Source organism: Prevotella sp. 20925_1_30 (genome assembly GCF_041433025.1).
In the GTDB taxonomy this organism is placed as follows: Bacteria; Bacteroidota; Bacteroidia; order Bacteroidales; family Bacteroidaceae; genus Prevotella; species Prevotella vespertina.
Genome location: NZ_JAPWAR010000020.1, coordinates 1 through 49,548, shown reverse-complemented (window position 1 = coordinate 49,548; position 49,548 = coordinate 1). Strand labels below are relative to the sequence as shown.

Sequence of the window (49,548 nt, the reverse complement as noted above, 5' to 3'; positions counted from 1 at the left end):
GGAGCTAGGAACATAAGAATACGGCATTACCAAACGATTGTTTGATAATGCCGTGAGAGAGACATTTATAAATATTGGTTTTAATCGCTCTGAATAGAGCTTATGCTTTTAACCAAGGAAGTGGATTTCGCCGATGAAATAGAGTAGGATGTAACCTAAGATGAGGGAAACGAGTCCGCAGGTGAGACCTGCCTTTAGCATATCCTTCTGCTCTACTAAGCCCGTTGAGTAAGCAATGGCGTTTGGAGGTGTTGATATTGGTAAACACATTGCTGTTGATGCTGCAATGGCAATACCAATGAGGACGGTGCTTGTTCCACCAATACCACCAAGCTTATCGCCCATACCACGGCAGACAACAGCAAGGATGGGAACTAACAAGGCTGCAGTTGCTGTGTTTGAAATGAAGTTAGAGAGGAAGTAACAAATCAAACCAGAGACGGCAAGGATGACGATAGGACTCCAATTGCCGAACGGAATACTCTCAATAGCGGCATCAGCCAAGCCCGATCCGTTCATACCCAATCCAATAGCAAAACCTCCAGCAACCATCCAGATGACACTCCAATTTATATCTTGCATATCCTTTGCAGTGATTACACCCGTGATAGCGAAGACTGCCATCGGAATCATTGAGACAGTGTTAGTGTCAATACCAGTGACCTTCTTTGGAATAACCCATAGAAGGATTGTGACTATGAAGGTAATGATAACTACCCACATTCGCCATCCACGATGCACCTCACCATCAATTTTCAGGTGGATAGTCTTCTGTGTGAATGGGAAGAAGTGGAGGATAATTCTCCATGAGAGAAGGAGTAAGACGATTACAAGTGGAGCCATGAATGCCATCCAGTGCATGAAGTCGATATTCATGTTAAGACCTGCTGGGTCATTGAGATATTTAAGTGCGATGAGGTTGGGGGGAGTTCCAATCGGTGTTCCCATACCGCCGAGGTTGGCAGCAATAGGGATAGACATTGTCAAGGCAATGCGTCCCTTACCATTAGCAGGCAGGGCTGCAAAGACAGGGGTAAGGAAGGTAAGCATTAAGGCAGCTGTAGCAGTGTTTGAGATGAACATTGAGAAAAGTCCTGTGATAAGTAGGAAGCCCAAAAGAACATTCTCACTCTTGTTTCCGAAAGGCTTGATAAGGTTGCGTGCCAATAGCGTGTCAAGTCCCGACTTAGAAGCGGCAATCGCTAGGATGAAGCCTGCAAGGAAGAGCATAATAATTGGATCAGCAAAGGATGCCATAATCTCCTCCGAGTCGAGTAATTCTCCAACTCCATCACCTTTGAATATCCCGAAAGAATTCTTCGAAACGGTGACACACATGATAGACATGATACTTAGCGAGGTTGCCCACGCCGGGATACACTCCGTCAGCCACGATAGGGTAGCAAACACGAAGATTGCAATGATGCGTTGTTGTACGATGGTTAACCCATCAATACCGAAAGCACTTGTTGGAAGGTTCCAAACGATAGTTGTTACAATGATAATAGCCAGTAGCTGCCAAACATGTTTTGTTTCGACGTGGCTACTAAGTGCATTAGACTTTTCTTCAGCCATGGTGCGAGTTGTTTAGATTAATGTTTTAGGTTGTTTAGTAATACGCGGACGAAAATATAAAAAATATCCTTAATGGGCAAGAGAATACTTGATTTTTTGTATTTTTGCATATCAATTTTCTAAGTTATGCGCCAATTATCAGTACTTGTCCTTTGTTTCTCATTGTTGGTTTCTTGTAGTCTTCGACAGCAAAAAGCAAACGAAGATATAGGGGAGACAGGGGTTAAATATGCTCGGAATATCACAATGGAGCATAAGAATGGTTATGTTGTTGTAAAGTTGCTGAACCCTTGGAAGAAAGGAACAGTCCTACAAACATATTATCTCATGCCACGTAATGTTGAGTCGGAGAATATCTCGGATGGAGTACGTGTGGATGTTCCGATCCAGCGAAGCGTTGTGTTTACGACGGCTCATGCGAATCTTCTAGAAATGTTGCATGCCCAGAAGGCTATTGTGGGTGTTGCTGATTTGAAGTATATGCTTATCCCCGATGTTCAACAGCGAGCACGGAAGGGTGAGATTGCTAATTGTGGTGAATCGATGAAGCCCGATGTAGAACATATTATAGACTTAAAGCCCGATGCTATTCTGCTTTCTCCTTTTGAGAATAGTGGTGGTTATGGACGATTGGAAGAGATTGGCGTACCCATTATTGAGTGTGCCGATTATATGGAACGTTCAGCTTTAGGGCGTGCCGAATGGATGAAGTTCTATGGAATGTTATATGGTCGTGAGCATGAAGCAGACTCCTTGTTTGCGGTTGTAGAGCAGAACTATAAGGCTTTGAGTGCAAAGGCGAAGAAGAGCAAGGTGAAGCGAAGTGTCTTGCCAGATAGGAAAGTTGGTGCCGTTTGGTATTTACCTGGTGGAGAGAGTAGTGTGGGCTTGTTGTATAAGGATGCCAATGGTTCTTATGCTTATGCGCAGGACAAACATAGCGGTAGTCTTTCAATGCCCTTTGAGACGATATTAGATAAGTTTGGAGACAGTGACTTCTGGATTCTCAGTTATAATGGGAACTTCAGTTTGAATACCTTATTGGCGGAGTATCCAGGCTATGGAGCATTGAAGCCTTATAAAACAGGAGAGGTTTATGGCTGTAAGGTGGATAGTACACCCTACTTTGAGGAGGTCAGTTGGCGACCAGATTGGCTACTTTCTGACTTGATTCAACTCTTCCATCCCGACTTGCATTTAGGTGCAATGCGTTATTACAAGAAACTTAAATGATGAAGAGGAACTTCAGTATCATCCTGTTGTTAGTGGCTAGCATAATCATGCTGTTTGCCATGAATCTTATAGTGGGTTCGGTGAGAATCCCATTAGCCGATGTCTGCGATATACTCTTTGATAAGTTTGATGGTAAGGAGAGTTGGAAGTATATCGTAATGGAGAATCGACTCCCTCAAGCCTTAACAGCAATGCTATGTGGTGCGTCGCTGGCAGTCTGTGGTCTAATGCTTCAAACGGCATTCCGTAATTCTTTGGCTGGCCCAGATGTCTTCGGAATCAGCTCGGGAGCAGGGTTAGGCGTGGCAATCGTGATGTTATTCTTAGGCGGAAGTGTGTCAACAACCCTGTTTACCGTATCAGGTTTCCTTGCTATTCTTACGTCTGCATTCATCGGGGCAATAGTCGTTACGATGATTATTCTGTTTCTTTCGACTATGGTAAGGAACAGTGTACTATTGCTTATCGTTGGTCTGATGGTGGGCTATGTCTCCTCGTCAGCTGTGGCGTTATTGAATTTCTTTGCTTCAGAAGAAGGGGTAAAGAGTTATATGGTATGGGGGATGGGCAACTTTGGAGGTGTATCAATGGATCACATGTTGCTCTTCGCTTTGCTCTGTTTGGTTGGTATCATAGCCTCCATATTCTTAATAAAGCCCCTCAACATTATGCTCTTAGGCACTCAATACGCAGAAAGTCTCGGTATTAATATCCGCCAGATACGTAACCTATTACTCGTGACAGTTGGTTTATTGACAGCCGTAACAACAGCCTTCTGTGGACCTATCTCGTTTATTGGTTTAGCTATACCACATATCTCTCGACTCTTATTCCGCACAGACAACCATCAAATCCTCCTTCCTGGAACAGTGCTAACAGGTGCGGTAATTGCTTTGTTCTGTAACCTCGTTTGTTATCTCCCTGGAGAATTAGGTATAATTCCCCTTAATGCTGTTACGCCACTCATCGGTGCACCTGTTATCATTTATGTGATCATTAAGCGTCGATAAGTTCCCAATAATGATGTATATAAGTAGGAAGTAATAAACACCATAACATCTTATTATTCTGTTATAGTGTTTGTTACTTTCGTTTTTTTTCTTAACTTTGCACCGGAATTAACCCAAGAACTGAAACTACGATGGTATTTTATGTGAAATGCTCGTAGATGTAAAGAGTAATATAGTAATCCATTTTAATTGATGAAGAAGAAAGAACTTACAAGGCGTAATGTATATGTTAAGCCAGAATGTAATTTGCTAAATACAAATATAGAATCAATTTTGCAAAGCGCCAGTGGTAATGCAGGTCGTATTAACTATGGTCAAGGTGCTGGTGACGCAAAGAAAACCTTCTTGTGGGACGATGATGATGCGTCGAATATAAATCATAATTGGAGCGAATAGACTCCATATATATAAGGTAAAACACACTTAACGAACAAGAAATATATGTTTATAAAGACTTTACGATTACTATCGTCATGGATAGGCTGTGCTTTGATAGGTGCAGCAGTAACGACGAGTTGTTCAAATGATGACCTTCTGCAGAACGCTAAGGAGAGCCATCGTGTTGTGGAGGACTCCATGACCTTCAGTGGTGTCTCTCAAGAAGAAGTACCGACACGCACGATTATCTACGATCATACCAAGGGTAGCGGAGCCTCTGTTATATGGAGAAATACTGACAAGATATTGGTGAAAGACAATGCTGGTCAGTGGCGACAGAGTGCAACAGCCACCTTCCCTATTGCCTCAAAGAAGTCGAACGCCGTGTTTACCGTTGCTGGTAGCTACACCAGTCCGACACATGCTGTTGTCTATACTAATAAAGGTCTCACAGGCTCACAACCACAAGTAGAGATAAAGAATGCACAGACTCAGACTGCGCCTAACAACTTCGACCATGCAGGTGAGTCGGGTGACTGCGGTGTAGCTACTGCCCAAAAGGTAGGGAGTGACTATAAGTTTACCCTCGAGCACAAGGCTTCTTTCATCTGTCTCATCCCTCGTTCAAGTAATACATACGTACAGCATAGTAAGATTATCAAGATTGAGATTTCATCAGAAGACGATATAGCAGGTGTTTACAACATTGCTTCTGATGGCACGCTCACCCTTGCTTCGGGTGGTTCGAAGACTATCACACTCACAACAGGGAGTGGGTTTGCTATTGACAATACGACCGCTGATATGAGTAAGAATGCTTCCTACGCAGTGATAGCACCAGGTAGGCATAGTCTTCGCATCCGTTACTGGCTTCGCAATACGGCTGATAATCCGAAGGGATCTATTGATGGCACTGTAACTAAGTATGTTACCCTCACCTTTGTTCCAGGCTCTATTCATGACGTGACCGCCAACCTCTCTATCAATGACTACGGTGGTACCAACTATTATATGTGGGATGCAAAGGCGAACTATTGGAGTGGGCACGAATGGAACAGTGCTGACCCATGGCAGCCAACAAAGTTCTTAACAACCAGTAGTACGAACTATCCAAAGCCAGGAAGTGATAGTTACACTCCTAATCGTACAGCTGCTGGACCGCTTGAAGCCTCAACCTCTCACTTTGCTGCCCTCCCTAACGCTAACGAGATGGCATGGTATGTGATGAAGGGCGACCCACGCTATGATGCTGATGAGCTTTGGTCAACTATGGGCTACCTCTATCAAGGGGGTGCATGGTTTAAGAAGAGAGCTTATATCACGGGTTTCTCTGATAGTCATCAGCCTGATAACACTTCAACTGACCTACGCAACACTTATATAAGACTATCAAAAGCAGTTTTGAAAACGCTCCCTGCTACCACAGAGATGGACCAGTATTTCTATCTTCCACTCTTAGGTTATTATAGTACAAGCTTGAACAACTATAAATTCAATACTGCTGGTGTGACAGGTTATTACTGGTCTTCAAGCGCAGTACCGACTAATCAAACGGGTCGTTATGCTCTTATAATTAACAACCAGACAGCTACTCTACAAGATTCCTCTCCTACCAACGGTATGATTGTCCGTCCGTTTGAATAAGCTTTATGAGTACTTAATATTTCATAGTAAAACATAGTAATACAGATATCCATATAGTCTCAAGGCTTGAAACAGTGTGTCTCAAAGGCTTGAGACTGTGTGTATCAAGGCTTGAGACTGTGTGTTTCATAGGTATGAGACAGTGTGTTTCATAGGTCTGAGACACACTGTCTCAGCCTATGATACGATTAGTGATACACTATTCTATTCGAAAGAATAGCGGTCAACGTAATAGTCAAATCTTAACTTTTCGGTGTAGCCATACGAACGGAATATGTCAATAATATCCGCTTGTTGCTCAGGTGTGAGCGTGAGTTGTCCGTTCATATAGCGATAGTAAGTAGGGCGGCTTCCTAGGTATTGCTGTATTTCTCTGCGTATCGGCGTGTCGTCTACATGCTTGACATTGAGGAATAGATGATGGAATCCCCATGCTGCACGTATCACTTTCTTCTCTACATAAAACTCGCATTTGCCGTTTTGTAGCGCATTGGGGAAGACGGCGAAGCCTATGTTTTTGTCTTCTGGTAGATGTTGTCCAACAAAATAACGCATACAAGTGTCCTTGCGTGGACAATCTTTGTTGAAACAAATTTCCCATGTTGATGGGACGGAATCGAAGTTAAATGCTATTGTCTCCATTTTGTTTTTATAGAATATAGAAATAGTTATGTAAATAATAGTGGTTCCTATATGGATGTAAACAGACTGACTTACGTTTGTAAGGGAATCATTCGCCCATGAATTTACCCATGAAGCAAATGTTACCATATTGATCTGTAATGTAATAGAAGAATGGATGATCTGCTGTAAACGTGAACCTTGTGGGGTGGGTATTTATGCCAAGAGTCATCATTGAGGTCGATTGAACGGCTTTCGCGGCTACTCCTTTCTCGTTAACATCCAGTCTGATCTGTTGATACACCTTATCTATATATAAGGGTGACGGGCTCATCTGACTGAAGTCAGCTGCTTGTTGAGCGAAGAGAACGCCTAGTCCTGCTTTGGTGTATAGCTCTTTCAAAGAGAGTTTGATAGCTGTTGAGAATTTAGGAAGGGCAATCTCAACTTCGTCATATTGCTTATGTAGCTTCGTTAAGTCATAGAGCGTGCTATCCTTAAAGTCGCTGATAATATCTTCCAATTTCTTGCCTTTGTGAGGGAGAACGACATACATAAAGAAGCCGTTCTGCATGGCTAAGGTCAGAACCTTATATTGCTTTCCTTCGTATCCTAGAAAGTTCTTGTCTTGATCAAAGGTGTGCATCATGTTCACCTTGGTCAGCTTACCATCCTGCTTATAGAAAGTTTGTCCATTAGTGGTCTCTCCCACAAACTCATTACTCCATGGTATTCGTAGAGCAACAGCATTGATAATCTGTGCGGAGTGCGGAGTAGAAACATCGATTGGCAATGTCGTTATGTCACCTTTCGTTATCTTTGCACAAAGAGAATCAGCCTGTATTCGTTCTTGTTGTTTGTTAGCTGAGGCTATGATATTCGTGAAGTAATAATCTTGAAGTGCTTTCTGGTATTCGGGCAATAGTTCCGTTGCTTCATTGAGAGCCATGAAGTTAGCGGTGACCATATACCCATTCGATGATCCTTTATCCTTTGGATTGCTTACGCCTAGATTGGAGAAGGTCTCTCGTCTTTGACCTATAAGTATCTTCTTATTAAGTTTGTTGACTTCATCAAGTTTCTTTTCTGGATAACCAAGGGCATGACATAATGCCTGCTTTGTATTCCCAGCAGCACCATTGTTTAACATGTTAAGAGAATAGATGACAGCTGTTGGTGAGAATACAATGCTCTTCTCGTTCTCTTTATTGGATAGTTGCTGAAAGAGCTTTAGTCCGAATGCGTTGGAAGAAGATATGATTTCGTATTCTTCCTTTGAAAGTGTATAGTCAGGGATATCTTCCTCCTCTGCGGCTTCCTCAAGTGTCTTTGCTGTTTGAGAGGTATTGATACAGCTAGTGAATAGCAATAGAAAAGCGAGATTAAATAGTTTTGTTGTCATACGGCAATATTATTGAATGTAGATAATTAAGACTTCAAAGGTACGAAAAATATTCTTTTATCGATCTCCTACCATGGCTTTTAGCCTTAGATTTAAACTTTTCATCCATTGTTCTTACATAATGCACATTTTTTTATAATTTTGCAGACGTAAACCATACTTTGTCTATTGGCTATTTGTGAAAACTAATATTTATCAATCAATACATGGATAATTTAAAACTATCACCAGTGCGCAAAACCATAGTGGGAGTACAATTTCTCTTTGTGGCTTTCGGTGCTACTGTCCTCGTCCCTTTGCTTGTTGGGCTTGATCCAGCAACGGCGTTATTCACAGCAGGTCTAGGAACTTTTATCTTTCATTTGGTTACGAAAGGTAAGGTTCCTATTTTTTTAGGTTCATCATTTGCCTTTATTGCACCAATCATTGCAGCTTCAAAGCAATGGGGAATGCCTGGAACATTGGCAGGAATAGCCGGTGTTTCTCTCGTTTATTTTGTTATGTCAGCCTTAATAAAATGGCAGGGAAAGAAATTGCTAGATAGATTGTTCCCACCTGTTGTCATAGGACCTGTTATTATTTTAATAGGCTTGTCATTATCGACATCAGCTGTTGATATGGCAAAGACAAATTGGTTGTTGGCATTTGTCTCATTGGCAGTAGCAGTGTGCGTGTTGTCTATGGGGCGTGGTCTGATGAAGCTTGTACCCGTTATTTGTGGTATCGTTTCAGGTTATATTGTCGCTATTTGTTTGGGCGTTGTTGATTTCTCACACGTTGAGGCAGCACCATGGTTGGCTTTGCCTCCTGCCTTGTCAGATTTTCATTTGCCGCAATTCGCATGGGAACCATTCCTTTATATGATACCTGTGGCGATAGCACCAGTGATAGAGCATGTGGGCGATATTTATGTAGTAAGTGCTGTTGCTGATAAAGACTTTACGGCATCTCCTGGATTGCATCGTACAATGTTAGGTGATGGTTTGGCTTGTTTGGCTGCATCTTTCTTTGGAGGTCCCCCTGTGACAACCTATAGTGAGGTGACAGGAGCGATGAGTATTACTAAGGTAACACACCCTCAGGTAATTCGTATTGCTGCTGCAACAGCTATTGTATTCTCGGTTATAGGTAAGTTGAGTGCCTTGTTACAGAGTGTTCCTTCTGCAGTGTTAGGAGGTATTATGCTGTTACTCTTTGGAACGATTGCTTCCGTAGGTATTCAGAACCTCATTCAGCATAAGGTTGACTTCAACCGCACACGTAATATCATTATTATATCTATTACGTTGACAATGGGTATTGGAGGTGCAGTGCTGCAGTGGGGTAGTTTCTCTATCAGTGGTATCGGACTCTCTGCAGTTGTCGGTGTCATCTTAAATCTACTGTTGCCACCAGCAAAGGAAAAGACGCCTGCAAAGAAAGAATAAGCTTAACTAGGCATTCGTCAGATAAGCTGAATATACGAAACCTCCGACTTTTAGAGTGCTTCTCAGGCACTATAAGGTCGGAGGTTTGTGGTTTTTATCAGTTGGAGATAGAGTCTCTATACTGATGCTTAATCTTTTCTTCGAGTTCCTCTAATGTTTGCTTGCTGTTGAATAAACTCTTGATAAGGCGATAGCCCAACCATATCAAGATCATTCCTACAAGTGCAAGGAGATATTGGAGTACAATGCTGTTTACAATCGTCTTGGTATAGTTCTCGCAGATAACAAAGCCTGCGATGAAGATAATATAATCTATCCAGCCTGAACTTTTATAGCTTTGGACAATGCGTTGATATTCTTCGTTGTTGGCAAGAACCTCTTTGCGATTCTCTGCCCACTTCTTTTCAAATTCTTCGTTGGTCATGGGAATGTTGGGTGATGATATACTTTATACTTTCATTAATTCGCTCATAACGGAATCGCTAACATAGATACCATTACGAGTAAGGTGGAGCCAGCCATCCTCCTCTTTCAATAAACCTTGTTGTTGTAAAGGCTTGGCAAGATGCATGAGATAAGTGCGGTATTCAGTAGAGAGCGTTGATAGGTCTATTCCTTCACACGTACGGAGGGCAGTCATTATCATATCATTGTAATGTGTGTCTGCATCAATTATCTCCTCTTCGCAAGGAAGTCTGTTTTCTTGGATAGCAGCGATATAAGCCTTAGTGTCTGCTACGTTCCAACTTCTCTTACCATTGCTGTAGGAATGGGCTGCAGCACCGATACCTATATAAGGTACATTGTGCCAATAAGAACTATTGTGTTGAGAACGATAGGGGCTTTGAACTTTGAGGTTTGAACTTTGTGATTTGAGCTTGGCAAAGTTACTAATCTCATATTGCTCATAACCTGCTTCGGTTAAGTGGTCGATGAGTGTATTGTACATCTGACGATAAAGTTCATCGTCCATCTCCTTGACCTTTCCTGCTTGAAGAAGTCGATAGAGGGGAGTCCCTTCTTCGTACATAAGACTATATGCAGAGATATGTTCAATGTCTAAAGCAAGCAGTCGATCAATGTCTTCTTTCCATTCTTCAAGTGTCTCATTGGGAAAGCCAAACATAAGGTCTACTGATATGTTCTTGATGTTTACACTTCTAAGACGCATGACAGCAGTTTCTACCTCGTCAGCAGTATGTCTACGATGCAGGAAACGTAGGCGTTCATCAGAGAAAGTCTGCGCTCCCATAGAGATACGATTGATAGGAAGGGAACGTAAATTCTGTGCAAACTCTTCCGTTACATCATCTGGGTTACACTCCATTGTGACTTCAATAGGCAGAGTAGTGGTGCAGCTGTTGTTCTCTATATCCCATTCTAAACCAATGTGATATACCTTATCTATCGTTTGGAATATCTTCTTTAGGCTTTCAAAGGAAAGCTGTGAGGGAGTACCACCACCTAAGTATATACTTGTCAAACCAGTCGTCCTCTCATCAGACATTTCATTGTCTTTCTCCGCTCGTATTTCCATCTCATGGCAGATAGCGTTCACATACTGTTCTTCTACAGAAAGCCTTTCGTCCTTCTTCTTGGCTGGCACAGTAGAATAGAAGCCGCAATAAATGCAGCGACTGGCACAAAAAGGTATGTGAATGTACAATCCTAACATGATAGGTGTTTGTTCGTATATATTAATGTATGACTAATAAGAACTAATGCAAATGTACTAATAAGTTTTAAAAGAATTTGCTTTTTTAGTAAGAAACTTTGGTGTTCTCATAGGAAATGTCTAACTTAGACCGCTGAATGGATGAGTTAATACTTATCCTCCTAGAAACGAATAAATTATTACTAACAGCTTAAATCTATCAGATATGAGAGTATATCAGACAAACGAGATTAAGAACATTGCCTTAGTTGGCAGTGCGGGTAGCGGCAAGACTACTCTTGCCGAAAGTATGTTATTCGAAGCCGGCGTTATTAAGCGTCGCGGTTCAGTTGAAGCTAAGAATACGGTTAGCGATTACTTTCCTGTTGAGCAGGAGTATGGTTACTCGGTGTTTCCAACGGTATTCCATGTAGAATGGAATAATAAGAAGCTGAATATCATTGACTGTCCGGGTAGCGATGACTTCATTGGTGGTGCAATAACCGCTCTTAATGTAACTGATGAAGCAGTCATACTTATTAATGGTCAGTATGGTCCGGAGGTTGGCACACAGAATAACTTCCGTTACACAGAGAAACTCAAGAAACCTGTAATCTTCTTGGTTAATCAACTTGATTCTGATAAGTGCGACTTTGATAATCTTATTGCAAATATGCAAGAGATCTATGGCTCAAAGTGTGTTCCTGTACAATATCCATTAGAAACAGGTCCCGGTTTCAATAGTCTGATAGATGTTCTGTTGATGAAGAAGTATAGCTGGAAGCCTGAAGGTGGAGAACCAATCATTGAGGACATTCCTGCTGACCAGATGGATAAGGCTATGGAACTTCATAAAGCACTTGTTGAGGCAGCTGCAGAGAACGATGAAGGACTGATGGAGAAGTTCTTTGAAGAAGAGACACTTTCAGAAGACGAGTTGCGCGAGGGTATTCGTAAAGGTCTTGTTACACGTTCTATCTTCCCAGTCTTCTGTGTATGTGCTGGTAAGAGTATGGGTGTTCGTCGATTGATGGAGTTCTTAGGTAATGTCGTTCCGTTCGTTGACGAAATGCCTAAGCTGCATAACACACGTGGAGAAGAGGTCGCTCCTGATTCTAAGGGCGCAGAATCACTCTATTTCTTCAAGACGGGTATGGAACCACATATTGGTGAAGTAAGTTACTTTAAGGTGATGAGTGGTAGTGTGAAGACAGGTGATGATCTTACTAACTCTGATCGTGGTTCAAAAGAGCGTGTTGGACAGCTTTATGCTTGTGCAGGTGCTAATCGTATTCCTGTTGACGTGCTGAATGCCGGTGATTTGGGTTGTATGGTGAAGTTGAAGGATGTTAAGACTGGTAACACGCTCAATGGTAAGGGTACTGATCAACGTTTCGACTTCATTAAATATCCTAATTCAAAATACTCAAGGGCTATCGAGGCTAAGAGTTCACAAGAAGCGGAGAAGCTCATGGCAGCATTACTAAAGATGCGTCAAGAGGATCCGACGTGGGTTGTTGAGCAAAGTAAGGAGTTGAAACAAACAATTGTACATGGACAGGGAGAGTTCCATCTTCGTACTTTGAAATGGCGTTTAGAGAACAATGAAAAGCTACAGGTAACCTTTAAGGAGCCTAAGATTCCCTATCGTGAAACGATAACTAAGCAAGCAAAGGCAGAGTATCGTCATAAGAAGCAAAGTGGTGGTGCTGGTCAGTTTGGCGAGGTTCATTTGATAGTCGAGCCATACGCTGAAGGTATGCCTGCTCCAACAACCTATAAGTTCAACGGACAAGAGTTTAAGATGAATATTAAAGGTTGTGAAGAACGCACTCTTCCTTGGGGTGGTAAACTTGTGTTCATCAACTCTGTTGTCGGTGGTGCTATTGATGCTCGATTCATGCCAGCTATATTGAAAGGTGTCATGGACTGTATGGAGCGTGGACCTCTGACTGGTAGTTATGCGCGTGATGTACGTGTGATTGTCTATGATGGTAAGATGCACCCAGTTGACTCTAACGAACTTTCTTTCACTTTGGCAGCTCGCCATGCTTTCTCTGATGCCTTCAAAGCTGCAGGTCCAAAGATTCTTGAACCTATTTATGACTTGGAAGTTTACGTACCAGGTGACTATATGGGCGATGTGATGAGCGATTTACAAGGACGTCGTGCCATGATTATGGGTATGGATTCAGAAGCAGGCTATCAGAAGTTACAAGCCAAGATTCCTCTAAAAGAGCTTGCTAACTATAGTATTTCTCTCAGCTCCCTCACTGGTGGTAGAGCTAGCTTCACAACTAAGTTTGCTAGTTATGAGCTTGTTCCTAATGATTTACAGCAGAAGTTAATTGCAGAGCATGAAGCTGAAGTAAAGGATGAAGAAGAATAGTTTATTTTTTTAGTTAATAATCATCTTCCTAGTGGGGCGCGTTCTTTCTTATTTTATCTTGATAAGATTGTAACGTGCCTCTTTCTTTATGTCCTAATTCTACTTTGTTTCACTTTAAGTTTATGTTTAATTAAAGTCTAAGTTAAAGTACAATTAACCTCTAACTTAAAGTACAACTATCGTTTAACTTAAAGTATATTCATCGTTTAACTTAAAGTTTAATATGCGTTTAAGTTAGAGTTTAATTGACGTTTAAGGTGAAGTATTCCTATATTTAAATCTAGGCTAACTTACGAGGGTTTATATGTCTTTTTGTCTTTTCTCAATAAATCAATGATGTTTCGTTATTCATTACGATTTTGCAGGTTCAATTTAGAGTCTGCCCATTGGACTTTTCTTTAGTCATCCTTGTGCTAATATACTTGCGATATAATTGATAATAATTAATCCTAAGCACAATAATTTGTTAATTAATTTAAATCATATTCTATTTGTTAACGTTTTTGTGTTAATGGATTAATAAAATATTATCTTTGCAATCGTGAACATCGTAGTAGAGCTGTAGTCCGAATCTCATTCAGAAGTCGTAGCCTACACGAATAGAAGTAATAATAATGAAGAAGAAGACAATTTGGATTATTGCAGTAATCATGGGATTATCATTCCTAGGCTTACTTCTACTCCAGCTCAATTACATTGAAGAAATGGCTGAGATGAAGAAAGAACAGTTTGACGAATCAGTCAATCGTGCTCTTTATCAGGCTTCTCGGAATATGGAATTGAATGAGACCCTTCGTTATTTAGAAGATGATGTAAATAAGAAAGAGCGTAAGCAGTCGGAACAACATTCAACTTCAAAAGATAATTCCGTTGCAACACATCAAACTCCAGCAGTAGATAGTCAAGGCGATGCATATACATCTTTTGAAGCGAAGTTATTACAATCGAAGCCATCATTGACGCCTAAGGCAATGATTCTCCGTAATGATAGTAATTCGCTTTCTGCAACAAAACGTAACATGCAAGAGATTGTTCGTAATCGTTATGTCTATCAGAAAGCAATGCTCGAGGAGGTGGTCTATAATATACTTTATTCAGCATCAGATAAGCCTCTAAAACAACGTATTAACTTTAAATTGTTAGACCAAGATTTAAAGGCGGAGATGATGAATAATGGTATTAACATCCCCTATCATTTTACTGTTACAACGCAAGATGGTCGTGAAGTCTATCGTTGTCCAGATTATGTATCGGATGGGGAAGAGAATACTTACTCACAGGTGTTATTCCGTAATGACCCAGTGAGTAGAATGGGAGTTGTGAAGGTACACTTCCCTGAGATGAATAATTACATCTTCTCTAGTATTCGCTTTATGATACCTTCAATCATCTTCACGTTTGTGTTGTTGGTAACTTTTATCTTCACTATTGTGACAATCTTCCGTCAGAAGCGTTATAGCGAGATAAAGAACGATTTTATCAATAATATGACACATGAGTTGAAGACGCCTATTGCAAGTATCTCTTTGGCAGCACAGATGATGAATGACAAGAGCTTGGAAAAGAGTCCGAAGATGGTGGAACACTTGGGAGGTGTAATCAACGATGAGGCTAAGCGACTTCGTTTCTTAGTTGAGAAAGTATTGCAGATGAGTATGTACGATAGGAAGAAGGCTGTGTTGAAGAAAAAATATACAGACTTAAACGAGATGGTTGAAACTATTGCACACTCTTTCGCACTGCGAGTAGAACATACAGGTGGTAAAGTCTATACGGAGATTGAAGCAGTTGATTCAACTATGTATGTTGATGAGATGCACTTCCAGAATGTGATATTTAATCTCTTGGATAATGCTGTCAAGTATGCAAAGCCAGACGAACCATTAAATGTCTATTTGAAGACATGGAATACGAATGAACACCTTTATCTTTCTGTGCGTGACACAGGTATGGGAATAAAGAAAGAAAACTTAAAGAAGATCTTTGATAAGTTCTATCGTGTACATACTGGTAATAGACATGATGTAAAAGGATTCGGTTTAGGTTTAGCCTATGTAAAGAGAATGGTTGATTTACATGGTGGAGAAATTAAAGTGTTAAGCGAGTTTGGTAAGGGAACTAAGTTTATTATAAAACTTCCCGTGATTCGTGATGAAGAAATAGAAGAAGAAGTATAAGAATAAACATTAAAAGTTATAGATTATGGATGATAAGTTAAAGATTTTATTGTGTGAAGATGACGAGAACCTCGGAACACTATTGAGTGAATACTTACAGGCAAAAGGCTTTCAAGCTGACCTTTGCCCAGATGGTGAAGTAGGCTATAAGGCTTTCTTGAAGAATAAGTATGATATTTGTGTACTTGATGTGATGATGCCAAAGAAAGATGGATTCACATTAGCACAAGAGATTCGCCAGGCAAATGCGGAAATTCCAATTATCTTCCTTACAGCAAAACAACTGAAAGAAGATATACTTGAGGGCTTCAAGATTGGTGCAGATGACTATATCACCAAACCTTTCTCTATGGAAGAACTTGTTTTCCGTATTGAAGCAATCCTTCGTCGAGTAAGAGGGAAGAAGACGAAAGAATCTACTATGTATAATATTGGTCGGTTTACTTTCGATACACAGAAGCAATTATTGACATTAGATAATGACCCTGAGAAGACGACGAAGCTTACAACGAAGGAAAATGAATTGCTAGCTTTGTTGTGTGCTCATTCTAATGAGATTCTCCAGCGTGATTATGCCTTAAAGACCATTTGGATTGATGATAATTACTTCAATGCTCGTTCAATGGATGTGTATATCACAAAGCTCCGTAAGCATTTGAAGCCTGATACTCAGATTGAGATTATTAATATCCATGGTAAAGGCTACAAGCTTATTGTACCTGATGAGGATTAAAAACTAAAGGTTAATGGCACATTAACTATTTAAATAGGAGTAAGTAAAAGCCCAATAGGATTCTTCATAATATGAAGTCCTATTGGGCTTTACTCTTTGTTATCTAACTAGTTGTTTAAATTCAAGGTAAATCAAGTTTATTACCTTTTATAAATGCAATAGTTCCACCAATGATCAATATTAAACCTGAGAATAAGAGGGTGTTACGTTGGAAGGAAATAATAACATGTATTGCAAATAAGATGATGCCAACAACTATAGCAATAAGACCTAAATATTTGATATATCTTCTCATACTGAACGTGTAATTGTACTATACGATGAGCAAAAGTACTAAAATTATTTGGTCAATTGCATGAAATGTTGTAATTTTGCGTCGCATTTGCGTATGCAAGGTGCATTTTTAATTCATTTTATATAATTAAGTAGTATGAATCAATACGAAACCGTTTTCATTTTGACTCCCGTTTTATCTGACGAACAGATGAAGGAAGCGGTCGCTAAATTCAAGACACTGCTCACTGATAATGGTGCTGAGATCTTGAACGAAGAGATTTGGGGTCTTAAGAAGTTGGCTTACAACATTCAGAAGAAGTCATCAGGCTTCTACGCATTGTTAGAGTTCAATGCAGAACCATCAGTTATTAACACTCTCGAAACTGGCTTCCGTCGTGACGAGAAGGTTATTCGTTACATTACCGTTAAGCAAGACAAGTATTCAGCAGCTTATGCTGAGAAGCGTCGTGCTAAATGGGCAGCTAAAAAGGAGGCTTAAATCATGGCAGAGCAGAAATCAGAGATTCGTTATTTGACCGCTCCTTCTATCGACACAAAGAAGAAGAAGTATTGCCGTTTCAAGAAGAGCGGTATTAAGTACATCGATTACAAAGATGGTGAGTTCTTGAAGAAGTTCCTTAACGAGCAGGGTAAGATCCTTCCTCGTCGTATCACAGGTACTTCATTGAAGTATCAGCGTCGTGTGGCACAGGCTGTTAAGCGTGCTCGTCAGATTGCATTACTTCCATACGTAACCGATTTGATGAAGTAAAAAGGAGGTCAATAGATGGAGATTATATTAAAAGAAGATATTATCGGTCTTGGATACAAGAACGATATCGTTAATGTAAAGAACGGCTACGGTCGTAACTATCTCATTCCAACAGGTAAAGGTGTTATCGCATCTCCTTCAGCTAAGAAGCAGTTGGCAGAGAACTTAAAGCAGCAGGCTTCTAAGCTTGCAGCTCTTAAGGCTGAGGCAGAGAAGAAGGCATCACAGTTGGATGGTGTAGAACTTGTTATTGAAACAAAGGTATCAGCTACTGGTGTAACTTACGGTTCTGTTAACGCAGCAACTGTAGTTGAAGAGCTTGCAAAGCGTGGTATTGAGATTGATCGTAAGATTGTTACAATGCACGATATGAAGAAGGTTGGTACTTCTGAAGCTACTGTACACTTCCACAAGGAGGTTGAAGTTAAGATTCCTGTAACTGTTGTTGCAGAGAACCAGCCAGCACCTGCTGTTGAGGAGGCTCCAGTAGAGCAGCCTGCAGAGGCACCTGTTGCAGAGGAGGAAGCTCCAGCAGCTGAGTAATTCAACAAATGACATTTTGCACTGTAAAGCAGTAATGTTAGATAATAGTCCCTTTCACTTCCGGGTGGAAGGGATTTATTAGTTTATTATGAAACGAATAGTACTTACCGGCGGACCTTGTGCCGGAAAAACGACAGCACTTGTCAAGATTATCGAGCATTTCTCCAGTCTCGGTTACAAGGTGTTTATTATTCCTGAAGTGCCAACGCTCTTTAGCCAAGCAGGTATGGATTACCTTACGGATAACCACGCTTTCTTTTATGAAGGAGAGAAGGCGACACTAGAAATGCAGCTTGCTTTGGAGGATAAGTTTACGCGAATAGCCGAAACAATTACTACTCCAACCATCATCGTTTGTGATCGTGGAACGATGGATATTTCTGCTTATATGAAACCAGAAATGTGGAAGGAGATTACGGCTGGCGTTGGAACTTGTTCGGAGAAGTTGCGTGCTAGATATGATGCGGTACTTCACCTTGTCAGTGCTGCTGATGGTGCAGAACAATTCTACACTACGGCTACCAATGCGGAGCGTACAGAGGGATTGGAGCTTGCACGTGAACTTGACAAGAAAGTCATTCAAGCCTGGTCAGAGCATCCTCATCTACGTGTAATTAATAACCACGAGAACTTTGATACAAAGATCAATCGTGTTATTCAAGAGATATCGAATGTACTTGAGATTCCGCAGCAGATAGTAGAAGAACGTAAATATATCGTGCGTCTTACAGGTGATATTCCTGATGCTATAGAAAGTGAGATTATTCAAACTTATCTCACCTCCGACCCACGTAGTGAGGTGCGTCTTCGTCGTCGTACATTGAACGGCGTTTCTGTTAATGTTCGTACAACGAAAAAGACCTTAGCAAACAATGCACAGGTAGTTACCGAGCGACAGATTGATAATAACCTCTATGAATCATTAATGCGTCAAGCCGACCCTTATCGTCAGTCAATCCATAAGATTCGTAAAACGTTTATATGGCGTGGTCAATTCTTTGAGCTTGATACCTATTTATCTCCAATGCGCAATCTTCAGATACTTGAAACGAAGGGCATTGTTGACCATGAGGATGTCAACTTCCCTCCCTTTATCGAGGTTGTAGAAGATATTACGGGTAAGACTGAATATTACAATTACAATTTAGCCTTGAGAAAGTAAGAGGTTAAGTTGAGTATAACTTAAAAAGGTGCCGTAACTGAGTTATCAGTTGTGGCACCTTTTCTGTATATCAAAGGTCTAAACCTTATTTCTTCTTTGCAGCTTTATCAACCTTCTCCCAATACTTCTTACCCTTTTCTTTTAGTTGGTTCGTAAAGGCAACGGCATCAGCATTAGCTTGTGCCTCGTCAGCAGGAGATGCGTAAGCATGACGGAAGCCCTTAATCTTATTCCATTCACCACGTGTAAAGTCAGGTACTTCCACAGGAATATTACCATTATCCATAGAGATAGAACCTAACTCGGCTAGACAGCACCATTCTGCTAAGTCGTACACATCAATATCCAATGGCAAGCCGTTCTGTAAGCAATAAACTAGACGTGAATCCATGATGAAGTCCATACCACCATGACCACCAACTTCCTTCGCTTGTTTCTCATACTTTGTGATGATAGGGCTTTCGTTCGCCTTCTCCAAAGCTTCTCTATCCTTACCCGATAAGTAGCTGTGACCCGATAAGTCATCTGCTGAAGGGGTTACACCTGCTTTTGCAAGTTCTTGAGATGATAAAGCATAGCCTTCAACAGGATATTTATTAGCGAAGCCCTTTGTACCAGTCAACTGATACATACGATTGTAAGGCTGTGGAGTCATTACGTTATGAATAATCTCAATCACCTTTCCATTCTCTGTGCTGATCAGCGTTGTGGTTTGATCGCCATTGCGGAACTCCTTACAAGGCTCACCGCTCATTTGTTCAACGTGCATCTTACCATTTACAGACTTTGTATCCATTGCGATAAGCGTCTTCATACGATCGCCACGGTGAATGTCCAACACTTGTGCAATAGGACCTAAGCCGTGAGTAGCATATATATCACCACGGAACTTCTGGTTGTAATCCAATCTCCATCCTAACTTATCCTCTTTATCCTTCTTCCAATAAGCATTCCAGAACGGGGTAAGGTCGTGGCGATAAGCTCCTTGTACATAAAGAATCTCACCAAAGATACCCTTTTGGGCCATGTTTAAGGAGTTCAACTCAAAGAAGTCATAGCAGCAGTTCTCGAGCATCATACAATGTAGTCGATTCTTCTCAGATAATTCGATGAGTTGCCATATTTCTGACATATTCATCGCTGCAGGAACTTCTATTGCAACGTGCTTACCATGTGTCATTGCTTCTTTTGCAACCAGGAAGTGATGTTTCCAATCAGGTGCAATATAAACAAGGTCTATATCTTTGCGTTTACACAATTCTTTGTAACCATCTTCGCCCGAATAAATATCCGCAGCAGGCATGCTAGCCTTACGTAAATATTGCTGACACCTTTCTGCACGATCCTTTTCAAAGTCACACAATGCCATCACTTGTATTCCAGGGATATGCGTCCATCGTTCAACGGCACCTGGACCGCGCATACCAAGTCCAACGAAGGCTACCCGTACAACCTTCATCTTTGGTGTTGCAAGGTTCAAAACACTTTGCTCACCAGCAGGACGGGTAGGAACCTCTGTGATAGCCTTTCCGTTAACAATCTTGTAAGGCCAATTGAATTGTGCTAAAGCATTCGTTGGTAATAAGAAACTGCCTGCAATGAGTATTGCAGCAAAGGTCTTTTTAATTCTCATAGTTTGGGTTTTTATTTATTGATTATTGGTTTTTAATTATAATTGTAGGGCAAAGATAGTGAATATTAGTGTAAAACGGGAATACTTTAAAGATTAATTTGTCAGATGTTTTTGGTTGTTGTTCAAATGGAAAGTTCAACGCTCAACTTCGTTCCAATTCTTATCGTATGATACTTTAAGTTAATCGCCATTTGTACTTTAAGTTAAAGGTCGCTTGTACTTTAAGTTAAACGTCAATCCTACTTTAAGTTAGTGTTCGATACCCTCTAAATTACTACATCTTTCAATAGTTATACATATTGTTTTATGTGGGTATCATCTTCTGTGCATAGCTATTTAAGATATAAGTTTTGCTTTTAGAGCGTAATTCTTCATTATCTATTTAATTTTCTGTATCTTTGCACTCAGAAAGTATTAACAATTAAAGCATAAAATAAGATGAAAGCATTTGTATTCCCTGGACAGGGATCTCAGTTTGTTGGGATGGGTAAGGACCTTTACGAGAACAGCCCATTAGCGAAAGAATTATTCGATAAAGCAGATGAGATTCTTGGTTTCAAGATCACCGATATTATGTTTGCAGGCACTGATGACCAACTAAAGGAAACGAAGGTAACTCAACCAGCAGTATTCCTTCATAGTGTAATCTCAGCCCTTTGCTTAGGTGACGAGTTTAAGCCAGATATGGTAGCGGGTCATTCATTGGGTGAGTTCTCTGCTCTTGTTGCTGCGGGTGCATTAAGTTTCGAGGATGGTTTGAAGTTGGTTGCTGCTCGTGCTAACGCAATGCAGAAGGCATGTGAGCAGAACCCTGGTACTATGGCTGCAATTATAGGCTTGCCAGACGAGAAGGTTGAAGAGATTTGTGCTCAAGTGTCAAAGGAAGGTAAGGTTTGTGTAGCAGCCAACTTTAACTGCCCTGGTCAGTTAGTTATTTCAGGTTCTGTTGATGCTATCAACGAGGCATGCGAGTTGTTAAAGGAAGCAGGTGCTAAGCGCGCATTACCATTGAAGGTTGGTGGTGCTTTCCACTCTCCATTGATGCAGCCAGCTAAAGACGAATTACAGGCAGCTATAGAGGCAACTAAATTCAATGCTCCAAAGTGCCCTGTTTATCAGAATGTAGATGCATTGCCACATACCGATCCAGCTGAGATTCAGAAGAATTTGATAGCTCAGCTCACCTCAAGTGTACGTTGGACGAAGAGTGCCCAGAACATGATTGCTGATGGTGCTGATGAGTTCATCGAATGTGGACCAGGTAAAGCATTGCAGGGTATGCTTGGACGTATTGACAGAAATGTTAATGCTCACGGCATAGCTTAATACTATAGCTAATAGTCCCTCTTCTTAACCCCTCCTTGTTTTAGGAGTGATACGGAAGAGGGACTTTTGTTTATTCATTGTATGAAAACTAAATTAGTTATTTATCAAGTCTTCACTCGTACTTTCGGTAATAAGAACCTTACGAGAAAGGAGAATGGTACATTAGCAGAGAATGGGGTAGGGAAGATGAATGACTTCGACGAGTCGGTACTTCGTCGCATTCATGACTTCGGTGTCACTCATCTTTGGTATACTGGTGTTATCCGTCATGCAACGTGTACTGATTATTCTTCCTTCGGTATTCCTTGTCAGAACCCACGAGTTGTAAAAGGACGCGCTGGTTCCCCATACGCCATTACTGATTATTATGATATTGACCCTGATATTGCGGTTAATGTTGATGAGCGCATGGCAGAGTTCGAGGCTCTTATTAGTAGAACACATTGTGAAGGACTGAAAATGCTCATCGACTTCGTGCCTAATCATGTTGCACGTCAATATAAGAGTATAGCAAAGCCGCAAGGAGTGAGTGATCTAGGAGAAGGCGATGACTTAGGGAAGCATTTTGATCCACAAAACAACTTCTATTACTGTCCGGGTGAAGCACTTGACCTGTCTGGGGTAGCCGAGAATGAATATGCACACGGAGCGGAGCCTTACCATGAATATCCAGCCAAGTGCACGGGTAACGATCGCTTCGATTCGCATCCACAGCAGAATGATTGGTATGAGACGGTGAAACTCAATTATGGAGTAGACTATTGTGATGCTGGTGGGCGTAGTTATCATTATCATCCCATTCCTTCTACTTGGAAGAAGATGACTGAAATACTCCTCTTTTGGGCGGCTAAAGGCATTGATGGTTTCCGTTGTGATATGGCGGAGATGGTACCACACGAATTCTGGTCATACGCCACACAACAGGTTAAGGAGCGTTATCCAGACGTGATATTCATCGGAGAGGTATATGATCCTAACCAGTATCGTATGTATGTTGAGTCTGGCTTTGATTACTTATATGATAAGGTGGGTATGTATGATTGCATACGTGGTGTTATCTGTGATGAGCGTCCGGCTTCTTCTATCACGCACGAGTGGCAGCAAGTTGACGATATACGCGACCACATGCTTTACTTCCTAGAGAATCATGATGAGCAGCGCATTGCCTCCGACTTCTTTGCTGGTAACCCGTGGAAAGGAGTGCCGGGCATGATTGTTTCCGCATTGCTTCAGCAAAATCCAGTTATGGTTTATGCAGGGCAAGAGTTTGGCGAGCGGGGTATGGATAAAGAGGGCTTCTCAGGACGTGATGGTCGTTCGACTATCTTCGACTATTGGACGAGTGAAGCTATTTATAAAGGTTTCTTCAATCACGAGGAACTTACAACAGATGAGAAGAGGTTATCATTGGTCTATCAAGGTCTGCTTCGTTTCTGCAATCGCGAGAAGGCAGTGCGTGAAGGATTGACATTCGACCTCATGTATGTTAATAATCAAAGCTATCAGTTCAACCCTCGCAAACAATTTGTCTTCTTGCGCAAGGCTGACGATGAAGTGTTACTCGTTGTAGCGAACTTCGATCAGAAACGTGTGCAAATCAATGTTACCATTCCTGCGCATGCTTACGACTTCCTTGGATTACCAGAGCGGGAAGTAGAGATGACCGATTTGCTTTCAGGTTTTACAAAGACAGTAGAACTGAAACGAGATGGACAGGTCGCCTTAGATGTCGAGGCAAATTATGGTAGGATATATAAGTTTAACGTAAAGGAGAAGCCCATGGACTATGTATTGAATACGCATAATAAGGAGGAATTCCCACCGGCTCATACAGCAGAACATTTATTGAATCAAGTCATGGTTCGTATGTTTGGGGCGGAGCGTAGTAATAATGCACATATTGAACGAAAGAAGAGTAAGATGACATTCATCCTTGATCATAAACCTAATCGTAAGGAAGAGAAGGCTATTGTTGATGAGATGAATCGCCTTATTGCAGAGGATTTGCCTGTAACGTTCGAAATGGTTGATAGGAATCATATTCCTGAAGGAGTTAGCTTGGATAAGCTACCAGATGATGCTTCCGAGATGTTACGACTCGTGCGAATAGGCGACTTTGATGTGTGCCCTTGCATTGGTAAGCATGTCCGATCAACGAGTCAGATAGGTCGCTTTGAATTGTTAGGTACTAATTGGGACGAATCAAAACATGCCTTCCGTATCCGGTTTAAGGTTGTTGTATAGAAAACTCTCACTACCATTATAAGGATGTGACAAGTTAATCAACCCTCGAAAGTTAAATAAAATAACTTTCGAGGGTTTTCTATGAAAGGAAGAAAGAGATGTCAGAGGTACATCAGACTTAGATAATGAATTATTACACTTAGATAATAGAATTACGCACGTACAACAAGAATGCAGAGCATGTAGAAAAACAAAAGAGAACTAAGGAAGAACAATTACGAGATGTGTGTTGTGAGTTCGTTCTCTTATAAAAACAAATAAGAGATAAGCTCTTTGATTGTGCTTACCTCTTACTTGTTTTACCTTTCTTTCTTATCTAATGACTTATGAGCGACTTATGATTTATCGCTCTGTTCCTTCATATCAATAAACTGCTTGTTTGCATCATAAAACTCATATTGCAAATAAGCTAGCTTCTGTGAAGGAATAATATTTACGCCTAATCCGTATCTCATTTGCCACTTACGTTTTAGCGAGATGAAACCCTTGTTAATGTAAGCAGCTACGTATGGGTGGACGTGTAAGTAGAATTTCTTTACTCCTACCTTATTGACAAGGCGATCAATCTTTCGCTCTAGCTGGTCAGTAAAGAGGATACTTGAGTGAATCTTACCTGTTCCAAAACAAGTGGGGCAGTCCTCATCTACGTCAACATCCATTACAGGACGAACACGTTGTCGAGTGATTTGCATTAAGCCGAACTTACTTAATGGAAGTATGTTGTGACGGGCTCTATCCTTCTGCATGTTCTTACACATACGTTCGTAAAGCATCTGTCTGTCTTCAGCAAGATTCATGTCTATAAAGTCAACGACGATGATTCCTCCCATATCACGTAATCGAAGTTGACGTGCTAATTCGTCGGCAGCTCCAAGGTTTGTGTCAAGTGCGTTCTGCTCTTGTGCTTTCTCCTTGGTTCTGTTTCCACTATTTACATCAACAACGTGCATAGCCTCTGTGTGTTCGATGATGAGGTAACAACCATGCCCGTAGTTGATTGTCTTGCCAAAGCTAGACTTGATTTGCTTTGTAACATCGAAATTGTCAAAGATAGGCACCTTTCCATTGTACTTCTTCACTATGCTTGCCTTTTCAGGGGCTATTAGAGAAACATAGTGGCGTACAGCTGTGCAAATGTCATCATCATTGACATAGATGTTCTCGTAGGTTGGGTTGAAGAGATCACGTAACATAGCAACAGCACGTCCAGTCTCCTCAAATACTAATTGAGGACGCTCTTGTGTCTTTTGTACCTTCGTGATAGCTTCATTCCAACGATTCAGAAGGACTTTCATCTCTGCATCAAGTTCTGCAACACGCTTGCCTTCAGCTACTGTTCTAACAATTACGCCAAAGTTCTTTGGAGTGATACTTTGGATGAGTTGCTTTAGGCGTGCTCGTTCTTCGCCGCTCTTAATCTTAGATGAAACACTGACTTTATGCCCAAAAGGTATAAGCACCAGGTAGCGACCAGCGAATGATATTTCGCCTGTAAGACGCGGTCCTTTGGTGGAAATGGGTTCTTTGACAATTTGTACCAATACTTCTTGACCTACTTGCAAGGCATTCTGTATCGTGCCGTCTTTTTGTATGTCAGGGAGATGATTGGCTTTCTGAATGGGATAAAGTTTTTTACGATCGCTCTGAACCTGTTTCAGATATTTGGCGTAGGAGTTGAATTGACTCCCTAAGTCTAGATAATGAAGAAAGGCGTCACGCTCATAACCTACATCTACAAAGCAGGCGTTTAGCCCTGGCATCAGCTTCTTTACTTTTGCCACGTAGATGTTTCCAACCGAAAAGCTAGCTTCTCTTGGTTCACGTTGATATTCAACCAAACGCTTATCCTCGAGTAGTGCTATCGAAATCTCTTTCTGTTGGACATCAATAATTACTTCGCTTGTCATCTATCTTCTCTTGTTATAAACATCATGATAGTATAGGATCGTATAAGTTAGCTATAAATGTTTTATACGTTATGATTTGTGGTAATAAACAATACACCTAATCGTACTACATGATATTTATAGGTAATAAAAAAGGCGGAACCTGCCGTCGCATTCCATGGTTGGAATTAATTGCGATGACACGCCCCGTCATGTTTGAAAGTCGTAATAAGTGCTTTCAGCCTATGGGGCTTACTTACTCTTATGTCTGTTCTTTCTTAATCTCTTTTTACGCTTGTGCGTAGCCATCTTATGTCCCTTTTTCTTTTTTCCGTTTGGCATAGCTTTAATGTTTTAAATTGTTATAATATTTATGTTTACTTATTCTTCATATCCTCAATGAAAGTCTTTGCAGGCTTGAAGCTTGGGAAATCATGTGCAGGGATTGTGATTGTCGTATTCTTAGAGATGTTACGAGCTGTCTTTTCTGCACGATGCTTAATAATAAAGCTACCGAAACCACGTAAATATACGTTCTCTTTCTTCCCTAATAAGCTATCTTTGATTGCATCCATGAATGATTCAACTACAGCTGAAACGTCTTTCTTGGCAATACCAGTTGATGTTGCAATCTCATTGATAATGTCTGCTTTCGTCATTTCCTTTTTATTCTTTTTATGTTTAATTCTTTATTCTCTCATTATTTCGGATTGCAAAGATACTCATTTTCAGCTTAATAGAGAAATGTTTTGAGTGTTTTTTTGCAAAAACTCTCTCTGATAGTTCCCTACTCTTAAGTTTTTTGTATCTTTGTAACCTAATTATATAAGGTGTATGAAGATTGCCATTGGAATTGATGTGGGGATTTCAACAACGAAGATTGTTGGAATTAGAGAAGGGAAGGTCGTTAAACCTTTACGTATAAAGGCTACTGACCCTGTGACTTCCTTGTATGGTGCATTTGGTAAATACTTGTATGATAATAAGATTGATTTATCAGATGTAGAGCAAGTGATGTTGACTGGAGTTGGTGCTCATTATGTTAATAAGCCTGTTTATGGACTTCCGACAGCAAAGGCTGATGAGTTTTTAGCTGATGGTTTGGGAGCTCAGTTCGAGTCGAAACTTCAACGGATGATAGTTGTCTCTATGGGTACAGGAACCTCTTTAGTGCTTTGTGATGGCAATGAAATCCGTCACATTGGTGGTATTGGTATTGGAGGCGGTACTTTAAGTGGGCTTTCTCGGTTGTTATTACAGACAGATGATGTCAAAGAAGTTGTGTCTTTGGCAATGAAAGGAGACATCTCACGCATTAATCTTCAGATAAAAGATATATCAACGAGTCCACTACCAGGTTTGCCCATGGATGCAACAGCGTCTTTGTTTGCAAATGCACAAGTAAATGCTAGTAGGGAGGATATTGCTCTTGGTTTGATAGGTTTAGTGTTGCAATCAATAGGTTCTGCAACAATCTTAAGCTCCTTAAATAGTGATATTCGTGATTTTGTTCTGATAGGTAATCTCACGTTGTTACCACAATGCGAATTGCTCTTTCCAGTCATGGAGAAGATTTATGATGTTCGATTTATTATTCCCAAATATTCGGAGTATTGTACGGCTATTGGTGCAGCATTGCAAGGGTTAAAGCGTGGATAAGTCTTGATAAAACATCCTTTTCTTTATTATTTTCATATTTAATTCCCTCATTCTTGCATTATTCCAATATTTCTTCTTACCTTTGCGCCCGTTGAGTGAGAATTAACCCAATTAATAATGATGTTACAAACAACGAATTTCAATCAAGCTAACGTTTGCGCCTTATATAATAAAGGTGTAAGCCGTGTTGTTGCGTTGGATTCTTTAACATCTAAAAACGAGAAAAAGATAGCGAATTATTTGGTAGTTCCAAATATTTGTATACTCTCTCTCTCTCTCTCTCTCTCTCTAGTAGAGCAGGCGTAAATTACACATTTTTTCTTCTCTCGTACGCGCGCGAAGCGTACCGCAAACCCTGTAAACAAAGGACTTCTAGGAGTTTCCTTTGTTCTTTTTTTGTGTCCGTACCTAAACCGAAATATAGAAAAATTAAGCACGAAATAACAACTATTTTTAATCAATAAAAACAATGGATACATTAACTCTGTGTCCTTTAAATTAAAAACAAAATGATAGCAACTGAAAGAAAGATTTATCAAAAGCCTCAATGCAACATTATTTGCACGGAGACAGAAGCCCTGTTAGGCAATGCCAGTGGTAATGCTGGAAAGATTCAGTCAGGAACGGTAACGGGCGATGCAAAGCGTAACTTCTTTAACGAAGAAGAAGACGAAGACCAGGAAGGCTTTTCTTGGGACAATACAGAAAAGGACTAAAGATTATAAGAAAGGAAAACTAAAATGAATAAGTTTATGAAGAGAACAACTATCGGTTCAGCAATGCGAAGTCTATGTTATGGCTTTGCAGCATTATTGTTTGCTGCTAGCTGTGCGAATGACGATGTTGCACAGAATGAAAAGCAAAAGAAAGATAACACTCCTGCTGGCGCAACTGTCTTTACAGGCACTTCTCAAACGGAAGCCACAACACGTACCGCAATTCTTAATCATACAAAGGGTTCGGATGCTTCTGTAAATTGGAGCAGCACAGACAAGATATGGGTAAAGGACGATGGAGGACACTGGCAACAGAGTGGAGCTGTAACATTCCCTGTTGCTACTAATAAGGCACAAGGAGTGTTTGCTCTTTCGGGTACTTATACTGGTGCTACACACGATATTCTCTACACAAACAAGGCTGTTTCGGGGACACAACCACAAGTAGAGATAAAGACTACACAAACACAATCTGCACCAAATAACTTTGACCATGCAGGGGAATCGGGTGATTTCGGTATCGCAACAGGTAACAAAGCAGGCAGTAATTATAAATTCACCCTTAATCACAAAGCTGCTTATCTCTGTTTCATTCCTCGCTCAAGTAACCCATACGTAAATCGCAGTAAGTTGATTAAGGTTGAGATTATGAGCGACGACGATATTGCTGGTACTTACAATATTGCTGCCAATGGGGCTCTCACCCTCGCTTCAGGCGGCTCAAAGACAATCACCGTAACAACTGGTTCAGGCTTTGCAATCGATAATTCTGCTGATGATATGAGCAAGAATGCAGCCTACGCAGTCGTAGCTCCAGGCACACATACTTTCCGTGTTCGCTATTGGCTTCGCAATACAACAGATAACCCTGCTGGACCGATAGAGGGAACAGTATCAAAGATCATTACGCTAAACTGTACAGCTGGTTCAATTCAGGATATAACTGCTAATCTTGACCCACATGATTACGACGGCACCCATTACTATATGTGGGATGCACAGAATCAATACTGGGCTGGTCATAGTAGCAGCCAGCCAAAGATTAATGGTGGTAGCAGTAACGACTATCCCCAGAACAGCAGCGATACTAACAATCGTTGGTATAACGGGTATTACCCAGGTTATGGCGTAAGTAATCCTGCTACCCACACTTCATGTAAAGACCTCCCTAACATTAACGAGATGTCTTGGTACTGTATGTACGGTGATCCACGTTGGGATGGAGATGAATTATGGACTACTATGGGTCATTTATATAAAGGCGGCATGTGGTTTAAGAAGAAGTCTGTACTACTGGCAGAGAATCATTACGATACAGAGAAATCCGCTGATGGTTCTACTGACTTACGTACAACATGGAAGCAGTACAGCAACCCCAGCAGTAGTATCAACAACTCTGGCCTTCCTTCTGCATCCGATGCAAACAAATATTTCTACCTGCCCGCCTTGGGTTACTACAGGTATGGTCAGCTGTACAACGTTGGCGGCATAGGCTACTATTGGTCGTCAAGTGCTAACCCATGGGACAGTGACAGCGCGTACGGCCTGAGCTTCGGCAGTGGTGGCGTCAGCGCGTACAGCGACTACCGCGGCTTCGGGTTCAGGGCGGGGGCGCTTCAGTAGTTCTCGCGATTGCCCCTTTACAGGTGTCGCCCTCTAAGAAGCCCCACCCCGATCCTCCCCGAAGGGGGAGGGAGTGCCTAACGGACAGGGGGTCCGCTGAATGCGTATTCCGTTGCTGCGCTCACCGTATCTACGTGCTGGCGGATGCGTATTTAGCTACTTGTAGATACGCATTGCGCAGCCGTTAGATGCGTATCTAACGGCAGCGCTCACCGCATTCAGCAGCAGCGCTCACCGTATCTAACAGCACGTAGATACGCATTGCGCAGCAAGGGAATACGTATCCAGCGGAAAGAGGGTGCTGAAAGGAGGAAGAAGAGACGATGAAAGGGAGGAAACAAACCAAGAAAATAGAATGGGGCAGCATGAAGATGCACGAAGAAAGCTGCAGAGGCGTGCTGCCCTACGCTATGATAAACAACAATAGTATTAATAATTTAAAGTCGAAAGAATCATGAAAATTCGTTTAGTACCAAAGAAAAATCCGCAGAAGCGGGAGGAAGTGAAGTTTTATGCTAACCCTGTTAACCTTGGGCATAAGTCGCTCGACGACATTGCACGTGACATTGCGGGGCGTTCGTCCTTGACACGTGGTGATGTGTCGAACGTGCTGTATAACTTCATTGATTGTCTGCCACATTATCTCCGTGATGGTTTCAGCATTCAGTTAGGTAATTTTGGTTCGATGCGTGTTACGCTGTCGAGCAAAGGTGCAGAAACTGAAAAAGCCTTTAAGACTGAGACAATTAAGCCTCGTGTAGTCTTCACGCCGGGAACGGAATTGAAGCGAGAGTTGGGTACGAACTCTTATGAGTCGGTGAAGAAGAAAGAAAGCCTCACCCCCGTCCCCTCTCCGAATGGAGAGGGGAGTGAAGACCACACAGGACCGCAGGCAGGGTAAAAGCCCCACCCAAGAAAGCCTCCCCAAGCCCCTCCAAAGGAGGGGATGTCTTTGTTGGATATAGTTTGAAACGAATGAAAGCATGTAAGTAGGGTTATGGACATCCCCTCCTTCGGAGGGGCTTGGGGAGGCTTTTACCACGGGGGCATTTTTAGATTGATTCAGGGTATCAATCGTTCTGTAATAAGACAATCGATTATATTAATTGTGAAATTAATGTCTTTCAAAACTAGTGTATTAATTTGGTTCTCTCGCTCTCGTGGTACGGCCTCACCCCCAGCCCCTCTCCTACAGAGAGGGGGCGCCTAACGGGGTGGGGCTTTTGTATAAAATAAAAGTATTATGCTTTGGTAACTTTAAGTATTAGTTTTGCCTTTGCCCATTGATCTTTAATACTGATGTTGATTCACGCCCTTGCTTAAAAGTTTGAAGATACAGCTTTAAAAAGGATTTATTAATTTGTGACTTTCATTGAAATTCTTTATCTTTGCAAACGTCGGGTGTTTAAGCCTGTACAATTACTTTAAAACTGATTGGCGTGAGAAATAGATATCTTATTATATTACTATTACTTCTAACTTCTCTTTCAGTCTTTGCGCAGAAGATAGAGATAGGGTCGTGTGTTACCAGTGATGGGGGGAATTACCATGGGCAGATGTTCCGAGGGAAGCCTAATGGTAAAGGTAAGACGGTCTACAAGAATAAGGATGTCTATGAAGGCGAGTATATGAAAGGTTTGCGCCATGGGGATGGTACTTATATCTTTGCTGATGGTGAGAAGTATGTTGGACAATGGTTCCAGAATCAGCAACATGGAATGGGAACCTTTTATTTTTCGAATGGAAACCGATATGAAGGCTTGTGGTATAAAGATTATCAACAAGGTCAAGGCACCATGTTTTATTACAATGGAGACAAGTATATTGGTAATTGGGAACATGATAAACGCAGTGGAGCTGGTAAGTATATCTTCGCAAATGGAGCCTCATACGATGGTATGTGGGCAAATGATATGAAGAACGGAGACGGTTGTTTTAAGTGGACGGATCATTCTTCGTTTACGGGTAACTGGGTTAATAACATGAAAGAAGGCAAGGGCGTTTATATCTATTCGGATGGTGATAAATACGATGGCGAATGGAAGAACGACCTTCAGAATGGTAAGGGTATCTACAAGTTCAAGGATGGCGAGGTTTATGAAGGCGAATATGTAGATGGTCAGCGCACAGGGCAAGGTATTTTCCAATATAAGAATGGAGATCAATACACAGGTCATTTCTTGAATGGATTGAAGTCTGGTTTTGGTACGATGTCCTGGCATAATGGGGATATATATACAGGTTATTGGGAAAAGGATTTGCAGAATGGGCAAGGAAAGTTGACTAAGAAGAATAAGGACGTCTATGAAGGGCAGTTCAAGAATGGTGAAGTTGAAGGGCTTGTTATCATTCACTATGTTGACGGAAGCAAGTTCAAGGGAAACTATCATAATGGTAAACGAAATGGTAGTGCTATTGAAGAAACTGCTAATGGCGTACGCTTTGAAGGCAACTATAAGGACAACCAACGTGACGGAAAGTTCATAGAGCGAGACAAGAATGGTAAGATTACTGCCATCGGATTTTATGAAAATGGAAAACGTCACGTCAACTAGCTTAACTTAAAGATATAATAACGAACAAAATACATTTACCATGGTTACAAAGAAGAGTATAACTAAGAGTGCACCTAAAGATGTTGTAAAGAAGAGTAAGAGCGCACCGGCTCATATTGGGCTTGTTAAGAATGACTCATATTTGTCTCCGTATGAAGATATTATACGTGGGCGGCATGAGCATGCGCTTTGGAAAATCAAGCAACTGACGCAAGACGGGAAGATGACCCTTTCTGATTTTGCCAATGGATATAACTATTATGGTCTACATCTTACCGATGAAGGCTGGGTCTTTAGGGAGTGGGCACCTAACGCTACAGATATCTATCTTGTCGGCGATTTCAATGGTTGGAAGGAGTTACCCTCTTACAAATGTAAGCGTATTGAAGGCACAGGTAACTGGGAGTTGCGTCTTCCTGTTCATGCAATGGAGCATGGACAATACTATAAGATGCGAGTTCATTGGAATGGTGGAGAAGGAGAGCGCATTCCAGCTTGGGCACAGCGTGTTGTACAAGATGAGAATACAAAGATATTCTCTGCACAGGTATGGAATGTTGAAGAACCATACGTTTGGAAGAAGAAGAACTTTAAACCTAGCACCGATCCTCTACTGATTTACGAGTGTCATATTGGAATGTCACAAGATGCAGAGAAGGTTGGTTCATATACAGAATTCCGTGAGAATGTTCTGCCACGTATTATAAAGGATGGTTATAATGCTATTCAGATTATGGCAATCCAAGAACATCCTTATTATGGTAGCTTTGGTTATCATGTTAGTTCTTTCTTTGCGGCTAGTTCGCGCTTTGGTACTCCCGAAGAGCTGAAAGCACTTATTGATGAAGCACATCGCAATGGGATAGCGGTTATTATGGATATAGTCCATTCGCACGCTGTAAAGAATGAGGTGGAAGGACTAGGGAACCTTGCTGGTGATCCTAACCAATACTTCTATCCAGGTGATCGACACGAACATCCAGCTTGGGATTCTTTATGCTTTGATTATGGTAAGGATGATGTACTTCATTTCTTATTGTCTAATTGTAAGTATTGGTTAGACGAGTATCACTTTGACGGCTTCCGCTTTGATGGTGTAACTTCCATGCTTTATTATAGTCATGGTTTGGGCGAAGCTTTCTGTGACTATGGTGATTACTTCAATGGACATCAGGATGATAATGCCATTTGTTATCTGACGCTTGCTAATTGTCTTATTCACGAAGTAAACAAGCATGCTATCACGATTGCAGAAGAAGTATCTGGTATGCCTGGATTAGCTGCGAAGTTTAAGGATGGTGGCTATGGTTTTGATTATCGTATGGCAATGAATATCCCTGACTATTGGATTAAGACCATTAAAGAATTGCCTGACGAGGCTTGGAAACCATCATCTATCTATTGGGAGATAAAGAACCGACGTGCGGATGAGAAAACCATTTCCTATTGTGAATCTCATGATCAAGCACTTGTTGGAGATAAAACGATTATCTTCCGTTTGATAGATGCTGATATGTATTGGCATTTCCGTAAGGGAGATGAGAATGAAATGGCTCATCGTGGTATTGCATTGCACAAGATGATTCGTTTGGCAACTATTGCCGCTATGAATGGTGGCTATCTCAACTTCATGGGTAATGAGTTTGGTCATCCAGAATGGATTGATTTCCCACGTGAGGGCAATGGTTGGAGTTATAAGTATGCTCGTAGACAGTGGAATCTCGTGGATAATAAAGAACTTTGTTATCATTATCTTGGTGACTTCGATCGTAAGATGTTAGAGGTTATAAAGAGCGAGAAGAAATTTAATACAACACCTTTACAAGAGATATGGCATAACGACGGAGATCAAATATTAGCTTTCAGTAGGGGAGAACTATTGTTTGTATTCAACTTCTCACCAACTCGTTCTTATGCTGATTATGGGTTCTTAGTACCAGACGGTTCTTATGTTGTAGAGTTAAATTCAGATGCGAAAGAGTTTGGAGGCAATGGCTTTGCTGATGACTCTGTAGAGCATTTCACCAACCCTGACCCTCTTTATACCGATCAACATAAGGGATGGCTCAAGTTATATATTCCTGCTCGCAGTGCAGTGGTATTGAAAAAGAAGTAAGTAGATGATGGAAAGTAGGTTTATACGCATAGTATGTGCTGTTTTGTTTTGTTTATTCTCATTCTGCTATCTCTATTTCTTTCAAGCAGATGTGATGACGATTGTACAGTACTTAGCGTCAGGGGGACAAACGTTCTATAATCCTTTGTTGGGTGCAGTACTGATAACGATTACCTTAAAGTTATTGCAAATAGGTATCAGTTCCTGGACGAAACTCTCTAAGCGTGGCTATGCTTTAACCTACTTTCCCTCTTTCCTTCTTTTGACAATAGTATCGGATATTAGACCAACCGCTACTGGGGTTACTTTGGGCAGTTGGTTGTGGATAGCTCCATTATTGCTTATCCTTTATGCGATTATCGTAATAATGACAAAGCGATTTGAGCCTTATGAACCAGAGTTACGTAGTTTTGGCATATTCTCTCAATTAACATGGATGAGTTTAGCTATCTTCCTTTCGTTCTTCTTGCTCACAGGACTCTTCAGCAATACCGATAAATATTATCACCAGCGTGCAAAGGTAGAGGCTTTGATAGATAAGAGAGATTATGCTGGCGCATTACAAGTCGTGAAGACTATGCCACATACCGATTCCGTTACTTCGATGTTGACAGTGTATGCGGTTGCACGTAGAGGACACTTAGCTGATAGTCTATTCTACTATCCCTTAGTTGGAGAGGGGAGGGTCTTACGTCCTGGCAAAGTTCATTCATGGCTCCAGCCCGATAGTATTCTGCAAAAGGTAACCCACACTTCTGCTAACTACCAGCTAATAGGCTTCCTCCTTGATCGTAACCTTCAAGAGTTTGTGCGTTACCTACCGCAATATTACCCAGTAGATAGTCTCCGTCCTCAATATTATAAGGAGGCTTACGAACTTTACGCACTTCGTAAAAAAGGACTCACACCAGATAAACCTTATAAGAAAGGTAGTTATACCGCATATTACTTCTTAAAGTAGAAGTCTTTTTCTGCCTTTTCTCTACAATCTTTATCCTGTTAGGATTGAGCCACCTTTTACCTAATCACACTCATTTAAAACCTTACGTCTATGAAGCGGCTAATACTCTTTTGTTTGATATTATGCTCCACCATCCCTATCATTGCACAGCAAAACATGACATGGGAGGAATGTTTTGAACAGTTTTATGCAGAGAGTGATATCAATGAGTCAGATAAAGAGGAAATCTTTGCAATATTGTCCGAATTGTTGGAACACCCATTAGACCTCAATACTGCGACACGTGAAGACTTAGAGCGTATTCCTTTCTTGAATGCCCAACAAATAGAAGATATCCAAGCGTATGTATATCAATACCATGGGATGCGAACGTTAGGCGAGCTATCCATGATAGAGTCCTTAGACTTCCAGCGAAGACAATTACTCTCTTACTTTGTTTATCTGTCGCCAGTAAGTGATAATAAACCATTTCCCAGTCTGAAAGAAATCCTGAGCAAAGGGCATCACACGTTACTCTTTACTTTCAAAGCCCCTTTCTATCAGCGGAAAGGCGATATAAATGGCTATCTCGGCTATCCGTATAAACACTCTTTTAGGTATAATTTCCATTACAATGATTACTTTCAAATAGGTTTGATAGGGGCACAAGATGCGGGCGAACCCTTCTTCTCCAATAAGAATAAGTTTGGATATGACCACTATAGTTTTTATATCCAACTTCGTAAACTGGGAAAGATAAAGGACTTGGTTCTGGGAAGATACAAACTAAGTTTCGGACAAGGACTAGTCATCAATAATAATTTGAGCTTTGGTAAATATGCCGCTTTGTCAACGTTGGGCAGACAGAATAATGGGATTCGGGTATATTCTTCCCGCTCTTCGATAAACTATTTGCAGGGAGCAGCAGCAACCATCGAACTTGCTCACAACTTGGATCTAACCACATTCCTCTCGTATCGGACGATTGACGCAACATTAACAAGTAACGGAGATATAAAGACGATTCTAAACACTGGCTATCACCGCACAGCGAAGGAGATGGAACGGAAAGATAACGCTTCCCAATTCACAACGGGAGGTAATCTTAATTGGCGATGTGGTGGTTGGGCTCTTGGATTGACCGCACTCTTCACTCACTTTGATAAAGCTCTTAATCCTAACACGAACCTGTATTATCGTCGTTATGCGCCATCGGGCAATGACTTTTGGAATGTTGGTATAAACTATAGCTATATGCGTAAGCGTTGGAGTTTGGCAGGTGAGACTGCAACCAGCAATGGAGGGACATTGGCTACAATCAATAACATTTCTGTTCAAGTGAAGTCGAACTTATCATTATTAGCCATGCAACGTTACTATCGTTATGATTATACGGGATTGTTCGCACGTAGTTTTGCCGAAGGAGGGAAGATTCAGAATGAAAGTGGATTGCTCTTAGGAACTAATTGGGAAGTAAAACATGGACTTTCACTCATTGTCTATACTGATTATTCTTATTTTTCTCATCCTCGTTTTGGATCGCATACTGCTAGTCGTACTTGGGATAACGTTCTAAATATATACTACATACATAAAGTTTGGTCCTTATGTGCAGGATATAAATTAAAGTTGAGAGAGAAAGACGATTTTAATAAGGCTGCACTTATCAATGAGATTACTCAGCGTGGCCGATTAACATTGAACTATAAGGCAAAAACGTGGGTTAGTAAAACACAATTCGATATATCAGCATGCCATTACCTCAATAATAGTATTGGATACATGGCGAGCGAGAACGTTACGTGGATACCCAACTCTCGGCTTCAACTCACAGCATTACTCGGATACTTCCACACTGATGATTTCTCTTCACGCATCTATATCTATGAGCGTCGACCGCTTTATTCGTTTTCCTTTCCTTCATTCTATGGGATAGGTTTACATTATGCTCTCTTTGCACGGGCAGAACTATCTCCTAATCTAGCCCTAATCCTCCAATCCTCTACAACCAGCTACTTTGATCGTGATAAGATTTCATCAGGTTTGCAACAGATTAATGGTTCTACAAAGTCCGATTTAGAACTGCAAATGCGCTGGAAATTCTAGTCATTTTGACGTGCCTAAAGGTGCCAATTTATATGTAAAATTAGGAGCTTTATAATTCGTTGAAAATCAATCATATATAGGATTTACAAAAAACGTACCTCCATTTTACTAAAAACGGAGGTACATTTTATCGAAAACGGAGGTACGTTTTTAGTAAAATGGAGGTACGTTTTTTCGAGTTTACATATTTAAACTCAAAATTACGTCCGAGCGGATCTGAAATATTCACTTAAAATCTTTGTTGATTCAGGGGTGATAGGATCGATGTTTTTGATAATCTCCCCATGTTCCATCAAGACAACTCTGTCACTGATATCTATTGTGTGTTGAAGATTGTGACTAGAGATGATGACAGAGGCATGATACTTATTTTTGTAATCGACTAACAACTTTTTGAGAAGATTCTGACTACTGGGATCAAGGAAGTTGAAAGGTTCGTCAAGAATTACGGCACTTGCCTTAGGGAGTAAAGCCGCAACAATTCCAACCTTTTGTTTGTTACCCGCCGATAGCTCACGAATATATTTTGTTTGTCCAAGGATTTCGTCGCTTAGAAACTCCCTATAATCCTCAAGCCTTTCCTTCAATCCTATTGTTTGAATGTTATGCGCTTTAAGAATAAATGAAAAGAACTCCTCGGCTGTGAGATATTCTATGAGGAAAGCCTCATCCCAATAGGCTGTTATATGGCTCTTCCATGCGTCATCGTAATTTGCAATCGACTTTGTTGAAGGAGTGGGGGGAAGTCCATCTGCTGGTGAATCTTCTTGACATTCCTCGAAAAGGAAATCTACTGAACCTCCATTGGCTTTCAGTAGATTAAGGATCAAACGAAAAAGCGTGGTTTTCCCTGCACCATTATTTCCAACCAAACCTATAATCTCATTAGCTGGAAAACAAAATTCGGGGATAGACACAACTGTCTTATCCCCGAAATTCTTTGTGAGTTTATTAATCGATATTGCGACCATGGCAATTCTTAAACTTCTTTCCACTACCACATGGACATGGATCGTTAGGACGTGGAGTCTTTTCTGCGTGATAAGGAGTGCGATTTATCTCTTGAGCTCCTTCGCGTGTATCCTGTTGTGCAGCAGCACGCTGGTTAGGATCATCAAGTTCCACCTTCTCCTCATTATAACGCTGGCTGTGTTGTTCTGGCGCTGCTTCCTGAACTTCATCAGCTTGTTGCATCTCTGGAATCTGACCGCGCATGAGAACACTCGCTGTACGATTGTTCATATCGTCAATCATATTATCCCACAACTTCACACTCTCTAGCTTGAAGATGAGCAATGGATCTTTCTGTTCGTAAGAAGCATTCTGTACAGAGTGACGTAAGTCGTCCAACTGACGGAGATTCTCCTTCCAATCATCATCGATGATATGGAGAAGAATTACCTTCTCGAACTGCTTTACAACCGACTTTGCCTCGCTTTCGTATGCTTCCTTCAAGTCGCAAGGAATGTTATAAACGCGTGTTCCGTCTGTGATAGGAACCATAATACGTTCATACATTGCACCTTGTTTCTCATATACGTCCTTGATAATAGGCCATGCTACGCTTTGGATGCGATCCGTCTTGCGTTTGAATGCTTCCATAGCTTGTTGGAAACTACGCTCTGCAAGCTCCTCTTGATTTGTACCTGTGAATTCCTCTTCGGTGAAAGGACATTCCATGGTGAGAATCTTTAAGAACTCTTCTTTGCAGCCCTCATAGTCATTATGCTCGATGATACTTACGCAACGGTCCCAAATGATATTGGATATATCCATACCGATACGCTCACCCATAAGAGCATGACGACGCTTCTCATAAATAACTGTACGCTGCTTGTTCATGACATCATCGTATTCCAACAGACGCTTACGGATACCAAAGTTATTCTCTTCAACCTTCTTCTGGGCGCGCTCAATACTATTTGAAATCATAGAACTCTCAATACGCTCACCATCTTCGAAGCCTAGCTTGTCCATGACCTTTGCAATACGCTCAGAACCAAAGAGACGCATCAACTTATCTTCAAGAGATACATAGAAAACTGATGAACCTGGGTCACCTTGACGACCTGCACGACCACGAAGCTGACGGTCTACACGACGACTTTCGTGACGCTCGGTACCAATAATTGCCAAACCGCCTGCATCTTTTACTTCCTTCGTAAGCTTGATATCGGTACCACGACCAGCCATGTTAGTGGCGATAGTTACTGCACCGAGTCCATCTACTGAACGTCCTGCCTCGGCAACAATCTGAGCTTCTTTCAAATGCTGTTTAGCATTCAATACCTGATGTGGTATCTTACGCATGGTAAGCATCTTACTTAGTAACTCACTGATTTCGACAGATGTAGTACCAACAAGACAAGGACGACCTTGGTTTCTCATTGTCTCTACCTCATCGATGACTGCAGCATACTTCTCACGTGCTGTCTTATATACGCGATCCTCCATATCCTTACGAAGAATAGGGCGGTTTGTCGGAATTTCAACAACATCTAACTTGTAAATGTCCCAGAACTCACCTGCCTCTGTGGAAGCAGTACCCGTCATACCTGCTAACTTGTGATACATACGGAAGTAGTTCTGTAATGTGATGGTTGCGAATGTTTGTGTAGCGGCTTCCACCTTTACATGCTCCTTTGCCTCAACAGCTTGATGCAAGCCATCGCTCCAACGACGACCTTCCATGATACGACCAGTCTGCTCATCAACAATCTTAACCTCACCATTCAGAACGACATACTCATCATCCTTGTTAAACATGGTGTAAGCCTTCAATAGCTGTTGCAATGTATGTACACGTTCGCTTTGTACACCATAATGTGCCATTAGGGCATCCTTCTGGTCGATGTATGTTTGCTCATCAATTAACTTGTCATCCTTCTGCTTCTCAAGTACAGATAGCTCTGTTGTGATGTCTGGCAATACGAATAGTTGATTATCATTTACCTTATTAGCTAACCAAGCTGTACCCTTATCAGTAAGGTCACAAGAGTTCATCTTCTCATCTGTTACGAAGTAGAGAGGCTCAATAGCTTTAGGCATTTCACGGTTATTATTAGCCATGTAATACTCTTCGGTCTTCAACATACCAGCCTTGATACCATCTTCTGACAAATACTTGATGAGAGCCTTATTCTTTGGTAGAGCCTTGAAGGAACGATACAAAGCAAGGAATCCTTCTTCTTGTAGCTTTTGTGCAGTAGACTTATCATTTGTTTTCTGTGCTTCCGCTAACTTATGACGTGCTTCTGATAAAAGTTCTGTAGCTTGCTTACGTTGAACCTCATAAAGACTTTGTACTAATGGCTGATACTCCTCAAACATTTGATCATCCCCCTTTGGAACAGGACCACTAATAATAAGAGGGGTACGAGCATCATCAATCAACACAGAGTCGACCTCATCGACGATAGCATAGTTATGTTGGCGTTGTACGAGATCGGCTGGAGATACTGCCATATTGTCACGAAGATAGTCGAAACCGAACTCATTATTGGTTCCGAAAGTAATATCTGCCTGATAAGCCTTACGACGTGCTGGAGAGTTAGGTTGGTGCTTATCAATACAATCAACAGAGAGTCCGTTGAACATGTAGAGAGGTCCCATCCATTCAGAGTCACGCTTTGCAAGATAATCATTAACGGTTACGACATGTACGCCATTACCAGTCAAAGCATTGAGGAAAACAGGTAAGGTCGCAACAAGGGTTTTACCTTCACCAGTTGCCATCTCAGCAATCTTACCCTGATGCAATACAACTCCACCGAAGATCTGTACATCATAGTGAACCATCTCCCACTTGAGATCGTTACCACCAGCAGTCCAATGGTTGTGGTAAATAGCGTTGTCACCATCTATAGTGATGAAGTCCTTAGCTGGGTCTGCCGCTAGCTCTCGGTCGAAGTCCGTAGCTGTAACAATAGTCTCTTCATTTTCAGCGAAACGTCGAGCTGTATCTTTTACAATAGAGAAGGCAACTGGCATAACCTCATTAAGTGCCTTCTCGTAATTGTCAAGAGCCTCTTTATCAAGTTTATCAATTTGATTAAAGATTTCTTCACGCTCATCAATAGGAGTTTCTTCGATCTTTGCGCGTAGTTCAGCTATCTTATCACGTTGCTCTTTACCTGCATCTTGAACATACTTCTGTATTTCTTTTGTTTTTGCACGTAGCTCATCATTACTGAGAGCTTTAATCTCTGGATATGCTTCCTTAACCTTATCTACAAAAGGCTGAATAAGCTTCATATCACGACTTGACTTATCTCCAAAAAGTGCTTTTAATATCTTATTGAAATTCATTTCTTATTTTTTAATACGTCCGTTTATGTGTTGTTGTTTATTTATGGACGATGAATATTATTATTTAAAATCTCTTTTGTCCATGCTGAATCTTTCTCATTGCATGTATGGATATTTCTATTTAAACTTCATATTAAGAGGTAAAGCTGGGTGCACGAATCTTAATTCCGGATCTTAATGAGGGATTCGGGAGAAAAGATGATAATTGTTGTGTATGATTAGAATAAAGTGTAAATACTGGTGTGTATTTATCAGATAACTCCGAAATAAATGCAATTTGACTTTGTGCAGGCTCTATCTCTTCTTCCTCTTTTATCTGTTTTATTGCATCAAGAATTGAGAGAATATCCTGTTCTATACCTTTAAAGGCCTGCTTATGACATAAATCTTCTATTGTAGCATCACCCAATGCAATCCTAAGCGCAGACTGATAGGTCTGTGCTTCTACTCCTGTTGAAGCAAGGACAACAAGTAAAGCGGTGATGTATTTATTCATTTCTATTTATCTTTTTGACTGATTTATCTAATCTTATGTGTAATATGCAGTGTAAAAGCAAGAACAATGCCATAATTAGAATAGCTGTAGGAATATGTTGGAAGAAAGCACCAATAAAACCTAATATAATAAGCACTCCCCATATCTTCCACCATATATTTGATTCTTGCCGTTTTGTCTTCTTGATAGTCTTGTAGAGGAAGAACAATGGAAGAGGGTTAAAGAAGAAGATAATTGCATTGAGACTTACGCATGGGTGTTGTGAGAATACCATCACAAAATAGATGATTCCGAGAAGCCCTGCTGCTAGCATTAGAATTGTGTCCCATACCCAATACATTTTTTTCTTGTAATTACTTATCACCATCATAATGGTGCATATAATGACAAATATGCAAGCCACTTCTAATGGAGATAAAGGGAACTCAGACTCAATAACTGATGTTTGAGGTGCAAGTAGTTCATGTGTCTCAATTACTAGAGGCTTCCCGTTATATGTTGCCTTTGCAAAGTCACGTCTTAGGTTATCTGGTAGAAACTGTTGTTCCGACTGTGAAACTTTCTTGTCTGCGTTTATACCAAGTAATAAGTCTTCTCCAAATTTCGACCATTCATAATTCTTATTCCATTCGTGAATTAATGAGCGGAAAGTCTCGTTTTGATTCTTAATAATTGGATATATGATTTTACCATGTAAATGGTCGACTATTATATTCCGTGCTCTTGTAGTACAATTATCATAAAAGAAATTGTAACGATATACTTGATTCTCTGGTTTTAGATTTTCCTCTAGTGCTTTACGAATAAGTTCTTTATCCTTAGGAGATATATTAAGGACTTGTTCTATTACTCCACGCCCTTCATAACTATATTGGGCAATAAACATATCCATTGGCTCTGCACCAACACGATAATCAGTTAAGCCAAAGATAAAACGAAGTATGAAGAAAGGCTGATCAGATGAGAAAAGACCATAATTAATGGCTATATCTTGCCCTGCTTTTTCGTCCTTATATCGTATAGCTGTGTGCCCATATTGAGCCCATATCTCTTTTCCGGGGGAACATGTCAAGAGAGAAATTTGAATGCTATCTGTATTATGACTCACAGATTGTGCTTCTACTGTTATCTGGATAATCGGTAGAAGACACATTATTATAATATATAGCACTCTCTTTTTCATTATTGTCCGCAAAGATAACAAAAAAGCATGAGAGCACAAAGAAAGCTTATTAAAAAACAAAATCCTTTATCGTTTTTCCGCTATATAGATTTTTTTTAATAACTTTGCGCCAATATATCTCTTAGATATTATCGTCAAATCAGAAAAAGAAAACGAATGAAAAAGATTATAGTAGCAGCACTATTGGCAGGGATGGTTATACAATCTTCTGCTCAAAGTGGCACTAATTCACCTTATAGCCAATATGGATTAGGAACTTTGGCGTCACAAGCTACAGGTTTTAATCGAGGTATGAATGGATTGGCATATGGTTTCCATGAGCGTAATCAAGTTAATTATATGAATCCTGCGTCCTATGCATCTGTTGACTCTCTTTCTTTTATCTTTGATGCAGGAATAGGACTCCATTTGACTAATTATGAAGAGAATGGTCATAAGGTCAATGCAAAGAATGCTAACCTAGAATATATCGCTGCTTCTTTCCGTGCCTTCAAGCATTTGGGTGTTAGCTTTGGCATATTACCTTATTCAAATATTGGTTATAACTTTAGCAATACAAAGAATATTAATGCCTTTAATAACCCATCATCTCCAAATGCCACCTTCTCTAATATATATAGTGGTAATGGAGGGTTACACCAAGTGTATTTAGGTGCAGGGTGGTCACCATTCAAAGGATTTGCATTTGGAGCAAATGCCTCTTATCTTTGGGGATCGTTGAGTCGTAATGTCATCAATACTTATAGTGACACTTACGTTAATACGTTATCTAAAGAGTATGCTTCACAAGTTAAAAGTTATAAGATTGACTTTGGTGTGCAATATAGCCATAAGCTCGATAAGAAGAATGAATTGACTTTAGGTTTAACTTATTCTTTAGGGCATAAGTTGAATTCGGATTCAAAGTGTTCTGTGGTTTCAAAGAATTCACAAACTGGTGTTTCGGATACGACAAGCTATGTTCTTGCAGATGCGTTTGAACTTCCTAACACTTTTGGTCTCGGTTTTATGTGGAATCACGATAATCGTTTAAAGATTGGTGTTGATTATCAGTTGCAGAAATGGGCTAAGATTAAATATCCTCAGTTGGATATAAATGGTAGTACTACAAATTATAGTCTTGTTGGCGGACAATTTAATGACCTTCATAAAATAACACTTGGCGGTGATTATTGTAAAGGAGAACGCTATCGTGGATTCTTTGACCGTATGCATTATCGAGCAGGTATTAGTTATGCCAGTCCATACCTAAAGATAAATGGGGTAGATGGACCTCGCGAGTTATCCGCAAGCCTTGGCGTTGGTATTCCTATTGTTAATGCCTATAACAATCGTAGCATATTGAATATTAGTGCCGAATGGGTAAATCGTAGTGCAACAGGTTTTGTAAAAGAGAACATGTTCCGAATCAATGTTGGTTTAACGTTCAATGAACGTTGGTTTGCTAAGTTTAAGGTTGAGTAATATATGCGTTCCAACCTCTCTGTTTTATTTGTAAGTTTAGGATTCATTATAGCAGTTTATGCCATGATATCTTGTTCTGAAGAGCATGAACACATGGCTCCTGCTATACGTGATCGTGATTCTGTCCCGGTCATGACCACGTATGGTGTTAATACGCTTATATCAGATTCAGGTGTTATCAAATATAGAATTGTAACAGAACAATGGGAGGTTAATGAGAATAAGAAACCATCTAGGTGGACCTTTAATAAAGGAATCTTACTTACTCAATTTAATTTAAAGAAGCATGTTGTCGGTTATATTCAGTGTGATACAGCTGTGTATTATGATCAAGATCGCCGTTGGGAATTGCATGGGCATGTGAAAATACTTACTGCACAAGGCCTTTCTTTTTATAGTAATGAACTTTATTGGGATGAACGTAATCATCAGATGTGGTCTCATACTTATTCACATCTCAAGACTCCTGATAAAGAATTAGAAGGAAATTGGTTTAGAAGTGATGAACAGATGACTGATTATGAGATTCGCCAAACGAAAGGGTGGGGAATATTCTCAAATGACAAAATGTTTCCTGGTTCTAACCTTGGTAACACGCCAATTAATACCAGTCATGTTGATAGTTTGAAGGGTTCTGTGATAAAAAGACGATAGAAGAAATTGGATATAAGTTTAATTATAGAAATTATAATCACAATGGTTTTATCTGCATTCTTTTCTGGAATGGAGATAGCTTTTGTGTCTAGTAATCGTCTCCTTGTTGAGATGGAGAAAGAGAAGAATGGATTAGCACAAAAATGTCTAACGGTGTTTTACAATAATCCAAATGGTTTCGTATCTACTATGCTTGTTGGAAATAATATCGTACTAGTTGTTTATGGTATACTTTTCGCACAGCTATTCGATGCAACGCTCTTTCATCCGTATGAGCCTGCTACTCGTGTTGTTCTTGATACGATATTGTCAACACTAATTGTCTTATTTACTGGGGAATTCCTGCCAAAGACTCTATTTAAAAGTAATCCTAACCGATTACTTACTTTCTTTGCTCCTTTAGCATACATCTTCTTTATCGTTTTATGGCCTATTAGTCGTTTTACAACTTTTATTGCTCGTGTTCTTTTGCGTCTTTTTGGAGTAAAGATAGATGAAAAAGAAAATGATGGAACGTTTACGAAAGTTGATCTTGATTACTTAGTACAAAGTTCTATTGATAATGCAGAGAATGAAGATGATATTGAGGATGAAGTGAAGATCTTTCAAAATGCTTTAGATTTTCAAGATACCAAAGTGCGTGATTGTATGGTTCCGCGTACGGAGATTAATGCCATAGAAGAGAATTGTTCGCTTGATGAACTTCAGCAGATGTTTATTGAAAGTGGTAATTCAAAGATTATAGTTTATGAAGGTGACATTGATCATATCAAAGGTTACATCCACTCTTCAGAGATGTTTAGAGCACCAAAGAATTGGCGTGATCATATCCGCCGAATGCCTTTCGTTCCAGAGACAATGGCTGCACAGAAACTTATGCAAGTCTTCCTTCAACAGAAGAAGAGTCTAGGTGTCGTTGTTGATGAATTCGGTGGAACTAGTGGCATAGTATCATTAGAAGATATTGTTGAAGAGATATTTGGAGATATTGAGGATGAGCATGATAACTTGAAGTATGTTGCTAAGCAAACTTCTGACAATGAATATGTTCTTTCAGCTCGTCTCGAGATAGACAAGGTTAATGAGATGTTTGACTTAGAGCTACCCGAGAGTGATGACTACATGACTATAGGTGGACTCATCTTACATGTTTATCAAAGTTTCCCTAAACTCAATGAAATTATAACCATTGGACAATATGAATTTAAGATAATCAAGAGTACCATGACTAAAATTGAACTTGTGAAGCTAAAAGTCAATGTAACTGACTAAGTTTGTGCATGAAAAATTATGATAATTGCCTTTTTCTTCGTATTTTTGTGGGCAATTTGTTGTACAGAAGGAATAATTAAAATCAAATAATAAATCTAAAAATGGCAGCATTAGGAAAAATTAGAAGCAAAGGAGGTATACTGGTAACCGCTATCGGTTTGGCCTTATTTGCTTTCTTAGCTGAAGCAGCTTTCCGCTCTTGCAATGAAATAAAGAGCGAAAGCCGACAGCAGATTGGTGAGATTCTGGGCGAGAAGATTAGTGTTCAGGATTATCAAAAGTTGATTGATGAGTATCAGTCTGCAATTAAGTTCACTATGCAACGTGATAATCTTACCGAGGATGAGCTTAATCAAGTAAAGGATCAAGTTTGGCAGCAATTGGTTAATAATCGTGTATTAGAAGCTGATGCAAAGAAGGTTGGATTGACTGTTACAGAACAGGAACTTTCAAATGTATTAAACGATGGTACTAACCCAATGTTGGCACAGACCCCATTTGTAAATCAGCAAACTGGTCGTTTTGATATTAATGCACTCCAACAGTTCCTTGATGGTTATAATAAGGCAAAGGCTTCAAACTCTCCACAGCTTGAGCAGATGCAGACGATTTATGACTACTGGCTTTTTGTAGAGAAGAATCTCCGTACACAACTTCTCGGTCAGAAGTATCAAGCTTTGTTAGCTAGCTGTGTTCTTTCAAACAAGGCTGAAGCTAAGATGGCATTCAAGGATAATAATGAGGAAAGTGATATTCAACTTGCATCCTTGGCATATAGTACTATAAAAGATGCTGATGTAAAGGTTACAGATGAAGATCTTAAAGCTAAGTATGAGGAATTGAAACCAGCTTTCCGTCAGAATACAGAAACACGCGACATTAAGTTCGTTGATTACCAGATTAAGGCTAGTTCTTCTGATAGAAATGCGATTGTTAAGGAAATGAACGAGCTTCAAAAGCAGCTTGCTACAGCTACTGACCCTTCATTGGTTATTAGCAAGAGTGGCTCTATGATTCCTTATCTTGGCTTACCTGTAAGTAGCAAGGCTTATCAGCAGTATCCTGACATAGCTTCAAAGATTGATTCTCTTGCTGTAGGAACAACAGGTGTAACAGAGAATAAGCAAGACAATACATTGAATATTATTCGTGTGATGTCTAAGGCTCAATTACCTGATTCTGTTCAGTTCCGTCAGATACAAGTTGCTGCTAATACTCCTGAAGAGGCTCATGCAAAGGCTGATTCTATACAGAAGGCATTAGCTGGTGGCGCTGATTTCGTTGCTATTGCAAAGCGTTATGGTCAGACAGGAGAAAAGGTTTGGTTCACTGGTCAGCAGTATGAGGCTGCTCCTAGCATGAGCGAAGATAATCGTACATACATTGAGGCGCTCCTTAATGGTGAAGTAAACGCAATCCAAAATGTTGCACTTACACAGGGCAATATTATCCTACAAGTTGTTGATAAGAAGGCTATGAAGACAAAGACAACAGCCGCTATTATCAAGAAGCTTATTGATTTCTCTAAGGCAACACGTAGCGATGCTTACAATAAGTTCTCTGAATTTGTTGCTAAGAGTACAACTGCAGCCGACCTTGAGAAGAACGCTAGTAAGTATGGCTATCATGTACAATCTCTTAACGATGTCTCAACTTCTGAACATTATGTAGCAGGTGTACATGGCACGCGCGATGCACTTAAGTGGCTATTCGATGCTAAGCAAGGCGATGTTTCTCCACTTTATGAATGTGGTGACAATGATCACTTGATGGTTATAGTTCTTTCTGCTATACATCCAAAAGGCTATCGTTCTTGGGATGACCCACAGGTTAAGGAGATTCTTAAACGTGAAGTAATCAAGGATAAGAAGGCTGAAAAGTTGATGGCTAAACTCAAGGGAGTTAATAGTATAGCAGCTGCTCAAGCTAAGGGTGCTAAGGTTAGCACAGTTAGTCAAATAACCTTCGCAGCTCCGGCCTTCGTACAGGCTACAGGTTCTGCAGAGCCTGCTCTCTCAGGTGCAGTCGCAGCAACTGCTGCAGGCAAGTTCTCTAAGAATCCTGTAAAGGGTAATGCAGGTGTATATGTTTTCCAAGTTGTAAAGAAGGCTCTTCGTGCTGGTTCTAAGTACAACGAGGCTATGGCAATGCAGCAAGCAGCACAACAGAACATGCAGTTCTTGAGTAACTTTATGCAAGACCTTATCCTCAAGGCAAATGTAGTTGATAATCGTTATCTCTTCTTCTAATAAAAGGAAGAGCTCAAACTAAGTATAGGGCATGTCCATTGTGAACATGCCCTTTTAAGTGCTTTATAATTCGATATAAAACAAAAGTTTTATGAAGAATGTTTGGTTGGTTTAAAAGAAAG

The 49,548-nt window shown here is 40.5% G+C and carries 39 protein-coding genes; 27 read left to right on the top strand and 12 right to left on the bottom strand.

The window, feature by feature from the left end:
• Positions 1 to 108: 108 nt before the first annotated feature.
• Complete coding sequence (locus O3603_RS09140) at positions 109 to 1,575, bottom strand: SLC13 family permease (protein ID WP_314572641.1); 1,467 nt, start codon at positions 1,573 to 1,575, stop codon at positions 109 to 111.
• Between the two features lie 126 nt (positions 1,576 to 1,701).
• Between O3603_RS09140 and O3603_RS09135 the strand changes: the two genes are divergently transcribed.
• The 4 genes from O3603_RS09135 to O3603_RS09120 all read left to right on the top strand — a co-directional run bounded on the left by O3603_RS09135 (position 1,702) and on the right by O3603_RS09120 (position 5,840).
• Positions 1,702 to 2,808 (top strand): ABC transporter substrate-binding protein, encoded by a 1,107-nt coding sequence (locus O3603_RS09135; protein WP_371522354.1) that lies wholly within the window; start codon positions 1,702 to 1,704, stop codon positions 2,806 to 2,808.
• Complete coding sequence (locus O3603_RS09130; protein WP_371522356.1) at positions 2,808 to 3,818, top strand: iron chelate uptake ABC transporter family permease subunit; 1,011 nt, start codon at positions 2,808 to 2,810, stop codon at positions 3,816 to 3,818. The genes O3603_RS09135 and O3603_RS09130 overlap by 1 nt, the downstream gene beginning before the upstream one ends.
• A 273-nt stretch (positions 3,819 to 4,091) precedes the next feature.
• Entirely contained in the window at positions 4,092 to 4,214 is a 123-nt protein-coding gene (locus tag O3603_RS09125; protein ID WP_371522352.1) for a hypothetical protein, read from the top strand.
• A gap of 45 nt (positions 4,215 to 4,259) precedes the next feature.
• Positions 4,260 to 5,840, top strand: coding sequence for a hypothetical protein (locus tag O3603_RS09120; RefSeq protein WP_371522350.1), 1,581 nt, complete (start codon positions 4,260 to 4,262; stop codon positions 5,838 to 5,840).
• 204 nt (positions 5,841 to 6,044) lie between these two features.
• Here the strand turns inward: O3603_RS09120 and O3603_RS09115 are convergent, their stop codons facing one another.
• Both O3603_RS09115 and O3603_RS09110 read right to left on the bottom strand, forming a co-directional pair.
• Positions 6,045 to 6,482, bottom strand: a complete 438-nt coding sequence (locus tag O3603_RS09115; protein WP_155716283.1) for a DUF6078 family protein — start codon at positions 6,480 to 6,482, stop codon at positions 6,045 to 6,047.
• 88 nt (positions 6,483 to 6,570) lie between these two features.
• Positions 6,571 to 7,863 carry a serpin family protein gene (locus O3603_RS09110; protein ID WP_371522348.1) on the bottom strand — a complete coding sequence of 431 codons (1,293 nt, stop codon included), beginning with the start codon at positions 7,861 to 7,863 and terminating at the stop codon, positions 6,571 to 6,573.
• A 206-nt stretch (positions 7,864 to 8,069) separates the two neighbouring features.
• On the opposite strand from O3603_RS09110, the gene O3603_RS09105 reads away from it, so the two are divergent.
• Positions 8,070 to 9,290 carry a uracil-xanthine permease family protein gene (locus O3603_RS09105; protein ID WP_371522346.1) on the top strand — a complete coding sequence of 407 codons (1,221 nt, stop codon included), beginning with the start codon at positions 8,070 to 8,072 and terminating at the stop codon, positions 9,288 to 9,290.
• Positions 9,291 to 9,387: 97 nt separating this feature from the next.
• Here O3603_RS09105 and O3603_RS09100 read toward each other — a convergent pair whose 3' ends face one another.
• Entirely contained in the window at positions 9,388 to 9,714 is a 327-nt protein-coding gene (locus O3603_RS09100) for a Fis family transcriptional regulator (protein ID WP_155716280.1), read from the bottom strand.
• A gap of 24 nt (positions 9,715 to 9,738) precedes the next feature.
• Complete coding sequence (gene hemW, locus O3603_RS09095) at positions 9,739 to 10,965, bottom strand: radical SAM family heme chaperone HemW (protein ID WP_371522344.1); 1,227 nt, start codon at positions 10,963 to 10,965, stop codon at positions 9,739 to 9,741.
• A gap of 205 nt (positions 10,966 to 11,170) precedes the next feature.
• Here hemW and O3603_RS09090 point away from each other — a divergent pair, with 205 nt between their 5' ends.
• The 7 genes from O3603_RS09090 to O3603_RS09060 all read left to right on the top strand — a co-directional run bounded on the left by O3603_RS09090 (position 11,171) and on the right by O3603_RS09060 (position 18,996).
• Complete coding sequence (locus tag O3603_RS09090) at positions 11,171 to 13,333, top strand: elongation factor G (RefSeq protein WP_371522342.1); 2,163 nt, start codon at positions 11,171 to 11,173, stop codon at positions 13,331 to 13,333.
• A gap of 614 nt (positions 13,334 to 13,947) precedes the next feature.
• Positions 13,948 to 15,510 carry a HAMP domain-containing sensor histidine kinase gene (locus O3603_RS09085; protein WP_314572629.1) on the top strand — a complete coding sequence of 521 codons (1,563 nt, stop codon included), beginning with the start codon at positions 13,948 to 13,950 and terminating at the stop codon, positions 15,508 to 15,510.
• 25 nt (positions 15,511 to 15,535) lie between these two features.
• Complete coding sequence (locus O3603_RS09080; protein WP_155716276.1) at positions 15,536 to 16,243, top strand: response regulator transcription factor; 708 nt, start codon at positions 15,536 to 15,538, stop codon at positions 16,241 to 16,243.
• Between the two features lie 430 nt (positions 16,244 to 16,673).
• Positions 16,674 to 17,018: a 30S ribosomal protein S6 gene (gene rpsF, locus O3603_RS09075; protein WP_004383260.1), complete on the top strand. Its 345-nt coding sequence runs from the start codon at positions 16,674 to 16,676 to the stop codon at positions 17,016 to 17,018.
• Between the two features lie 3 nt (positions 17,019 to 17,021).
• Positions 17,022 to 17,291, top strand: a complete 270-nt coding sequence (gene rpsR / locus O3603_RS09070; protein ID WP_004353605.1) for a 30S ribosomal protein S18 — start codon at positions 17,022 to 17,024, stop codon at positions 17,289 to 17,291.
• A 15-nt stretch (positions 17,292 to 17,306) separates the two neighbouring features.
• On the top strand, positions 17,307 to 17,834 hold the full coding sequence (gene rplI, locus O3603_RS09065; protein ID WP_004383259.1) for a 50S ribosomal protein L9: 528 nt from the start codon (positions 17,307 to 17,309) through the stop codon (positions 17,832 to 17,834).
• Positions 17,835 to 17,922: 88 nt separating this feature from the next.
• Positions 17,923 to 18,996 (top strand): AAA family ATPase, encoded by a 1,074-nt coding sequence (locus O3603_RS09060; protein ID WP_371522339.1) that lies wholly within the window; start codon positions 17,923 to 17,925, stop codon positions 18,994 to 18,996.
• Between the two features lie 85 nt (positions 18,997 to 19,081).
• Here O3603_RS09060 and O3603_RS09055 read toward each other — a convergent pair whose 3' ends face one another.
• Positions 19,082 to 20,629 (bottom strand): Gfo/Idh/MocA family protein, encoded by a 1,548-nt coding sequence (locus tag O3603_RS09055; protein ID WP_371522337.1) that lies wholly within the window; start codon positions 20,627 to 20,629, stop codon positions 19,082 to 19,084.
• Positions 20,630 to 21,067: 438 nt separating this feature from the next.
• Between O3603_RS09055 and fabD the strand changes: the two genes are divergently transcribed.
• The gene (gene fabD, locus O3603_RS09050; RefSeq protein WP_004383256.1) at positions 21,068 to 21,955 is read left to right on the top strand and encodes an ACP S-malonyltransferase; all 888 of its coding nucleotides are present in this window, start codon (positions 21,068 to 21,070) and stop codon (positions 21,953 to 21,955) included.
• Positions 21,956 to 22,036: 81 nt separating this feature from the next.
• Positions 22,037 to 24,199 (top strand): alpha-amylase family glycosyl hydrolase, encoded by a 2,163-nt coding sequence (locus O3603_RS09045; protein WP_371522335.1) that lies wholly within the window; start codon positions 22,037 to 22,039, stop codon positions 24,197 to 24,199.
• A gap of 335 nt (positions 24,200 to 24,534) precedes the next feature.
• Here O3603_RS09045 and O3603_RS09040 read toward each other — a convergent pair whose 3' ends face one another.
• Positions 24,535 to 26,106: an Rne/Rng family ribonuclease gene (locus tag O3603_RS09040; protein ID WP_009435081.1), complete on the bottom strand. Its 1,572-nt coding sequence runs from the start codon at positions 26,104 to 26,106 to the stop codon at positions 24,535 to 24,537.
• Positions 26,107 to 26,462: 356 nt separating this feature from the next.
• Positions 26,463 to 26,744: an HU family DNA-binding protein gene (locus O3603_RS09035; protein WP_009435111.1), complete on the bottom strand. Its 282-nt coding sequence runs from the start codon at positions 26,742 to 26,744 to the stop codon at positions 26,463 to 26,465.
• 175 nt (positions 26,745 to 26,919) lie between these two features.
• On the opposite strand from O3603_RS09035, the gene coaW reads away from it, so the two are divergent.
• The 9 genes from coaW to O3603_RS08990 all read left to right on the top strand — a co-directional run bounded on the left by coaW (position 26,920) and on the right by O3603_RS08990 (position 37,800).
• Positions 26,920 to 27,744, top strand: coding sequence for a type II pantothenate kinase (gene coaW, locus O3603_RS09030; protein WP_004383252.1), 825 nt, complete (start codon positions 26,920 to 26,922; stop codon positions 27,742 to 27,744).
• Between the two features lie 117 nt (positions 27,745 to 27,861).
• Positions 27,862 to 28,050: a hypothetical protein gene (locus O3603_RS09025; RefSeq protein WP_371522332.1), complete on the top strand. Its 189-nt coding sequence runs from the start codon at positions 27,862 to 27,864 to the stop codon at positions 28,048 to 28,050.
• A gap of 203 nt (positions 28,051 to 28,253) precedes the next feature.
• A complete protein-coding gene (locus tag O3603_RS09020) occupies positions 28,254 to 28,460 on the top strand; it encodes a hypothetical protein (RefSeq protein WP_314517017.1) in 207 nt (68 codons plus the stop codon).
• A gap of 24 nt (positions 28,461 to 28,484) precedes the next feature.
• Positions 28,485 to 30,083: a hypothetical protein gene (locus O3603_RS09015; protein WP_371522330.1), complete on the top strand. Its 1,599-nt coding sequence runs from the start codon at positions 28,485 to 28,487 to the stop codon at positions 30,081 to 30,083.
• 454 nt (positions 30,084 to 30,537) lie between these two features.
• Positions 30,538 to 30,984, top strand: a complete 447-nt coding sequence (locus O3603_RS09010) for an HU family DNA-binding protein (RefSeq protein ID WP_371522329.1) — start codon at positions 30,538 to 30,540, stop codon at positions 30,982 to 30,984.
• Positions 30,985 to 31,522: 538 nt separating this feature from the next.
• Positions 31,523 to 32,638 carry a phosphatidylinositol-4-phosphate 5-kinase gene (locus tag O3603_RS09005; RefSeq protein ID WP_371522327.1) on the top strand — a complete coding sequence of 372 codons (1,116 nt, stop codon included), beginning with the start codon at positions 31,523 to 31,525 and terminating at the stop codon, positions 32,636 to 32,638.
• A gap of 40 nt (positions 32,639 to 32,678) precedes the next feature.
• Positions 32,679 to 34,754, top strand: coding sequence for an alpha amylase C-terminal domain-containing protein (locus O3603_RS09000; RefSeq protein WP_371522325.1), 2,076 nt, complete (start codon positions 32,679 to 32,681; stop codon positions 34,752 to 34,754).
• 4 nt (positions 34,755 to 34,758) lie between these two features.
• Positions 34,759 to 35,715: a hypothetical protein gene (locus O3603_RS08995; RefSeq protein ID WP_371522323.1), complete on the top strand. Its 957-nt coding sequence runs from the start codon at positions 34,759 to 34,761 to the stop codon at positions 35,713 to 35,715.
• 90 nt (positions 35,716 to 35,805) lie between these two features.
• On the top strand, positions 35,806 to 37,800 hold the full coding sequence (locus O3603_RS08990) for a helix-hairpin-helix domain-containing protein (protein ID WP_371522321.1): 1,995 nt from the start codon (positions 35,806 to 35,808) through the stop codon (positions 37,798 to 37,800).
• A 200-nt stretch (positions 37,801 to 38,000) separates the two neighbouring features.
• On the opposite strand, the gene O3603_RS08985 is transcribed toward O3603_RS08990, so the two are convergent.
• From O3603_RS08985 to O3603_RS08970, 4 genes are all read right to left on the bottom strand, one after another.
• Complete coding sequence (locus O3603_RS08985; RefSeq protein WP_371522319.1) at positions 38,001 to 38,771, bottom strand: ATP-binding cassette domain-containing protein; 771 nt, start codon at positions 38,769 to 38,771, stop codon at positions 38,001 to 38,003.
• Complete coding sequence (gene secA / locus O3603_RS08980; RefSeq protein WP_371522317.1) at positions 38,752 to 42,108, bottom strand: preprotein translocase subunit SecA; 3,357 nt, start codon at positions 42,106 to 42,108, stop codon at positions 38,752 to 38,754. The genes O3603_RS08985 and secA overlap by 20 nt, the downstream gene beginning before the upstream one ends.
• 133 nt (positions 42,109 to 42,241) lie before the next feature.
• Positions 42,242 to 42,604, bottom strand: coding sequence for a hypothetical protein (locus tag O3603_RS08975; RefSeq protein WP_009435101.1), 363 nt, complete (start codon positions 42,602 to 42,604; stop codon positions 42,242 to 42,244).
• Positions 42,597 to 43,787, bottom strand: coding sequence for a DUF4105 domain-containing protein (locus tag O3603_RS08970; protein WP_371522315.1), 1,191 nt, complete (start codon positions 43,785 to 43,787; stop codon positions 42,597 to 42,599). The genes O3603_RS08975 and O3603_RS08970 overlap by 8 nt, the downstream gene beginning before the upstream one ends.
• Before the next feature lie 156 nt (positions 43,788 to 43,943).
• Between O3603_RS08970 and O3603_RS08965 the strand changes: the two genes are divergently transcribed.
• From O3603_RS08965 to O3603_RS08950, 4 genes are all read left to right on the top strand, one after another.
• Entirely contained in the window at positions 43,944 to 45,251 is a 1,308-nt protein-coding gene (locus O3603_RS08965; protein WP_371522313.1) for a hypothetical protein, read from the top strand.
• A 63-nt stretch (positions 45,252 to 45,314) separates the two neighbouring features.
• Positions 45,315 to 45,905, top strand: coding sequence for an LPS export ABC transporter periplasmic protein LptC (locus O3603_RS08960; RefSeq protein WP_371522311.1), 591 nt, complete (start codon positions 45,315 to 45,317; stop codon positions 45,903 to 45,905).
• Between the two features lie 6 nt (positions 45,906 to 45,911).
• A complete protein-coding gene (locus tag O3603_RS08955) occupies positions 45,912 to 47,177 on the top strand; it encodes a hemolysin family protein (RefSeq protein ID WP_371522309.1) in 1,266 nt (421 codons plus the stop codon).
• A gap of 101 nt (positions 47,178 to 47,278) precedes the next feature.
• Complete coding sequence (locus O3603_RS08950; protein ID WP_371522307.1) at positions 47,279 to 49,426, top strand: peptidylprolyl isomerase; 2,148 nt, start codon at positions 47,279 to 47,281, stop codon at positions 49,424 to 49,426.
• Positions 49,427 to 49,548 lie beyond the last annotated feature (122 nt).

Bases quoted from the DNA above. Each gene is read 5' to 3' on its own strand.
- O3603_RS09090 (WP_371522342.1), top strand. From the start codon at position 11,171: ATGAGAGTATATCAGACAAACGAGATTAAGAACATTGCCTTAGTTGGC.
- O3603_RS08950 (WP_371522307.1), top strand. From the start codon at position 47,279: ATGGCAGCATTAGGAAAAATTAGAAGCAAAGGAGGTATACTGGTAACC.
- O3603_RS08975 (WP_009435101.1), bottom strand. From the start codon at position 42,604: ATGAATAAATACATCACCGCTTTACTTGTTGTCCTTGCTTCAACAGGA.
- O3603_RS09080 (WP_155716276.1), top strand. From the start codon at position 15,536: ATGGATGATAAGTTAAAGATTTTATTGTGTGAAGATGACGAGAACCTC.
- O3603_RS09035 (WP_009435111.1), bottom strand. From the start codon at position 26,744: ATGACGAAAGCAGACATTATCAATGAGATTGCAACATCAACTGGTATT.
- O3603_RS09025 (WP_371522332.1), top strand. From the start codon at position 27,862: ATGATGTTACAAACAACGAATTTCAATCAAGCTAACGTTTGCGCCTTA.
- rpsF (WP_004383260.1), top strand. From the start codon at position 16,674: ATGAATCAATACGAAACCGTTTTCATTTTGACTCCCGTTTTATCTGAC.
- O3603_RS09020 (WP_314517017.1), top strand. From the start codon at position 28,254: ATGATAGCAACTGAAAGAAAGATTTATCAAAAGCCTCAATGCAACATT.
- O3603_RS08995 (WP_371522323.1), top strand. From the start codon at position 34,759: ATGATGGAAAGTAGGTTTATACGCATAGTATGTGCTGTTTTGTTTTGT.
- coaW (WP_004383252.1), top strand. From the start codon at position 26,920: ATGAAGATTGCCATTGGAATTGATGTGGGGATTTCAACAACGAAGATT.
- O3603_RS08970 (WP_371522315.1), bottom strand. From the start codon at position 43,787: ATGAAAAAGAGAGTGCTATATATTATAATAATGTGTCTTCTACCGATT.
- O3603_RS09055 (WP_371522337.1), bottom strand. From the start codon at position 20,629: ATGAGAATTAAAAAGACCTTTGCTGCAATACTCATTGCAGGCAGTTTC.
- O3603_RS09085 (WP_314572629.1), top strand. From the start codon at position 13,948: ATGAAGAAGAAGACAATTTGGATTATTGCAGTAATCATGGGATTATCA.
- O3603_RS08990 (WP_371522321.1), top strand. From the start codon at position 35,806: ATGAAGCGGCTAATACTCTTTTGTTTGATATTATGCTCCACCATCCCT.
- rpsR (WP_004353605.1), top strand. From the start codon at position 17,022: ATGGCAGAGCAGAAATCAGAGATTCGTTATTTGACCGCTCCTTCTATC.
- O3603_RS08965 (WP_371522313.1), top strand. From the start codon at position 43,944: ATGAAAAAGATTATAGTAGCAGCACTATTGGCAGGGATGGTTATACAA.
- O3603_RS08985 (WP_371522319.1), bottom strand. From the start codon at position 38,771: ATGGTCGCAATATCGATTAATAAACTCACAAAGAATTTCGGGGATAAG.
- secA (WP_371522317.1), bottom strand. From the start codon at position 42,108: ATGAATTTCAATAAGATATTAAAAGCACTTTTTGGAGATAAGTCAAGT.
- rplI (WP_004383259.1), top strand. From the start codon at position 17,307: ATGGAGATTATATTAAAAGAAGATATTATCGGTCTTGGATACAAGAAC.
- O3603_RS09115 (WP_155716283.1), bottom strand. From the start codon at position 6,482: ATGGAGACAATAGCATTTAACTTCGATTCCGTCCCATCAACATGGGAA.
- O3603_RS09100 (WP_155716280.1), bottom strand. From the start codon at position 9,714: ATGACCAACGAAGAATTTGAAAAGAAGTGGGCAGAGAATCGCAAAGAG.
- O3603_RS08960 (WP_371522311.1), top strand. From the start codon at position 45,315: ATGATATCTTGTTCTGAAGAGCATGAACACATGGCTCCTGCTATACGT.
- O3603_RS09010 (WP_371522329.1), top strand. From the start codon at position 30,538: ATGAAAATTCGTTTAGTACCAAAGAAAAATCCGCAGAAGCGGGAGGAA.
- O3603_RS09000 (WP_371522325.1), top strand. From the start codon at position 32,679: ATGGTTACAAAGAAGAGTATAACTAAGAGTGCACCTAAAGATGTTGTA.
- O3603_RS09105 (WP_371522346.1), top strand. From the start codon at position 8,070: ATGGATAATTTAAAACTATCACCAGTGCGCAAAACCATAGTGGGAGTA.
- O3603_RS09130 (WP_371522356.1), top strand. From the start codon at position 2,808: ATGAAGAGGAACTTCAGTATCATCCTGTTGTTAGTGGCTAGCATAATC.
- O3603_RS09045 (WP_371522335.1), top strand. From the start codon at position 22,037: ATGAAAACTAAATTAGTTATTTATCAAGTCTTCACTCGTACTTTCGGT.
- O3603_RS09015 (WP_371522330.1), top strand. From the start codon at position 28,485: ATGAATAAGTTTATGAAGAGAACAACTATCGGTTCAGCAATGCGAAGT.
- O3603_RS09110 (WP_371522348.1), bottom strand. From the start codon at position 7,863: ATGACAACAAAACTATTTAATCTCGCTTTTCTATTGCTATTCACTAGC.
- hemW (WP_371522344.1), bottom strand. From the start codon at position 10,965: ATGTTAGGATTGTACATTCACATACCTTTTTGTGCCAGTCGCTGCATT.
- O3603_RS09140 (WP_314572641.1), bottom strand. From the start codon at position 1,575: ATGGCTGAAGAAAAGTCTAATGCACTTAGTAGCCACGTCGAAACAAAA.
- O3603_RS09120 (WP_371522350.1), top strand. From the start codon at position 4,260: ATGTTTATAAAGACTTTACGATTACTATCGTCATGGATAGGCTGTGCT.
- O3603_RS09135 (WP_371522354.1), top strand. From the start codon at position 1,702: ATGCGCCAATTATCAGTACTTGTCCTTTGTTTCTCATTGTTGGTTTCT.
- O3603_RS09060 (WP_371522339.1), top strand. From the start codon at position 17,923: ATGAAACGAATAGTACTTACCGGCGGACCTTGTGCCGGAAAAACGACA.
- O3603_RS09040 (WP_009435081.1), bottom strand. From the start codon at position 26,106: ATGACAAGCGAAGTAATTATTGATGTCCAACAGAAAGAGATTTCGATA.
- fabD (WP_004383256.1), top strand. From the start codon at position 21,068: ATGAAAGCATTTGTATTCCCTGGACAGGGATCTCAGTTTGTTGGGATG.